The organism is Larsenimonas salina, from assembly GCF_023736155.1.
GTDB lineage: Bacteria > Pseudomonadota > Gammaproteobacteria > Pseudomonadales > Halomonadaceae > Larsenimonas > Larsenimonas salina.
This window is the reverse complement of record NZ_JAMLJJ010000001.1, coordinates 516,981-573,627: the sequence shown is the minus strand read 5'-3', so window position 1 is coordinate 573,627 and position 56,647 is coordinate 516,981. Positions and strand designations below refer to the sequence as shown.

At 59.1% G+C, this 56,647-nt stretch carries 54 protein-coding genes and 2 tRNA genes (1 of these 56 running past the window's edge); 28 read left to right on the top strand and 28 right to left on the bottom strand.

The window, feature by feature from the left end; all coding sequences use genetic code 11:
- A protein-coding gene (locus tag NAT23_RS02740) for an MTH1187 family thiamine-binding protein (protein WP_251925274.1) crosses the window boundary here: on the top strand, nt 1–93 show its final stretch. The gene continues 210 nt to the left of window position 1, outside the view; only the last 93 of its 303 coding nucleotides appear in the window; its start codon lies off the left edge, out of view; the stop codon is at nt 91–93.
- Between the two features lie 75 nt (nt 94–168).
- Here the strand turns inward: NAT23_RS02740 and NAT23_RS02735 are convergent, their stop codons facing one another.
- From NAT23_RS02735 to NAT23_RS02720, 4 genes are all read right to left on the bottom strand, one after another.
- On the bottom strand, nt 169–543 hold the full coding sequence (locus NAT23_RS02735) for a hypothetical protein (RefSeq protein ID WP_251925272.1): 375 nt from the start codon (nt 541–543) through the stop codon (nt 169–171).
- 29 nt (nt 544–572) lie between these two features.
- The gene (locus NAT23_RS02730; protein ID WP_251925270.1) at nt 573–1,490 is read right to left on the bottom strand and encodes a LysR family transcriptional regulator ArgP; all 918 of its coding nucleotides are present in this window, start codon (nt 1,488–1,490) and stop codon (nt 573–575) included.
- 79 nt (nt 1,491–1,569) lie between these two features.
- A complete protein-coding gene (locus NAT23_RS02725) occupies nt 1,570–2,934 on the bottom strand; it encodes a TrkH family potassium uptake protein (protein WP_251925268.1) in 1,365 nt (454 codons plus the stop codon).
- Between the two features lie 47 nt (nt 2,935–2,981).
- A complete protein-coding gene (locus NAT23_RS02720) occupies nt 2,982–3,638 on the bottom strand; it encodes a potassium channel family protein (RefSeq protein WP_251925266.1) in 657 nt (218 codons plus the stop codon).
- A gap of 167 nt (nt 3,639–3,805) precedes the next feature.
- Here NAT23_RS02720 and NAT23_RS02715 point away from each other — a divergent pair, with 167 nt between their 5' ends.
- Nucleotides 3,806–5,251, top strand: coding sequence for a sodium-dependent transporter (locus NAT23_RS02715; protein ID WP_251925265.1), 1,446 nt, complete (start codon nt 3,806–3,808; stop codon nt 5,249–5,251).
- 94 nt (nt 5,252–5,345) lie between these two features.
- Here NAT23_RS02715 and NAT23_RS02710 read toward each other — a convergent pair whose 3' ends face one another.
- Nucleotides 5,346–6,083, bottom strand: coding sequence for an SIMPL domain-containing protein (locus NAT23_RS02710; RefSeq protein ID WP_251925263.1), 738 nt, complete (start codon nt 6,081–6,083; stop codon nt 5,346–5,348).
- 260 nt (nt 6,084–6,343) lie between these two features.
- On the opposite strand from NAT23_RS02710, the gene NAT23_RS02705 reads away from it, so the two are divergent.
- Both NAT23_RS02705 and NAT23_RS02700 read left to right on the top strand, forming a co-directional pair.
- Complete coding sequence (locus NAT23_RS02705; protein WP_251925261.1) at nt 6,344–7,285, top strand: alpha/beta hydrolase; 942 nt, start codon at nt 6,344–6,346, stop codon at nt 7,283–7,285.
- A 78-nt stretch (nt 7,286–7,363) separates the two neighbouring features.
- A complete protein-coding gene (locus NAT23_RS02700) occupies nt 7,364–8,440 on the top strand; it encodes an ABC transporter substrate-binding protein (RefSeq protein WP_251925258.1) in 1,077 nt (358 codons plus the stop codon).
- 4 nt (nt 8,441–8,444) lie between these two features.
- Here NAT23_RS02700 and cobO read toward each other — a convergent pair whose 3' ends face one another.
- The 4 genes from cobO to ydiJ all read right to left on the bottom strand — a co-directional run bounded on the left by cobO (nt 8,445) and on the right by ydiJ (nt 15,499).
- Complete coding sequence (gene cobO / locus NAT23_RS02695; RefSeq protein ID WP_251925256.1) at nt 8,445–9,047, bottom strand: cob(I)yrinic acid a,c-diamide adenosyltransferase; 603 nt, start codon at nt 9,045–9,047, stop codon at nt 8,445–8,447.
- A gap of 85 nt (nt 9,048–9,132) precedes the next feature.
- On the bottom strand, nt 9,133–10,374 hold the full coding sequence (locus tag NAT23_RS02690) for a NupC/NupG family nucleoside CNT transporter (protein WP_251925254.1): 1,242 nt from the start codon (nt 10,372–10,374) through the stop codon (nt 9,133–9,135).
- Between the two features lie 109 nt (nt 10,375–10,483).
- The gene (locus NAT23_RS02685) at nt 10,484–12,310 is read right to left on the bottom strand and encodes a cation:proton antiporter (RefSeq protein ID WP_251925252.1); all 1,827 of its coding nucleotides are present in this window, start codon (nt 12,308–12,310) and stop codon (nt 10,484–10,486) included.
- Nucleotides 12,311–12,382: 72 nt separating this feature from the next.
- Nucleotides 12,383–15,499, bottom strand: coding sequence for a D-2-hydroxyglutarate dehydrogenase YdiJ (ydiJ, locus tag NAT23_RS02680; protein ID WP_251925242.1), 3,117 nt, complete (start codon nt 15,497–15,499; stop codon nt 12,383–12,385).
- Nucleotides 15,500–15,710: 211 nt separating this feature from the next.
- Between ydiJ and serS the strand changes: the two genes are divergently transcribed.
- Nucleotides 15,711–16,991: a serine--tRNA ligase gene (gene serS / locus NAT23_RS02675; RefSeq protein WP_251925240.1), complete on the top strand. Its 1,281-nt coding sequence runs from the start codon at nt 15,711–15,713 to the stop codon at nt 16,989–16,991.
- Between the two features lie 24 nt (nt 16,992–17,015).
- On the top strand, nt 17,016–18,224 hold the full coding sequence (gene cobA / locus NAT23_RS02665; RefSeq protein WP_350028299.1) for a uroporphyrinogen-III C-methyltransferase: 1,209 nt from the start codon (nt 17,016–17,018) through the stop codon (nt 18,222–18,224).
- Here the strand turns inward: cobA and NAT23_RS02660 are convergent.
- The 3 genes from NAT23_RS02660 to NAT23_RS02650 are packed head-to-tail and all read right to left on the bottom strand — an operon-like array spanning nt 18,204 to nt 18,895.
- Entirely contained in the window at nt 18,204–18,383 is a 180-nt protein-coding gene (locus NAT23_RS02660; protein ID WP_251925238.1) for a hypothetical protein, read from the bottom strand. The genes cobA and NAT23_RS02660 overlap by 21 nt on opposite strands.
- A complete protein-coding gene (locus tag NAT23_RS02655; RefSeq protein WP_251925235.1) occupies nt 18,380–18,598 on the bottom strand; it encodes a hypothetical protein in 219 nt (72 codons plus the stop codon). The genes NAT23_RS02660 and NAT23_RS02655 overlap by 4 nt, the downstream gene beginning before the upstream one ends.
- A 60-nt stretch (nt 18,599–18,658) precedes the next feature.
- Nucleotides 18,659–18,895, bottom strand: coding sequence for a hypothetical protein (locus NAT23_RS02650; RefSeq protein ID WP_251925233.1), 237 nt, complete (start codon nt 18,893–18,895; stop codon nt 18,659–18,661).
- 456 nt (nt 18,896–19,351) lie between these two features.
- On the opposite strand from NAT23_RS02650, the gene NAT23_RS02645 reads away from it, so the two are divergent.
- On the top strand, nt 19,352–21,478 hold the full coding sequence (locus tag NAT23_RS02645) for a PhoX family protein (protein WP_251925232.1): 2,127 nt from the start codon (nt 19,352–19,354) through the stop codon (nt 21,476–21,478).
- A gap of 670 nt (nt 21,479–22,148) precedes the next feature.
- Here NAT23_RS02645 and NAT23_RS02640 read toward each other — a convergent pair.
- Together NAT23_RS02640 and NAT23_RS02635 are read right to left on the bottom strand one after the other, a co-directional pair.
- Nucleotides 22,149–22,239, bottom strand: a tRNA-Ser gene (locus tag NAT23_RS02640).
- Nucleotides 22,240–22,667: 428 nt separating this feature from the next.
- Nucleotides 22,668–22,758 (bottom strand) — tRNA-Ser (locus tag NAT23_RS02635).
- Between the two features lie 157 nt (nt 22,759–22,915).
- Here NAT23_RS02635 and NAT23_RS02630 point away from each other — a divergent pair.
- From NAT23_RS02630 to NAT23_RS02605, 6 genes are all read left to right on the top strand, one after another.
- On the top strand, nt 22,916–23,593 hold the full coding sequence (locus NAT23_RS02630) for a Bax inhibitor-1/YccA family protein (protein ID WP_251925231.1): 678 nt from the start codon (nt 22,916–22,918) through the stop codon (nt 23,591–23,593).
- Between the two features lie 70 nt (nt 23,594–23,663).
- A complete protein-coding gene (gene tusD, locus NAT23_RS02625) occupies nt 23,664–24,056 on the top strand; it encodes a sulfurtransferase complex subunit TusD (RefSeq protein WP_251925229.1) in 393 nt (130 codons plus the stop codon).
- On the top strand, nt 24,053–24,403 hold the full coding sequence (gene tusC / locus NAT23_RS02620) for a sulfurtransferase complex subunit TusC (RefSeq protein ID WP_251925227.1): 351 nt from the start codon (nt 24,053–24,055) through the stop codon (nt 24,401–24,403). The genes tusD and tusC overlap by 4 nt, the downstream gene beginning before the upstream one ends.
- A gap of 3 nt (nt 24,404–24,406) precedes the next feature.
- Nucleotides 24,407–24,697 carry a sulfurtransferase complex subunit TusB gene (gene tusB / locus NAT23_RS02615; protein WP_251925223.1) on the top strand — a complete coding sequence of 97 codons (291 nt, stop codon included), beginning with the start codon at nt 24,407–24,409 and terminating at the stop codon, nt 24,695–24,697.
- Nucleotide 24,698: 1 nt separating this feature from the next.
- On the top strand, nt 24,699–25,049 hold the full coding sequence (locus NAT23_RS02610; protein ID WP_251925220.1) for a TusE/DsrC/DsvC family sulfur relay protein: 351 nt from the start codon (nt 24,699–24,701) through the stop codon (nt 25,047–25,049).
- Between the two features lie 8 nt (nt 25,050–25,057).
- Nucleotides 25,058–25,648 carry an ACP phosphodiesterase gene (locus NAT23_RS02605; protein WP_251925218.1) on the top strand — a complete coding sequence of 197 codons (591 nt, stop codon included), beginning with the start codon at nt 25,058–25,060 and terminating at the stop codon, nt 25,646–25,648.
- 6 nt (nt 25,649–25,654) lie between these two features.
- Here NAT23_RS02605 and NAT23_RS02600 read toward each other — a convergent pair whose 3' ends face one another.
- The 3 genes from NAT23_RS02600 to NAT23_RS02590 are packed head-to-tail and all read right to left on the bottom strand — an operon-like array spanning nt 25,655 to nt 27,676.
- On the bottom strand, nt 25,655–26,845 hold the full coding sequence (locus tag NAT23_RS02600) for a molybdopterin molybdotransferase MoeA (protein ID WP_251925216.1): 1,191 nt from the start codon (nt 26,843–26,845) through the stop codon (nt 25,655–25,657).
- Nucleotides 26,835–27,353, bottom strand: a complete 519-nt coding sequence (moaB, locus tag NAT23_RS02595; RefSeq protein WP_251925214.1) for a molybdenum cofactor biosynthesis protein B — start codon at nt 27,351–27,353, stop codon at nt 26,835–26,837. Before moaB ends, NAT23_RS02600 begins: the two co-directional genes overlap by 11 nt.
- Entirely contained in the window at nt 27,350–27,676 is a 327-nt protein-coding gene (locus NAT23_RS02590; protein ID WP_251925212.1) for a DUF1244 domain-containing protein, read from the bottom strand. The genes moaB and NAT23_RS02590 overlap by 4 nt, the downstream gene beginning before the upstream one ends.
- 305 nt (nt 27,677–27,981) lie before the next feature.
- Here NAT23_RS02590 and NAT23_RS02585 point away from each other — a divergent pair, with 305 nt between their 5' ends.
- Complete coding sequence (locus NAT23_RS02585; RefSeq protein WP_251925210.1) at nt 27,982–29,382, top strand: APC family permease; 1,401 nt, start codon at nt 27,982–27,984, stop codon at nt 29,380–29,382.
- 41 nt (nt 29,383–29,423) lie between these two features.
- Here the strand turns inward: NAT23_RS02585 and NAT23_RS02580 are convergent, their stop codons facing one another.
- Nucleotides 29,424–30,359: a histone deacetylase family protein gene (locus NAT23_RS02580; RefSeq protein ID WP_251925208.1), complete on the bottom strand. Its 936-nt coding sequence runs from the start codon at nt 30,357–30,359 to the stop codon at nt 29,424–29,426.
- A gap of 69 nt (nt 30,360–30,428) precedes the next feature.
- On the opposite strand from NAT23_RS02580, the gene NAT23_RS02575 reads away from it, so the two are divergent.
- Nucleotides 30,429–33,116, top strand: a complete 2,688-nt coding sequence (locus NAT23_RS02575; protein ID WP_251925206.1) for a bifunctional acetate--CoA ligase family protein/GNAT family N-acetyltransferase — start codon at nt 30,429–30,431, stop codon at nt 33,114–33,116.
- Nucleotides 33,117–33,158: 42 nt separating this feature from the next.
- Here NAT23_RS02575 and pdxH read toward each other — a convergent pair whose 3' ends face one another.
- The 3 genes from pdxH to wrbA are packed head-to-tail and all read right to left on the bottom strand — an operon-like array spanning nt 33,159 to nt 34,811.
- Nucleotides 33,159–33,806, bottom strand: a complete 648-nt coding sequence (gene pdxH / locus NAT23_RS02570) for a pyridoxamine 5'-phosphate oxidase (RefSeq protein ID WP_251925204.1) — start codon at nt 33,804–33,806, stop codon at nt 33,159–33,161.
- Nucleotides 33,807–33,846: 40 nt separating this feature from the next.
- Nucleotides 33,847–34,200, bottom strand: coding sequence for a DUF2069 domain-containing protein (locus NAT23_RS02565; protein WP_251925202.1), 354 nt, complete (start codon nt 34,198–34,200; stop codon nt 33,847–33,849).
- Entirely contained in the window at nt 34,197–34,811 is a 615-nt protein-coding gene (gene wrbA / locus NAT23_RS02560) for an NAD(P)H:quinone oxidoreductase (RefSeq protein ID WP_251590074.1), read from the bottom strand. The genes NAT23_RS02565 and wrbA overlap by 4 nt, the downstream gene beginning before the upstream one ends.
- 91 nt (nt 34,812–34,902) lie before the next feature.
- Here wrbA and NAT23_RS02555 point away from each other — a divergent pair, with 91 nt between their 5' ends.
- Nucleotides 34,903–36,156 (top strand): virulence factor BrkB family protein, encoded by a 1,254-nt coding sequence (locus tag NAT23_RS02555; protein WP_251925201.1) that lies wholly within the window; start codon nt 34,903–34,905, stop codon nt 36,154–36,156.
- Nucleotides 36,157–36,212: 56 nt separating this feature from the next.
- The gene (gene smrA / locus NAT23_RS02550; protein ID WP_251590071.1) at nt 36,213–36,809 is read left to right on the top strand and encodes a DNA endonuclease SmrA; all 597 of its coding nucleotides are present in this window, start codon (nt 36,213–36,215) and stop codon (nt 36,807–36,809) included.
- Between the two features lie 125 nt (nt 36,810–36,934).
- Here smrA and ygfZ read toward each other — a convergent pair whose 3' ends face one another.
- The gene (ygfZ, locus tag NAT23_RS02545; RefSeq protein ID WP_251925199.1) at nt 36,935–37,846 is read right to left on the bottom strand and encodes a CAF17-like 4Fe-4S cluster assembly/insertion protein YgfZ; all 912 of its coding nucleotides are present in this window, start codon (nt 37,844–37,846) and stop codon (nt 36,935–36,937) included.
- 97 nt (nt 37,847–37,943) lie between these two features.
- Between ygfZ and NAT23_RS02540 the strand changes: the two genes are divergently transcribed.
- From NAT23_RS02540 to NAT23_RS02510, 7 genes are all read left to right on the top strand, one after another.
- Nucleotides 37,944–38,138 (top strand): heavy-metal-associated domain-containing protein, encoded by a 195-nt coding sequence (locus tag NAT23_RS02540; protein ID WP_251925197.1) that lies wholly within the window; start codon nt 37,944–37,946, stop codon nt 38,136–38,138.
- A gap of 32 nt (nt 38,139–38,170) precedes the next feature.
- On the top strand, nt 38,171–38,578 hold the full coding sequence (locus tag NAT23_RS02535) for an OsmC family protein (protein ID WP_251925195.1): 408 nt from the start codon (nt 38,171–38,173) through the stop codon (nt 38,576–38,578).
- Between the two features lie 137 nt (nt 38,579–38,715).
- On the top strand, nt 38,716–40,737 hold the full coding sequence (gene uvrB, locus NAT23_RS02530; protein WP_251925193.1) for an excinuclease ABC subunit UvrB: 2,022 nt from the start codon (nt 38,716–38,718) through the stop codon (nt 40,735–40,737).
- The gene (gene nei, locus NAT23_RS02525) at nt 40,738–41,556 is read left to right on the top strand and encodes an endonuclease VIII (RefSeq protein ID WP_251925191.1); all 819 of its coding nucleotides are present in this window, start codon (nt 40,738–40,740) and stop codon (nt 41,554–41,556) included.
- Between the two features lie 120 nt (nt 41,557–41,676).
- Nucleotides 41,677–43,185 (top strand): fumarate hydratase, encoded by a 1,509-nt coding sequence (locus NAT23_RS02520; RefSeq protein WP_251925189.1) that lies wholly within the window; start codon nt 41,677–41,679, stop codon nt 43,183–43,185.
- A gap of 117 nt (nt 43,186–43,302) precedes the next feature.
- Entirely contained in the window at nt 43,303–44,724 is a 1,422-nt protein-coding gene (gene cls / locus NAT23_RS02515) for a cardiolipin synthase (protein ID WP_251925187.1), read from the top strand.
- A gap of 33 nt (nt 44,725–44,757) precedes the next feature.
- Nucleotides 44,758–45,684, top strand: a complete 927-nt coding sequence (locus NAT23_RS02510; protein ID WP_251925184.1) for a LysR substrate-binding domain-containing protein — start codon at nt 44,758–44,760, stop codon at nt 45,682–45,684.
- 20 nt (nt 45,685–45,704) lie between these two features.
- Here NAT23_RS02510 and NAT23_RS02505 read toward each other — a convergent pair whose 3' ends face one another.
- Complete coding sequence (locus tag NAT23_RS02505; RefSeq protein WP_251925183.1) at nt 45,705–46,790, bottom strand: bifunctional nicotinamide-nucleotide adenylyltransferase/Nudix hydroxylase; 1,086 nt, start codon at nt 46,788–46,790, stop codon at nt 45,705–45,707.
- Between the two features lie 99 nt (nt 46,791–46,889).
- Here NAT23_RS02505 and yccX point away from each other — a divergent pair, with 99 nt between their 5' ends.
- Entirely contained in the window at nt 46,890–47,159 is a 270-nt protein-coding gene (gene yccX, locus NAT23_RS02500; RefSeq protein WP_251925181.1) for an acylphosphatase, read from the top strand.
- A gap of 23 nt (nt 47,160–47,182) precedes the next feature.
- Here the strand turns inward: yccX and NAT23_RS02495 are convergent, their stop codons facing one another.
- The 4 genes from NAT23_RS02495 to NAT23_RS02480 all read right to left on the bottom strand — a co-directional run bounded on the left by NAT23_RS02495 (nt 47,183) and on the right by NAT23_RS02480 (nt 52,233).
- Nucleotides 47,183–48,613, bottom strand: a complete 1,431-nt coding sequence (locus tag NAT23_RS02495; RefSeq protein ID WP_286009901.1) for an alpha,alpha-trehalose-phosphate synthase (UDP-forming) — start codon at nt 48,611–48,613, stop codon at nt 47,183–47,185.
- On the bottom strand, nt 48,595–50,376 hold the full coding sequence (locus NAT23_RS02490; protein ID WP_251925169.1) for a glycoside hydrolase family 15 protein: 1,782 nt from the start codon (nt 50,374–50,376) through the stop codon (nt 48,595–48,597). Before NAT23_RS02490 ends, NAT23_RS02495 begins: the two co-directional genes overlap by 19 nt.
- Nucleotides 50,377–50,382: 6 nt before the next feature.
- Complete coding sequence (gene otsB / locus NAT23_RS02485) at nt 50,383–51,141, bottom strand: trehalose-phosphatase (protein WP_251925167.1); 759 nt, start codon at nt 51,139–51,141, stop codon at nt 50,383–50,385.
- Between the two features lie 144 nt (nt 51,142–51,285).
- A complete protein-coding gene (locus NAT23_RS02480) occupies nt 51,286–52,233 on the bottom strand; it encodes a nucleoside hydrolase (RefSeq protein ID WP_251925165.1) in 948 nt (315 codons plus the stop codon).
- 165 nt (nt 52,234–52,398) lie between these two features.
- Here NAT23_RS02480 and corA point away from each other — a divergent pair, with 165 nt between their 5' ends.
- Nucleotides 52,399–53,349 (top strand): magnesium/cobalt transporter CorA, encoded by a 951-nt coding sequence (corA, locus tag NAT23_RS02475; RefSeq protein WP_251925163.1) that lies wholly within the window; start codon nt 52,399–52,401, stop codon nt 53,347–53,349.
- Nucleotides 53,350–53,354: 5 nt separating this feature from the next.
- Here the strand turns inward: corA and NAT23_RS02470 are convergent, their stop codons facing one another.
- Nucleotides 53,355–54,293 (bottom strand): D-2-hydroxyacid dehydrogenase, encoded by a 939-nt coding sequence (locus NAT23_RS02470; protein WP_251925160.1) that lies wholly within the window; start codon nt 54,291–54,293, stop codon nt 53,355–53,357.
- A gap of 194 nt (nt 54,294–54,487) precedes the next feature.
- On the opposite strand from NAT23_RS02470, the gene NAT23_RS02465 reads away from it, so the two are divergent.
- Both NAT23_RS02465 and aspS read left to right on the top strand, forming a co-directional pair.
- Nucleotides 54,488–54,745 (top strand): FmdB family zinc ribbon protein, encoded by a 258-nt coding sequence (locus tag NAT23_RS02465; protein WP_251590048.1) that lies wholly within the window; start codon nt 54,488–54,490, stop codon nt 54,743–54,745.
- A gap of 99 nt (nt 54,746–54,844) precedes the next feature.
- On the top strand, nt 54,845–56,611 hold the full coding sequence (gene aspS, locus NAT23_RS02460) for an aspartate--tRNA ligase (protein WP_251925158.1): 1,767 nt from the start codon (nt 54,845–54,847) through the stop codon (nt 56,609–56,611).
- Nucleotides 56,612–56,647: the final 36 nt, after the last annotated feature.

Genomic DNA, 56,647 nt, shown 5'->3' with positions numbered 1-56,647 from the left:
ATTACCACCACAATGAAGCTGGGTACTCGAACCGACCGCGCGCAGAGTCTTGCCGACAAGGTCTCGAGCGTGTCACGCAAGCTCGCTCCCTGATCATCGCTTGATCGAAGCGCCGAACATCATGAAAAAAGGGCGCCTGCGGGCGCCCTTGCGTGAGGCGAGCTGCCTTTAGGAGCAGCGGATGGTCCAGGTTACCTTATAGCCTTCACCTTCACTGCTGGCGGCAGTGAGGTCGGTATCTTCGCTGATGGTGGCGTTATCCGGCAGTGCCCCTTGGCTTGCGCCATCGCCGGAGTGCGGCGGCTCTTCACGCTGTTCAATCACGGTGTAGGCGTCCTTGTCCTCCTGGGCCTGGCAATACTCCTGCGCACGTTCACGCGCACCCTCGATGGCCGCCTCGCGGTCTTCATCGACCGATACGACCGTATACTGCGCAGGCGCACTTTTGACGACGCTGGTCGCGGGACCACAGGCGCTCAATGCACTGGCACCGGCGATGATTACGCCGGCCATGAGCGAACGCGTGAGGGTCGATTTCTTCATTGGACATCACTCCCTGATATCAAAAAAGGTTACAGCGGCGTTGGCGAGCCGCGCTCGGTTTCTTCGACGCTGAGCAACCAGTTCGGGCTCTGCTCGCTCAGATAACTGGTCAACGAACTTAGCAGCTGCCCACCTTGTCGCCAATAGTGCCAATACATGGGCACAATGACGGGCGAGGGCGTTTCAATCTCGGCAAGCGCCCCTGATTCAAGGTGCGGCCGAGCCTGATGCTCGGGGAGCAGCGCGTAGCCAAGCCCCGCAACCGTCATCTGAACCACGCCCTGGGATGAGGGGCAGATGTGGTGTGGAAACGGCGGAGCGATGTGGTACTGCGCCACCATGCGATGATGGAGTCGATCATCCGGGCCGAACACGATGCCCGGCGCTTCTGACAGGCTATCGGCGTTCAGCCCTTCCGGAAAATACCGCTTTATGAAATGGGGCGTGGCCACGGCCATATACCGCATTCCGCCAAGCGAGACCACCCGTGCGCCTTGAACGGCTCTTGGAGTCGAACACAGACAGGCTGCGACTTCGCCATCGCGCATGCGCTGAAGCGCTGTGGTTTGATCCTGCACCACAAGATCAAGAAGTACGCGATGTTCCTGGCTGAATGGGCCGACGGCGAGCGGCCACCAGGTGGCAAGGCTGTCGGCGTTGAGTGCGATGCGAAGTCGCTGCTCATCGGTGCCAAGCGATGGGACGATATCGATCAGGTCATATTCGAGCAAACGCACTTGCTGGGCGTGGTTCAAGAGCCGCTTGCCAAGCGCGGTCGGGCCAAGCGTTGGAGAGCGCACCAGAACCGGTTGGCCCAGGCGCGCTTCCAGAAGCTTGATGCGCTGAGAGACGGCCGATTGGGTAAGACCCAGGTAATTGGCGCCTCGTTCGAACCCGCCCTGGTCGATAACGGCACTGAGGGCTTCAAGAAGTTTGTAATCAAGCATTAGATTAGATTATGCGTTCTAGTAGGCATGAGTTTATGTAATGGTATATGAGAGCCTTGGTGCGTGCCAGCGCTCTCGATCAGCCAATCTGGATGCGGCCCTCGGCGTAGCGCACGTTGCCGACCGAGCGTGTGGCGAGAAAATACCCCAGCGACAGCGTGCCGACACGGCCAAGCAACATGGTCACAATTAAAATTATCTGGCCTTCGCCGCTCAGTTCGCTGGTGATGCCCCGAGAGAGGCCGACGGTCCCGAAAGCGGACACCGTTTCGAACGCCAGGTCGAGAAACGATTGTCTGGGTTCGCTGATGCTGAGTCCGAAAAGGGCCAGAAAGATCAGCATGACGCCACTGAAGGCGACTGCGACGGCCTTGAACACGATTTCCTGACGGATGCGACGACTGAAAATGACCGGCTCGGTCGAGCCGCGAAGAAAGGCGCGTGCGGTCAACAGCAAGACGATAAACGTGGTCAGCTTGATGCCACTGGCGGTTGACCCCGGGCCCCCGCCGATGAACATCAAAAGCATGGTCAAAAGGGCGCTTGGTGTTCCAAGGCCTGCGGTATCGAGCGTATTGAAGCCCGCGGTTCGGGGGGTGACTGCCTGAAACCATGCCGCCAGTACTCGATCAAACGTGCTGTCGAGCCCACCAAGCGTTGCGGGGTTGTGCCACTCAAGCAGCGCAAACAAGAGCATGGCCACGACGTTGAGTCCGACCGTTGTGTAGACGATCAATCGCGTCTGCATGGACCAGGGCGTATTCTTTTTATGGCCCATGATTTCCTGAATGACCGCGAAACCCAGGCCGCCGATGATAAATGCCCCTGAAATGCTCAGCGTGACAATCGGTGAGCTGACGTATTGGCTGAGGCTGTCGCCCCAGAGCGCAAAGCCTGCATTGTTGAACGCCGACACCGAATGAAAGAGGCTGAGCCAGAGACCGGAGGACCAGCCAAATTCCGGCACCCAGGCGGTTGCAAGAATGGCGGCAGTGACAAGTTCGATGAACAGCGCAAACCCGACCACCAGACGAACCAGATGAAACAGGTCATTGAACGAGGACTGGTTGAGCGCTTCTCGAACGATATTCTGGTGTTGAAGCGGCATCTTGCCGCCGAGCATTACAAGCGTCAGTGCGGCAAAGGTCATGAATCCGATGCCGCCGAGCTGAATCAGGGTCAAGAGAATCAGCTGCCCCCAGAGCGTCATGTCCTGGCCGACATCGATGACGCCAAGCCCGGTGACGGTAACGGCCGATGTTGCGGTGAAGAGCGCCTCCATCCAGGTCAAGGGCACCGTTGTACTGATGGGCAGTTTCAGGAGGGCAGCGCCGATCAACGCCAGCAGTACAAAGCCGCTTAACAGCACAATCGGCGGATTGAGCTTGACCGCACGGCGGCGCAGGCGCCGAAACGGTCGGTGTGGGCGAGACAATCGAGTCATGATGTAGGCGCCTGAAGCCAGTGTTTATGATCGGATGCTTGTGTCGGTCAGAGCTTGTCGCCGAAGTGACGCAGTACGTCCAGATCACCGATCAGGACCAGGTGATCGCCTGCCTGCAGAGCGGTCGATGTGCTCGGGGTGCAATCGAGTTGGGCGCCTTGCTTGATGGCAACCACGGTTGCCTGCTTATCACTGAAACCAAGCTCGCCGATGGTTTTGCACCGTTTGACGAGTCGTTCGGTCAATTCGACCTCGACCACGTACTGTTGGTCGCCCAGGCGGATGAAATTGACCACGGCGTGATAGCTCAAGCTCTCGGCAACGCGAATACCGAGATCGTATTCGGGGTGGACGATGCGGTCGGCGCCAATGTAGCTCAGAAGTTTATGGTGGTCGTCATTGAGTGCCTTGACCCACAGTTCCTTGACCTTGAGCTCCTTCAGATGGAGGGTCGTCATGACGCTTGCCTCGATACTGTCGTCGACGTCGACCAGGACAGCGCTGAATTCGCTGAGATTGAGTTCGCCCAGCGCCGTTTCATCGGTTGGGTCGGCGATGACCGCGCGGGTGATGTGCTCGGCAATCTTGTTGACCCGTTTTTCATCACGGTCGACACCCAGCACTTCATGGTTTTGACGATGAAGTTCGAGTGCGACGGTGGAACCGAAGTACCCGAGTCCGATGATAGCGAATTGACGACTCATGAAACCTCTCGATGTGGCTGTGAATCCGATAAATCGCGTGCATTGGCACCCGTGTAGAGTGGACGCGTGGCATCAATGTATCGCACCGGGTGCATTGCCGCGATAAAATGCGCCGCCTTACACGTCCAGTCGCTGGATCAATGACCTTACCAACATGAGCAAGAGACATGAGTGAATCGGCCACAACGACCCAGTGGGTCGGGCGCTGGGGATTTGTGCTCGCCGCGACCGGCTCTGCCGTCGGGCTTGGCAATATCTGGAAATTCCCGTACATGACGGGCGAATACGGCGGGGCGGCGTTCGTGCTGGTCTACCTGGTCTGTATTCTGTTGATCGGCCTTCCATTGATGATGGCTGAAATCACGCTTGGTCGTCGTGGCCGGGGCAGCCCCGTGGATGCGGTCAAGGCCGTTGCCCGCGAATCGAACCGAAGCTCGCTGTGGTCGATCGTTGGCTGGATGTCGATGATCAGCGGATTTCTGATTCTCTGCTTTTATGTGGTGGTGGCCGGCTGGGCGCTGTCCTACGTGTGGAAGGCAATCAGCGGCGGCTTCGGCCTCGGAAGTGTGGAGGCCTATGAGGCTCTGTTCGGTGCGACAAACGCCAACCCCTGGAGTCTTGGTGGCTGGAGTACGCTGGTCATCGTCATCACGCTTGCCATCGTTGGCAAGGGTGTTCAGGAAGGTATCGAAAAAAACGTCAACTGGATGATGCCCGGCCTGGTTATTTTGCTGGGCATCATGATCGGCTATGGGATGTTTTCCGGCGGCTTCGGCGATGGCGTGCGCTTCATGTTCGCCTTTGATCCCGAAAAGCTGACCGCCGGCGCCATGCTTGCAGCACTTGGCCATGCCTTTTTCACCTTGAGCCTCGCCGCCGGTGCGATCATGACCTACGGCTCATACCTGCCGGCAAAGCGCTCGATTGCGCGAACCAGCATGCTGGTGGCGGCCTGTGACACCATCATCGCGATGATGGCCGGGCTTGCGATCTTCCCGGTGATCTTCGCCAACAACATGGATCCTTCCTCCGGCCCTGGCCTTATCTTCATGAGCCTGCCGTTGGCGTTCGATCAAATGCCCTTTGGTGGTGTCATCGCGCTGGTCTTTTTCGTGATGCTGTCGCTTGCGGCGCTGACGTCCTCGATTTCGATGATCGAGGCAACGGTTGCCTTTCTCGAGCGCCATACCGGCGCCAGGCGTTCGGTACTGTGCGCGTGGGTCGGGGTGGTTTTGTGGGTCATCAGCTTCTTTGCCATGTTGTCGTTCAACCTTGGCGCCGGGTGGACGCTTGCAGGCAAGACCGTGTTCGATTGGCTGGATTTCCTGACGTCTCGCTGGCTGATGCCACTGGGCGGCCTGCTGACAGCGCTGATGGCCGGCTACGTTTTCAAGCGCTCGGTGATCAAGGAAGAGGTCAACCTTTCCGGACTGGGCTGGGTTCTATGGCAGTTTGCCTTGCGGGCGATCGTGCCGGTCGGCATTACGCTGGTCTTTCTGGACGCCCTCGGCTGGCTTGACTTCAATCTTGCCGAGCAGTGGTACTACGTGGTCGCGGCCGTGTTGGGGGTCGCTGCGTTGGGCGAGTTGATGACGCGAGCCAGACGTGCGTAAGTGATGCGGTGTCTGAAAACGAACGTCTGCAAAACAGTGCTCGTAAATGAAAAAAGCCCCGGGATCGGGGCTTTTTTTGCTCGCACCATTACAGTCATTGACCGCTGATGGCCCAGCGGGTCGAGACCTGTGTGTTGATCTCGATCGACCCCGGGGAAAGGTCCAAATCACTTGCCTTGGCCATGCGGACTTCGCTCATGTAGCTTCGTATGGGGCCCGCCGAAGGTGTCTGGGCATCGACGTAGGTCAACGCGCCAAGCTTGAGCTTGCCTGACTTGGCGATGGCCGAGGCTTTCTGGCGCGCCCGTTCGACCGCCTTGGACAGGGCCTCGAGCTCGAGCGTCTCACGCTGGCTGCTGTCAAACGTTGGTGGGCTTAGCCGGTCTACCTTGGCATCGAGGAGCAGGCTGACAACCTTCGAAAGGTGATCCAGCTGGTCGAGCTCGATGCCAATCGGCCGAGACAGTACCATCCGGCTCTGGGGCGTTTCGTCGTTGCCTCGGCTTTGCTGCTGCTGGTGAATCGTGAGCGTACCGGCCGACAGCGCCTTGCTATCAAGCCCGAATGCGTTTAACTGCTTCATCAAACGATCCGAGCGCTCGGTCAGCCGCTTGCGCGCCGATTGGAACGCCTGCTCTGTCGGAGTGTCTGATGTGGCATAAGGCGTTGTCTCCTGAAGCTCTGCCTGAAGCGTTGCCTTGTCCGGCGCGGTGTTAACAGATGCACTGGCGCTGACATCGATGCCGGTTGGCTGGGGGGCATCGACTGCCAGCGCGGGCAGGGGAAGCAGGCATAGCGCAATGACGCTGCAGGCGTTACGGTATATACGCATGGGGTCTCCCTAAAGGTAATGGTCACATCGTTGTAACCTGTAATTTAATGTGACGAAATATTGTGGGTTACCGGTTTCAGCACACTTTTATGTGTCGAACAGTGTTACTTTTAGTAGTGCATGAATAGGGCCATGTACAGTCATGCATTATTAAAAAGAGAAAATGCATAACCACGGCATTGGAGTAGCATAAGAGTACGATGTTGATGAAAACGATAATCGATTACATATTTAAGAAAAAATCGTACAGAGTCTGTGTGTTGGTCATATCGCTCCTGTCAGGGGCTGTCAGTGTCGGCGCCACTCAGGCGCAGGCGGCGTCCAGTGCGAATTCCTCGTCGGCCATGTCGATACCGGACACCACGACGTTTACCCTTCACAACGCATCCGATCAAGCGTATTCGATCATGACGTACGTACCGGATGTAAAGGCACCTTCCGGCGGTTTTCCGGTCATTTATCTGCTTGATGGCAACGCGACCTTTCCGATCGCTATCGAGGCGTTTCGGCTACAGCAGGCCGCGGCCCACGGAGGGCTGCCCGCAGCGGTCATCGTCGGCATCGGGTATCCGCACGCCGACCCCTTCGATATGGTGCGTCGGGCGCACGATTACACGCCCATGCCCGCTCCGGGCGAGCGCACCTCGGTGACGCGTGAGGGGCAACCGGTGGCCTACGGGGGTGCCGAGCGGTTTTATCGCTTCATCGAGCAGACCTTGAAGCCTGCCATCGAGTCCCGTTATCCGATCAATACCCAGCGTCAGGCGCTGTTCGGACACTCCTACGGGGCACTGTTCGCGCTGACCACCCTGTTTCGTCACCCCGATGCCTTTCAGCAGTACATCGCCGCGAGCCCGTCGCTCTGGTGGGGCAATGGCGTCATGGAACAGCTCGAGCAGGCGTTTACCCCCAAGGCGATCGATACGTCCAACCCGGTGCGGGTACTGCTCACCGTGGGTGAGTACGAGCAGGCGCTGTCCCCGTCGGAGCGCAAGGAGGCCAACGCCAGTGAAGTGGCCGCCCGCCGACGCGAACATCAGATGACCAACAACGCCAAAGCGCTCGCTCAGCGCCTCAACATGCTTAATACTAAACGTCTCAGTGCGACCGCGATCGTCTTTCCGCAGGAGTATCACCGTACCGTGCTGCTTGTTGCGTTGAATCGCGCCTTGCACTTCATCTTGTCGCCGGATGCCGGCTAACGCCACAAAACGTTCAGGACATACATGATCATGAGGTATTGCTTTGGCCTGTGCATGGCCGTTTTTTTGGGACTGCTGATGCCTTTAAAGGTATGGGCGTTGGATGTGACCGACGTGACTGGGCGCCATGTATCGCTTGAGGCGCCGGCCAAGCGGGTGATTCTCGGCGAAGGGCGCAACGTCATTGCGCTGTCGCTACTTACACCGCACCCAAGCGATGTGCTGGTAGGCTGGGGCAGTGATTTCAAGCGCTACAAGAATATCTACCGACGATTCACCGAGGCGTTGCCCAAGCTCGACACGATTCCGACCGTAGGCAGTGGGCAGGGCGCGTCAGATCTTTCTGTTGAAAAGATCATCTCCCTGCGCCCGGACGTGGTCATTTTGAGCCGCTCTCAGACGCCGCCGTCGGAAAACACCTTGCTCGAGCGCCAGCTCGAGGCCGCCGGCATCAAGCTGGTCTACGTGGATTTTGCGACCGATCCAGCCCACGATACGCTCAAGAGCCTTCAGATCATGGCCAAGCTGATCGGTCGTGACGCCGCCTATGAGCGGTTTGCCACGTTCTACCGCGCCAAGCGACAGGAGGTCGCGACACTTGCGGAAGGCATCGATTCATCCACCCCTAAGCCGCTGGTCTTTTTAGAGGCTCACGCCGCGGGCATGCATGCCTGCTGTTACTCACCGGGCGATGGCAGCTTTCAAGGGTTTATTGACCTGGTGGGTGGCGAGAACCTGGGAGGGCGGACCCTCAAGGGCAAAAGTGGCCTGCTGACGCCTGAGTATATTCTCACAAGCCAGCCCGACATCTATATCGCCACCGGCGGCTCCTATTTAGAAGGTACGCCCGGCATGGTGCTTGGTCCGTTCGAGCCGGTTGAGAAAGCGCGCGCCTCGCTCAAGCGCGTGACCAGCCGAGAGGCGATCGCTCAGTTGGCGGCAGTCAAGCATCACCGTGTCTATGGTCTTTATCACCACTTGATCAATACGCCATACAACATTGTTGTCCTCGAGCTTCTGGCCAAATGGATCCATCCGGACGTGTTTAGCGCGCTCGATCCCAAGGCGACGCTTGACGCCATCAATCAGCGTTTTGCGGCAGTGCCGCTGACGGGCAGTCTCTGGATCGATGATACAAACGACACGGGCGCGTAAGCGCTTAGTAGTCGATTCCCCGGCGGGCCTTCAGTCCATGATTGAAGGCGTGCCGGGTTTCCTGCATGTCGGTGATGGTGTCGGCCACGCTCATTAAATCGCGGTGGGCATTGCGCCCGGTAACGATTACCGTTTGCTCCCTAGGCCGATGGGCCAGTGCCTCCAGAACTACATCAATTTCCAGATAGCCGAACTTGAGCATGTACGTGATCTCATCGAGCACGACCAGGTACATGCTGGTATCCGAAAGCATCGCCTCGGCCTGCTGCCAGACCGATTGACATGCGGCGCGATCAGCGTCGCGGTCCTGTGTATCCCAGGTGAATCCGGTGGCCATGGTCACTACCTGCAGGTTTGAATCCTCCTCGAGGCGGTTGCGCTCACCGCACTCCCATGTGCCCTTTATGAACTGAACCACCCCGCAGGTATAGCCATAGCCAAGCGCTCGAGTCACCGTGCCCCAGGCGGCGGTGGTCTTGCCCTTGCCATTGCCCGTGTTTATAAGAATCTGGCCCCGCTCTTCATCGGCGGACGCGACACGTTCATCGACGCGCGCCTTCAGTTTTTCCATCGCGCGTTTATGGCGGTGGTTTCGTTCATCACTCATGACGATCTCTCCTTGAACGACGTCGGGCCCTGATTGACATCAGGGCCCGACGTGCACGTGGTTGACGGTAAACGCGGCCTGGGTGTTACAAGGACAAAAACAGTCCGGCAAGCGAGGCGCTCATCAGGTTTGAAAGCGTCCCCGCCATGACGGCTTTTATCCCAAGACGCGCGATGTCCCCTCGGCGGTCGGGCGCCATGACGCCAAGCCCGCCCATCAGGATGGCAATGGAGGATAGATTGGCAAACCCGCACAGCGCAAAGGTTACGATCGCCTTGCTGTGGTCGGACAGCGCCGTACCGATGTCGGTGAAATTGGCAAAGGCCACAAACTCGTTGAGGATGATCTTTTGACCAATAAAGCTGCCCGCCGTGACGGCTTCATGCCAAGGCACCCCGATCAGGAAGGCAAGCGGGGCAAAGCAGTATCCGAGAATCTGTTGAAGCGTTAGGTTCTCGAAGCCGAACCAGCCGCCGATGCCGCCAAGCAGGATGTTGGCCAGCGCGATCAGGCCCACGAACGCCAATAGCATGGCGCCGACGTTGAGCGCGAGCTGTAGGCCGGCACTGGCGCCTTCGGCGGCGGCATCGATCACATTGGCGGCGTCATCCTCCATCTTGCCGTCGAGGTTTTCCAGATCCTGTTTGGGCGTTTCGGTTTCGGGAATGATCAACTTGGCCATCAAGAGACCGCCCGGTGCGGCCATGAACGAGGCGGCAATCAGGTAGTTTAGATCGACCCCCATGGCCGCGTACCCACCCAGTACTGAGCCGGCGACACTTGCAAGGCCACCACACATGACCGCAAACAGCTCCGAGCGGGTCATGTTGTTGACGAACGGCCGAACGACCAGTGGCGCCTCGGTCTGACCGACGAAAATGTTCGCTGCCGCCGACAGCGACTCCGGCCGGCTGGTGCCAAGCACTTTCTGCAGGAATCCGCCGAGAATCATGATGATCCAGCGCATGACGCCCAGGTAGTAAAGCACGGCAATCAGGGAAGAGAAGAAGACAATAAAAGGCAGTACACGGAAGGCGAAGATGAAGCCGCCGCCGCCGAAAAGCTCGAACATCTTGTCCGAGACCAAGCCGCCGAAGACGAACTCGATGCCGGCCTGGCTTGCGTCCATTACGTTTTGAACGCCATTGGACATCGCCAGCAGCACGGTCTTGCCGGCAGGTGTATAGAGTACGAACATGCCAAGGCCTGCCTGAATGGCAAACGCGCCCAGAACGGTTCGATATTTGATGGCCTTGCGGTTTTCGCACAATGCAAAGGCGATGACCAGTACGGTAATGACACCGACTAGGCCCATGATGACGCCCATAGCGTTTCTCCACAGCTGTTGTTAGTTGTTGGTGTGGTAAATGCTGTCGGCCTCGACAGCATTTACGTACCTTACTCGACGCGTCGCGTGTCTGGCGAGCACTGTCTCTCTACACGGTCTCTGAGGGTTTGCGGCGCTCCATTTCCGGCGAGTCCGGCAGGATCAGGCTCACGAGTCGATCACCGGCCTTAGGCGCGAGCGCTGAACCGGCTTGCGCGACCCGCAGCTTGCCTTGGGCCGACAGCACGAACAGCGGTATCAGCCGGCCGCCATGGGCGGCTTCGTAGTCGGCCATGCTGAAGGTGTCGGTGATGCTTGCCGTTCGCACTTCGCCGCCGTGGGCGATAAGGCTTGCAAGCTTTGCGTAGGACGCTTCCTGATCGAACAGTAGCGGCAGGTGCCCGAGCGCCTTGTCCTGCTGGCGCTTGGCCTGCTTGCCGGTGTCTTCGGACAATCGAAACACGTTGCCATGGCCCAGAATGTGCTCGAAGTGAAGCCCGGCCAGGTTATTGAGTTCACGGTAGGGCGAGAGCGGCAGCAATCGGCCGATGCCGGTCAATTCCAGATGCTGAATGGCGTGCTCCGATAACGGATTGCCGTAATAGACCGGGAGTCCCGCCATGCGCGCCTCCTGCACTGCGTCCCAGCTTGTGTCGGTCAGGCGAACGGTAAAGCCGAGATCGACCAGCACGCGTGCAATGGCGCGCGCGACCGGGTTGGCACCGAGGATCAAAAACCCGGTGGGGGGCGGCTCGCTGACCTTGAGCAGACGAACGATGGGCTGAGACAAAAGGCTTTGAATGACCACGGTGCCGATGATGACAAGAAACGTGATCGGCACCAGCGTTTCGGCGCCGTCCACACCGGCCTTTTCAAGCTTGATCGCAAACAGCGAGGCCACGGCGGCGGCAACGATCCCGCGTGGCGATAACCACGCAAGGAGCGCTTTCTCACGCCAGTTGAGACCGCTTCCAATCGTGCAGACCCAGACCGACAGCGGCCGGGCCACCCACATCAAAATCGCGAGCATCAGCCAGTAGGGCCACGTCAGCGCCATGAGCTGTTCGGATGAAATGCGGGCGGCAAGGAGGATGAAAAGTCCCGAGATCAAAAGAACCGAGAGGGTTTCCTTGAACTCGATGATCGGTGCGGTAGGGACACCGCGCATGTTGGCAAGCCAGATGCCGAGCACGGTCACCGTCAAAAGCCCAGACTCTTCGAACAGGGTGTTCGAGGCCGCGAACAGCGCAAGCATCACCATCAGGGTGCCGAAACTGTGAAGTTTCTGCGGCAGCCAGTAATTGCGAAGGACACGCCCCCAGATATAGCCACCGACGCCGCCGACGCCGAAACCGAGCCCGATCGTTTTCGCAAAGAGAAGCAGCGTGTGCGAGGCGGCGCCGTTATCCTGGCCGATCGCGACAAACTCATACACCAAAACCGCAAGCAGGGCACCGATCGGGTCGATCAGGATGCCTTCCCAGCGAAGAATCTGAGTCAGGTTTCCCTTGGCGCGCAGCGTTTGTAGAAGCGGGGTGACGACGGTCGGTCCGGTCACGACCAGCACGGCACCGGCCACCGCCGCGATTTGCCATGACACGCCCAAAAGCCAGTGCGCGGCGGCGGTGCCGATCAGGCCCGTCACCAGCACCCCCCAGGTGACCAGCCGGCTCACGGTATGGCCGTGGCCTCGAAGGTCCTTGTAGTCAAGGGTCAGACTGCCCTCGAACAGGATGACCGCCACTGACAGCGACACCAGCGGAAACAGCAGGTCACCCAGAAGTTCATCAGGTTTTAATACACCGCTGGCGGGCCCGATCAGAAGGCCGGCAATCAAAAGGGGGAGGATGGCCGGCAGGCGCATCTTCCAGGCAACCCACTGGCACACCAGTGCCAGGAGTCCGATCAGGGACAGATAGAGTGCAGCATGTTCCATTCAAGGACCCTGGCGAGTGATGGCTGAATTGCAAGGATGGCTGACGCGTAAAAACGCGCAAGCCTATCCGGCTTACGCATCGGAGGCAATGGATTGATCCATCGAAGCGTCGGTGCGGACTTCGGCACGCGCCACAAGCCTTAAAAGCGCCTGCAGCGGGTGGTCGAGCGTGGTGTTCGAAAACCGTTTGACCTGGCTTCGACACGAGTAGCCGGTGGCCAGTAGCCTGTCGGGCGCGTCGGTCTCGACCAGAGGCCGCCAGGAAAGGTCGTAGACGGTCTCGGAAGTGGCCTTGTGGGCGGTTTCATGGCCGTAGGTGCCGGACATGCCGCAACACCCGGTCGGCACCAGCTCAAGGGGGACGCCGAACGCTTTGAAGACTGCCTGCCAGCCGCTGGCACTGCCGGCGGCAGTGGTGCGTTCGGTGCAGTGGCTCAAAAGCTTGAACGTCGGCGCATCGAGATTTAAACGCTTGAACCGCGGTGCAAGTGTCTGTAGCCATTCCTGGAGCAGAAGCACGTCCGGCACTGCATCGGGGCCGAGCGCCTTAACGTATTCCTGACGATAGGTCAGGGTCATGGCCGGGTCGATGCCCACCAGCGGCACGTCAAAGTCGGCCAGCGCGTTCAAATGGGCCGCATTGGTCCGCGCCGTGGCTTCAAAGCGGCCCAGTTGCCCCATGACCTGAGACGGTTTGCCATTGGGCCTGAACGGGGCGACCAATACGTGCAGATCGAGCTTTTGCAGCAGTGTCACGGTATCGCGGACAACGTGACTGTCGAAATAACGAGTGAACGCATCCTGCACAAGGATCACGCTTCGAGCGCGCTGCGCTGGGCTTAGTCGTGCCAGCGTGATCGGCGTGGCCTGTGGAACGCCCCATTGTGCAAAGACCTTGTCAAGCGGCGCCCGATCAATGGTCGGGGTATCGACAAGACCGAGGCGCTTGAACAGTTCTCGACCGGGCGTGCTTTTGATGAGCGAGTTGTAGACCGGCGCAGCCTTCGCCGCCAGTGGCAGCATGGCCTCCAGATAACCGACCAGATAATCCTTCAGGACGCGGCCATGGCGCTGTGCGTAGATCGAGAGAAACTGGCTTTTGAAATCCGGTACGTCGACCTTGATCGGACACTGACCGGCGCAGGACTTGCACGATAGGCAGCCTGCCATCGCATCAAACACCTCATGATCGAACGACGTATCACCAGCGCGAGGCGTTGAGTTCGACACCTGGGCCTTGAGCCGTTGCGAAAGCGCCCTCCAGGGCGACAGGGTTTTTGCCGTGCCGGCCTCGGCAAGCACGTCGCGGCCGGCGGCTTCTTCCCGGCGTAGCCACTCCTTGAACAGCATCGCCCGGCCCTTGGGGGAGTGACGGCGGTCACGGGTCGCCTTCCAGCTTGGGCACATGGCGTCGTTCGGATCGTAGTTGAAGCAGGCGCCGTTGCCGTTGCAGTACACCGCGCTTGAGTAGTGACGCCATACCTGCTCGTCGATGGGCCGATCCAGTTCGCCGCGAAAGGTAACTCCGTCCACCTCGAGCAGCGTCTCCATGGACTCAAACGGTGTGGCGATCTTGCCGGGGTTCAACTGGTTATCGGGGTCGAAGGCGCCCTTGATGCGTTGAAGCAGCGGATAGAGTTCGCCGAAAAAGTCCGGCGTGTAGGCCGAGCGGATGCCCTTGCCATGCTCGCCCCATAGAAGGCCACCGTATTTCTGAGTGAGCTCAGCCACCTGGTCTGAGATCGGGCGGATCAGGGCTGCCTGCGCCGGGTCGCGCATGTCGAGCGCCGGGCGAACGTGGAGTACGCCGGCATCCACGTGTCCGAACATTCCATACTGTAGCCCGTACCCATCGAGCAGATCCCGAAACTCCTGAATGTAGTCGGCCAGACGCTCCGGCGGCACGGCCGTATCTTCCACGAACGGAAGCGGGCGGCGTTCACCTCGGGCGTTACCCAGAAGGCCCACCGCACGCTTTCGCATGGCATATACCCTTTGAATCGACGCGCGTCCGCGGGCGATGGTATGCCCCAGACGTGGGGTGGCTGTATCGGCGGTCAGCGCGTCAAGAAACGCCGTGATCCTATCCTCGAGGGCCTGTTCAGTGTCGGCATTGAATTCGACCAGATTGATGCCGCGGGTGCTTGGCACCTGGCCTGTGGCATCGGCCGGGTTGGCCGGGAAGAAATCGGCGACGCCTTCCCAGACGTAGTCGTCCATGGCCAGCAGCAGCACTTTTTCATCGACGGTTTCGATCGACGTTGGCGCATGGGCCATCAATGAGGTGGCATCTCTGAGCGCATCCATGAAACCTTCGTAGCGCACGTTAACGAGCGCGCTATGCGCCGGTATCGGCAATACGTTCAGGGTCGCCTCGACCAAAATCCCGAGCGAGCCTTCCGAGCCGCAGAGCACGCTGTTGAGATCGAGCTGGCGCTTGTCGTTTCGAAGGTGCGGCAGGTCATAGCCGGTCAGGCATCGATTGAGCGGCGGAAACCCATCGAGGATCGCCTGCTCGTTGTCGTCGAACAGCGCGCTCACCGTGCGGTGAAGGTTACCGCTTCGGGTCTGGCTCGCGCTCAGGGTCTCAAGCGCCTCATCGGTCAACGCCGTGGTTTCAAGCGTCTCGCCACCGATCAGCACCGTCTTGAGGCCCAATACATGATCGCGGGTCTTGCCGTACTCGCAGCTGCCCTGGCCGCTTGCATCGGTATTGATCATGCCGCCAAGCGTTGCCCGGTTTGACGTCGACAGTTCCGGGGCGAAAAAAAGCCCGTGGGGCTTCAGTGCCGCATTGAGCTGATCCTTGACGACGCCGGGCTCGACGATGACACGCCGTGTGTCGGGGTCGATGTCAATGATGCGGTTCATGTAGCGGCTGACATCGACCACCAACCCGTCGGTCAGTGACTGGCCGTTGGTGCCGGTGCCGCCTCCGCGTGGTGTGAGTGTGACGGCCTTGAAGCGCGCCTCGCCCGCAAGCCGGGCGATCAGGGCAACGTCTTTCGCGTGGCGCGGAAACAGTGCGGCCTGCGGGACGCGCTCGTAAATGGAGTTGTCGGTGGCAAGCACGGTGCGGTCGGCGTCGCTTGATGCGATGTCGCCCTCGAAGCCGCGGTGGTCGAGCTCACTCAAGAAAGCGATATAGAGATCCTGATGCGGGATCGAAGGTTCCTGCGAATGCGTCATGGGTATAAATCGATGGTTATGAAGGCGATCCTGCTAGTTTAGGGGGTGGCCGCATGGACTTCGACCCCTTCATCGATATCGATGATGCTGCTCATAAGCGACGCTTTGTTTCACACATGGAGCTTGGCGGCGCTTTTCCATACAATGGCCCGACTTGCGGTGCATGATCCACCGCCATCCAGACGTACTGATTTAAGGAAGTGATTACCCCATGCTTGATCCTAAAGGGCTTCGAAGCGATCTCGACGCGGTTGCCAAGCGGTTGGCCAAACGCGGGTTCGAACTGGATACAGCGGAATTCGAGACGCTTGAGCAAACGCGGCGTGAGCTTCAAGGCCGCACCGAGGAGCTTCAAAACGAGCGCAATACCCGTTCGAAAGCGATCGGCCAGGCCAAGGGCCGGGGCGAGGACATCGAGCCGCTTCTGGCCGAGGTCAGCGATCTGGGCGAGCGGCTGGAGTCGGCCAAGGCCGAGCTCGCCACGGTGCAGGAGCGCTTCGAAACGCTGGTATCGGGCATTCCCAACCTGCCGCATGAAAGCGTGCCTGAAGGCGCGTCCGAAGACGACAACGTCGAGCTTCACCGCTGGGGTACGCCGAAAGCCTTCGATTTTACTCCAAAGGATCATACCGACCTTGGCGCATTACACGGCGAGCTCGATTTTGAGCTGGCGGCCAAGCTGACCGGCTCACGCTTTGCCGTCATGCGCCGGGGCGTAGCGCGGCTTCATCGCGCACTCGTGCAGTTCATGCTCGATACCCAGACCCTCGAGCACGGCTATGAAGAGGCGTACGTGCCGTACATGGTCAACAAGGACAGCCTGTTTGGAACAGGGCAGCTGCCCAAGTTCGGCGAGGATCTGTTCAAGCTCGAGGGCGACGCCGAGTACTACTTGATTCCGACTGCTGAAGTGACCCTGACCAACTTCGTACGCGACGAAATTGTCGATGAGGCGGCGCTTCCGCTCAAGCTGACGGCGCATACGCCGTGTTTTCGAAGCGAAGCCGGTGCTTACGGACGCGATACGCGCGGCATGATTCGTCAGCACCAGTTCGACAAGGTCGAAATGGTTCAGATCGTACACCCCGACCGCTCCTACGAAGCCCTTGAGGAAATGCGCGGCCACGCCGAGGCGATTCTCAAGGCGCTGGGATTGCCGTTCCGTGCGGTGACGCTGTGTACCGGTGACATGGGCTTCGGTGCGGCCAAGACCTACGACCTCGAGGTCTGGCTGCCGAGTCAGGACACCTACCGTGAGATTTCCTCCATTTCCAACTGTGAGGATTTCCAGGCCCGCCGCATGCAGGCCCGTTTCCGAATGAAGGATCAGAAGAAGCCTCAGCTCGTGCATACCCTCAACGGGTCGGGCCTGGCCGTGGGCCGCTGCCTGGTCGCGATCCTTGAAAACTATCAGCGTGAAGACGGCTCGATCGAGGTGCCTGAGGTCCTTAAGCCCTACATGGGTGGTCGCGACAGCATCAATGCAGGCTAGGGCGATCGAGGCAGGGAGCGCGTCATGGACGTATTGACGGTACATTACCGCCCGGACCGATTGCACCTGTGCCTGATTGGCGGGGGCGCAAGCGCACTGACGCTTGCCGAGCAGTGGCCGGGTCTCGGCCTTCGGGTCACGGTTTATTCACGTGCGCTTTCGAGTTCGCTTGAGGCGCTGATCGAACGGGAAGGCTGGGCGCACCAGGAGCAGCGCCCGGCTCCGGCGCCTGGCGTGATCTGGGTGGTGGCCACCGACGATGAGCACGTTGATCAGGCGTGTCTGCGCGAGGCGCTCGACGCCGATGTGCCCGTATACGCCCCGCGCTTTCCCGAGCAATCAAGCGTGCATTTGCCCGGACGTCACGTGCAGGGCCGCGCCATCAAGCCGCGTGGCGGCCCGGGCCACGTCACGCTGGTCGGGGCCGGGCCGGGTGACCCGGGGCTTTTGACGCTCAAGGCCGTGGACGCGCTTGAGGCTGCTGACATGGTGGTCCATGACCGCCTGGTCTCTCGCGAGATCCTGTCGATGATTCGCCCTGAGGCCCAGCGTTTCTATGTCGGCAAGGCGCGTTCTGACCACAGCGTGCCCCAGGAGGATATCAATCGCTCTCTGGCGGAGTGGGCCAAGGCCGGCTATCGCGTGGTTCGGCTCAAGGGGGGAGACCCGTTCGTGTTCGGCCGTGGTGGTGAGGAACTCGAAGAGCTTGCAAACCATGGTGTGTCGTTTGAGGTGGTACCTGGCATCACGGCCGCTATCGGTGTGTCGTCCTATTCAGGCATCCCATTGACCCATCGTGATCATGCCCAGTCCGTGCGCTTCATTACGGGGCATCTCAAAAACGGCAGCTGCGATCTCGACTGGCCAACCCTTGCGCAGCCTGGCCAGACTCTGGTGTTTTATATGGGGCTTGGGACACTGGGTGTGATCTGCGATCAACTGGTCGCGCATGGCGCGCCAGCCGAGCGGCCGGTAGCGCTGGTTGAGCAGGGCACCACGGCGCGCCAGCAGGTTCATGTTGGCACGCTTGGTACCATGGCCGCGTGTGCAGACAATCTTGATATTGCGCCGCCGACTCTGATCATCGTAGGCGATGTGGTGTCCTTGCATGAGAAGCTGCATTGGTTCGACCCCAACGGCTCATCGAGTCTTGGCTGGCGTCACGGCAAGCACCCAACGCCTGAGGCCGCAGTGTTGGAACAGGGTGATCTGTCAGAGAAGGGTGAAGGGTAGAGCATTGGTAAGCGCCATGACCGCAAGGCAAAGAAGGATCGGTGAAAACAGGCCGAAGGCGACCATGGCAAGAAGCTTGATGTCTTCCCACAGCACGATCTGGCGATAGTGGGAGTTGGTAATTTCACGTCGAGCCCGGCGGCGGAACCGTCGACTCATGTCATGGCCTGCATTTGGGCCTGAATCAATGAATCGATCAAATAGTCATCGGGCATATCAGGATGTGTTGCGCGCAAAATGATGAATGCGGTCCGATGGGCTGACTCGAATTGGTGCCAGGCGTGTTGCGGCGTGTGTTCGAACTGATCGAGCCAATTCGATAGCCAGCTCTGACATGGGGTAAATTGCTCGGTGTAGTAGGGTTCTGTAATCATGATAGCCCCTCCGGCAAGAAAGGTAGCGCAGCCTTCGCCGCGCTGGTGAGCCGCGTCTGTTCACGCCGCTCGATGCATCGGTTTGCGTCTTTGCCGCTCGGCAAGTTCTGCGCTCAGCAATAGCTCTTCTGCAACGAATCGGAACTCTTTTACCGTACAGATCGGGTGCCCATTGGCGCAATAGAGCCACTGGTCATCACGGGTTCGACTAGAAAGTTTTGGCCATTCGAGCGTGCAGCCACACTGGGGACAGTTGGGCGAGGTCATTGGCGTATCATCCTCAAAATGCGCATCCATGCGCGTATTCAGTTCGTCAGTGAACGGGACACTATAATTATACATTTATTTTACGGTTTTTGTACACTTCATGTGTGCACGTCCTGTGCGGGCTGTATGCCGTCCAGGCGCAAATGATTTAATCAGCGCTTGATGACACCTCAATGACGGGTCGGCAGTTAAAACGATGAAATTATCGCGCATGCCATGAAACTTTTAAGCACCCTGCCTGTCCATGTAGTGCCTCCGTAGTGGAAAGCGGTGAACGCGAACGTCGCGTCGTTTTTCCCGCTGTCTTCTACGGCAGCATTCCCTGCGTACTTGCGCTCGACCTTTTGGGTCGGGCGTTTTTTTTGTGCCTGATTTTTGTAGGTGGTGTTTGCAAGGGCACCTCGGATGAGGTGGCCGTCATGGTTTTGTCATTTGGTGCATTTAGTCTGCCTTCGCCTTAAACAAATATATTAAGGAGTCTGGCCGGTGAGCAGTGAAATTGAAAACCATGATGAATTGAATCCTTCCTCGAACACGCCGTTTTCGACCGTCTTGGACAGGCATCTCTCCAGACGAAAGATCATGCAGGGCGGGCTCGGTATGGCCTGCGCCTCCATGTTTGCAGGGTTTGGTCTGCCTGGCGCCATCAAACACGCCATGGCCAATACGGCGAAGGCGCCTACCTTTACCCTTGGGTTCGAGTCCATTGCCGGCGCCATGACCGATGGCGTCGTGGTTCCCCCGGGCTACACCGCCCAGGTGCTGGTGCCTTGGGGTAGCTCGTTGAGCGCGAGCGGCCAACAGTGGTCTCAGACGCTTGAGCTCACGCCCGAGTTTCAGGCCAATGCCATGGGGATGCATCACGATGGCATGTACCACTTTCCCTTGAGTATCGATAAGGCCTCGAGTGATTTTCTGCTGGCGATCAATCACGAGTACATCGACCAGTCAGCGTTATGGTCCCCGAAAGGCGGGCCGACGCATCAGGATGAGGGCGCGCGTCCGGCCGACGAAGTTCGTACTGAAATCAACGCTCATGGCGTCTGCGTAGTGCGTATTTCAAAAAACGCCGAGGGCCACTGGCACATGGTGAAAGACGACGCACACAACAAACGCTACACCTCGGCCACGCCAATGGTGCTTGCGGGCCCTGTTCGAGGCAGCGAGTACGTAAAGACCGCCTGGTCGCCTGACGGTACTCGCGTCCGGGGCACCAATAATAACTGCGCCAGTGGCTATACGCCCTGGGGCACGTATTTGACTTGCGAAGAGAATTGGCCGGAAGTGTTCATCAACACCGGCGAGATGACGGACGATCAACGTCGCCTTGGACTCCGTGACGATCGCGGCCGTTACGCCTGGGAAACCGCCACCGGCGGCGCGCAGGGTGAGTTCGAGCGCTTCAACAACACCCCCAGCGGTGACTCGGCGCTTCAGGATTACCGAAACGAGGCCCGCGGCTTTGGTTACGTGGTCGAAATCGATCCTTACGCCCCCAGCAGCAGCGCCCACAAACGTACCGCCTTAGGTCGTTTTCGGCACGAAGGATGCTGGCCGGGCAAGGTGGTCGAGGGCGAGCCATTGACGTTCTATACCGGCCACGATTCCCGCAATGAATACATCTACAAGTTCGTTTCCAAAAAGCGCTGGCGTGCTCAGGATGCCAATCGCCCCGGCGAGCGGTATGACCGTCAGGCCATTGGCGACAGCTACATGAATGAGGGAACGCTTTATGTCGCCCGATTCGATGCCGACGGTCGTGGCGAGTGGCTTGCCTTGACGCCAGACAGCACGATTCCCGGCGGTGGCCCCAAGGGTGAGCGCACGCTCGGTGACGTCTTCGGCGACCAGGCCGGCATCATCATCAACACCTGTGACGCCGCCGACCTGATGGGGGCGACGCCGATGGACCGCCCGGAGTGGGGAACCGTCGACCCCGGCACTGGCGATGTGTTCATGTCATTGACCAATAACTCGAAACGTACCGCTCACGGCACCGACCCTGAGTACACTGAGTCAGGTGCGTCTGCAGAGGCTTTGGGCGTGGGGTACAAGACCGCGCCGGTCAATGCCTCAAACCCGCGTCCCGACAATGAATACGGTCAAGTGCTGCGCTGGCGAGAAGGCACCTCGGCAGCAGAGTTCACCTGGGAAGTGTTCCTGTTCGGGAGCGCCGCTGATGCAAGCCCCGCCGTCAACCGCTCAGGGCTGACCGACGCCAACCAGTTCGCAAGCCCTGATGGGCTCTGGTTCGATCAGCGCAGTGATGACGGCGCCGGCATCCTTTGGATCGAAACCGATAACGGCATTGATAAAGGGCGTACCAACGCGGTGGCCGAGGCGACCAACGATCAGGTGCTGGCCTGTATCCCGGGGGCGCTGGGAGAGGGGTATACCGACCTCAAGCGCTTTGCGGTCGGGCCAAACGCTTGTGAAATAACTGGGATCTTTGCAACCCCTGACCGCACGGCGCTTTTTGTCAATATTCAGCATCCGGGTAATTGGCCGGTGCCGGGCTCTAGTGATGCGACCGCCATCGCCAGTGGTCAGGTTCGTCCTCGAGCGGCAACCGTCGTAATTCAAAAGAGCGATGGTGGCAAGGTCGGTGTATAGACATCGGCTTCTGTGTTTCAAACCAAACCGCCTTCGGGCGGTTTTTTTATGTTCGAAAAAAGCGTTTATACGAGGGTGACGCGCACATCAGTACATTAATATTTAGAGTAATGAGATAAAATTTAAAACATTATTTAACAAATAGAATAATTTTTCGCCGCCGGGACTCGCTTATTCAATGGAAAAAAGATACCTACGCCTGCGGGTGCCATCAATCTGTTGGTTTAAAGGGCATACCTGGCAATTGGAGCCTCCTTATCAAGAGCGCGTGTGTTGTCAGTGTGGCCGACTGGAAGTCGCAACCGGTTTTGACCCCGCCGGCCGTGCGCTCGAATGGAAGGTTATGTTCGTACCGAATTGGAAGTAGATGCTAAGTAGAGTTAGAGTTTCTTCTTTCTCGAGACCGATCGGTTTACAAATCGTGCAAAAGACTATCAATTCAAGCATTTAATCGATAAAGAAACACGGTGGTCTGCCGTAAATTAAAAAAGCAGGACGTACGCCGTGTCTTGCTTTTACGTGCTTTGGCCGCTTACCCCCTCGAGTGAGCGGCTTTTTTCATAAGCGCTTTTCGTGCGCGGTTGACTTGCTTTTATCAGAGGCAGTCATTGACGAACAAACAAAAAAGCCCCGACACCTGAGGTAAGGCGTCGGGGCTTTTTCATGAAACTGGCGGAGGGACAGGGATTCGAACCCTGGAAGGGCTATAAACCCTTGCCGGTTTTCAAGACCGGTGCATTCAACCGCTCTGCCATCCCTCCAGATGCGGGTGCGTAAACTAACACGCTATACCGCTCTGCGCAATCGCTGGCTTGGGTAATGTGAATTCATTCGAGAATGCGCACCGAGTCTTGCCGTTGATGAAATTGACCAGGTCGAACGGGCAGGTCGTAATCCGCCCAAGCCTTTAGAGGAAATGACCGTTGTATTAGGTCGTCTGCGCCGTCGTCCGGTACAGGATTTCATTGATGCCAACTTCTTCAGATTGGCCGGTGGCGATGGCGACAAGTACTCAGGGGTGTAACCGTGCGCATAGCGATCATGACTTTCACTGACCTGCTTGCCAAGACGGACGGTCAACTTGAGCTGGGAGTCGACGATGTCCGTGAGCGGATACTCGGAAATAGAGCGGTCTAAAACGAGAACGCCCCGAATCGATGAAATCGATTCGGGGCGTCGGTAGTCAAGGTGGCGGAGGGACAGGGATTCGAACCCTGGAAGGGCTATAAACCCTTGCCGGTTTTCAAGACCGGTGCATTCAACCACTCTGCCATCCCTCCGGCTCACGGCTGCGTATACTACCAGTTGGTTTTAGATCGTCAAGTATGTTTTTTACGATCATAGACTTAACCAGTGTTGAACAGCGTGTTGCATGGTGTGAGAAGGCGTTGCATGCTGGTGACTATCACTTTCTCTGTCTCATTGGAGAGGCCTGTCATGAATGAGCGCTATCACGATGTCGCGTCGAACAGCCAGTCGAGGAGCGAGGTCGCTCCGGCGTACAAGGTTCTGCGCAACACCTACATGCTGTTGGCCCTGACACTTGGGGTCTCTGCCCTGACTGCCGGGCTTGCGATGTCGATGGGCGTGGCCCATCTCAACATCTTCGTTTTCTTCATCGGTGCCTACGGGCTGATGTTTCTGGTGCACAAACTCAAGAACTCATCTGCGGGGCTTCTGGCGATCTTCGCCTTTACCGGCTTCATGGGCTTTACGCTCGGTCCGGTGCTTTCGAGTTATCTAACGCTTGCCAACGGCGCACAGCTGATCATGACCGCGCTTGCGATGACGGCGATCACGTTTGTGGGGCTTTCCGCGGTGGTGCTGGTCACCAAAAAGGATTTCAGTTTCCTGGCCAACTTCCTCATGGCCGGCGCCATTGTGCTGGTGGTCGCGATGGTCGTTGCGATGCTGTTCAACATTTCCGGTCTGGCGCTCGCGGTATCAGCCGGTTTCGTGTTGTTTGCAAGCGCGATGATTCTTTATGAGACCAGCCAGATCATCCATGGGGGTGAGCAGAATTACATTCTGGCCACCCTGGGGTTATACTTGGCGATCTATAATCTGTTTGTCAGCCTGCTCTCGATTCTAGGCGTCGTTTCCGGCGACGATTGAGCATCGACGTGACAGCGGGATGCAAGTGCAGGGCCTTCGGGCCCTGCTTTTGTTTGTGAAGGAGTCTTTCTTGAAGTACACGCTGATCGTCTATGGCGCCCCCTACAGTAGCCAGGCCGCGCATTCGGCGCTTCGGTTTGCCCGTGCGCTGCCGGGGCTTGGGCATACGGTTGCCACCGTGTTCTTTTATCACGACGGTGTCTATAACGCCTCGACGCTCATCACACCGCCACAGGATGAGCCACATCTGAATCAGGCCTGGGCCGATCTCAAGACGACTCAGGGCTGTGAGCTGCTGGTGTGTGTGGCTGCTGCGCTGAAACGGGGTGTAATGAACGACGCCGAGGCTCGCCGCCACGGGGGCGAGGTGCATAATCTGGGCGAACCTTTTGAGCTGACAGGCGTCGGACAGCTACTGGCCTCGGCCCAATCCTCAGATCGCACGGTGACCTTTGCCCCATGACCGATAAAACATTGATTCTGATTCGTCATGCGCCGCACGGAACGAGCTTTGCGCGTGAAGGCATCGAAGCCGCATTGGTTGGTGGGGCGATGGGCATGGCGGTGGATATTGTGTTCGCCGGCGATGGCGTGTTCTGCCTGCTTCCGGACCAGAGCGCCGGGGCGCTGGGGCAAAAGGGCACGCTGCCAATGATCAAGGCGTTGCCGATGTATGACATCGAAACGATTTTCGTGGACCGCGTCGCACTGCAGCAACGGGGGCTCGAGGTGAGTGCGCTTGCCGTCGATGTCATTGAGTGCGAACTGGCGTCCGTGACCGCGTCGTATCGACAGATAGTGAGCTTTTGACCCATGACGTTGCATATTCTCAATCGCAGCGCGTTTTCAAGCGCGACGCCCGATGATGCCCTTCGTGCCGCTGTCCCGGGCGATGCGCTCGTCTTGGTCGAGGACGGTGTCTACTGCGCGCTTGATGCGCGGTGGTGCGCGTCACTGCCTCTTGACGTTGCGGTGTACGTACTGTCGGAGGATCTTGAGGCGCGAGGCCTTGGTGCGCGGACAGATGCTCGCGTGCAAACCGTGACGGTCGACGATTTTGTCGAGTTGACCGCCACCCATTCACAGTCGATCAGCTGGTTTTGACATGGGAACCCACCACGAGCTTTCAATCAACGTCGGCGAAGAGGTCATCGCGCTGGATCCAGAGGGGTATCTGGTTGAGCGCGGGCGCTGGACGCCCGAAGTGGCGAACGCCCTGGCCGAGCGCGAGGGCCGAACGCTTGAGCCCGCGCATCGGGAGGTGATCGAGGTCATCCGTAGCTTTTACGCGACCTACGAGCTCTCACCTGCGATGCGGCCGCTGGTCAAGGCGGTCGGTCAGGCGCTTGGGCCCGAGAAGGGCCGCTCGATCTATCTGATGCGGCTGTTTCCGGACAGTCCTGCCAAGGTCGCGGCGCGCCTAGCAGGGCTCCCCAAGCCCACCAACTGCCTGTAGGCCCTAAGGTGAACTTTCTGGGCCACGCGGTCATCGCTCATAGCGGGTCCGATGAGTACCTTTTGGGCAACCTGATCGCCGATGGCATCAAGGGACGTAATCTTTCCGCTTGGCCCGCAGACATTGCCCTTGGCATCCGGCGCCACCGCCAGCTCGATGAGTGGATCGATCACCACGCCGAGGTGCAGGCACTCAAAGCTTATGTACCGCGAGAGGTGCGCCGGGTCTCGGGCATCGGGTTCGATCTGGTTTGGGACCATTTCCTGTCGGTTCGCCTACTCGATCCAGAGACGCAGCACCCCGCGCTCGAGCGTGGCCTCATCGACCGAATCTATGAGGTTTTGTCTCTAAATGCGCACCTTATACCGGGCCGCATGGGGCCGCTGTGCGACGCCTTGATCAGACAGCGCTGGCTGGAGCGCTACGCCGACTATGGCTACACCTGCCAGAGCGTGCGCGCACTCGGCCATCGAATCCCGCGTCAGACGCCTCAGATGTATGCGCTGGGCGACTGGCTCGAGACCCATCCAATGCGTCTTGAAGCGGCGTTTGAAAGGCTTTGGCCGGACCTGGAGTCTCAGACCCGGCGGGTTGGCTAGGACGCGCTACGACCTGGGCAGCGTCAGGCAGTGGATGGGATCACCGGGAGTAATGACACTGTCTGGCTCGATGACCGCGAACGCCTCGGCCAGCGCGCAGGAGGTCAGCATCGAGGAATCCTGCGAGCCCGCAAGGTGGGCATCACCCTCGGCGTCGAGCGTTACGCGCATATAATGGCGGCGGCTGGCCGTTTTGGTCGAAAAAGCGGCTTTAGCGGTTCGGGCAGGTAACGACTCAAGCGTCGGGCAGGCCAGCAGTCGGCCGAGCAGCGGACGCAGAAACAGGTAACTGCCAACGAACCCGGACACTGGGTTGCCTGCAAGCCCCACCACCGAGGCGTGACCGATACGGCCTATCGTCAGCGGCTTGCCGGGCTTCATTGCCAGCCGCCACATCGTGAGCGTGCCCATTGATTCTATCGCGTGGCGGACGTGATCCTCCTCGCCGACCGAGACTCCACCGGCGGTCACCAGCACATCGGCGGTCGCCGCAGCCTCGCTGAGCGCCTGGCAGGTCGCCTCGAAGCAGTCGGGCAAGTGCGTGATCTTGACAATTTCCCCGCCAAATTCCTTGATCAATCCCGCCAGCTGATAACGGTTGCTGTTGTATATCTGGCCCGGCTGGATCGGTGTGCCCGGGAGAATGACCTCATCGCCACTGGTCAAGAGCGCGACGCGTGGGCGGCGTCGAACCCTTGGCTGGGCAATGCCCTGGCTTGCAAGTACTCCTAGAGTGGCAGGCGTCAGACGGGTTCCGGCGTAAAGCAGCACATTGTCTACGGCGACTTCACCGCCCTGAACGCGCACATTGTTTCCAGGGGTGACGGTATCTGGAAAACCGATGTGGCCGTTTTCATCGACTCGAACGTGTTCCTGCATGATCACGCTGTCGGCGCCCCTTGGGATCGGCGCGCCGGTGAAAATGCGCGCGCAGGTACCGGGGGCGAGTGGCGGTGGATGGGTGCCTGCCGGAATGCGCTGGGAAACGGCAAGTGTCTTGCCCTGGTCACGGCTATGAACGGCGTAGCCGTCCATGGCGCTGTTATCGAAGGGCGGCATGTCGTAGGCGGCGTGCACGTCCTCGGCGAGTACACGCCCCCCTGCGGCGTCCAGCGCGCACGGTTCGCTCTCAAGCGATGTAACACCCTCGAGCAGGGCCGCACGCGCGGCATCGACGCTGTGAAAGTCAGTGCCCATGTTGGCCGGCTCCCCGTTTGACCAGGTTGGCGAAGTTGCACGGCTGGTGGCGGCTGTCGAGCTGCTCCTGAATCAGTCCCTCCCAGCCGGTTCGGCACGCCCCGGTCGAGCCTGGCAGGGCAAAGATGACCGTGCGATTGGCAAAGCCCGCGATGCAGCGGCTTTGAATGGTGGAGCTGCCGATTTCCTGATAGGACAGGGCGCGAAACTGCTCACCAAAACCCGGGATTGCGTGATCAAACAGCGGCGTCAACGCATCGGGTGTGGTATCGCGCCCGGTAAAGCCGGTGCCGCCTGTGGTGATGATGACATCGATGTGGGCGGCCGCGATCCAGGCCGATACCTGTGCCCGAATCTGATAGATGTCGTCCGGCACGATCACGACCTCGGCGCAGCGATGGCCCGCGGCTTCGATGGCCTGGGCCAGGTAGTTGCCTGACTTGTCGGTATCAGGCGTTCGCGTGTCGGAAACCGTCAGCACGGCAATGGATAAAGGAAGAAAGGTCATTGGGTGTGCTCATCCTGTTTGGCCGCCTGGCGGGCCTTGAGCGCCTCGAGCTGCTCGGGGGTGGCCTCGGCTTGATACAGCGTTTTCCACTCGCTGTAGGGCATGCCATAGACGTGTTCACGGGCGGCTTCGTAGTCGAGCTCGACGCCCTGATTGGCGGCGGCGCTGACCAGCCACTTCGAGAGGCAGTTCCGGCAGAAGTCCGCCAGGATCATCAGGTCGATGTTTTGAACGTCCTTGTTGTCATCGAGGTGCTTGAGCAATGTGCGAAAGGCTTCGGCTTCGATGCGTTGCTGGGTTTGTTCGGGCAGCTGCGAGTACATGAGGGCTCCTTGCGGGAATTGGTGCACCAGCGTTGTCGACGGTTGCAGAGTCGATGAGGCAGTACGGGTTCGATAGGCCAGTGTAGCGCGCCCGCGCCGTTTTCGAATCTCTTGCGTGTCTCTTGCATGTTTTGGGGGTGAGGCGTTTTATTTAATTTACATAAAAGGGATTTTTTTGGTCTAAGCCCGTATTTTTTGTTGCTTAGTGATTTTAATGGTCATTATATTGAACGCTTGAAACCTTCGGATGCGCTATCCCTTCAATAACAATGCAGCGCATGCTCGACACAATAACGGAGTCAACAATGTCGTCTACCAATTCTTCAGACGCACTCGTTCGAGTGCTGGCGCGCAAGGACGTGCTTGCACTGGCGTTCGGGGCCATGATCGGCTGGGGCTGGATCGTGCTGACCGGCAAATTCATTGTCAATGCCGGCAGCATGGGCGCGGTCGTTGCGTTTCTGATCGGCGGGACTGCGGTCATTCTTGTCGGACTGACCTACGCAGAGCTTGCCGCCGCCATGCCCAAGGTGGGCGGTGAACATGTCTACAGCTATCGGGCGCTGGGGCATTTCGCCTCGTTCATCTGCACCTGGAGCATCGTGCTTGGCTACCTCAGCGTGGTCGCGTTCGAAGCCGTTGCACTGCCCACGGTCGTTGAGAGTCTCTTTCCAAACTACGCCGTCGGTCACTTATGGACGCTTGCCGGCTGGGACGTTAAGTTCACCTGGGTTCTGGTGGGCGTGATTGGCTCCCTTGTCATGATGGTGATCAACTACGTGGGCGTGACTATGGCCGCACTCATTCAAAGGCTGGTCACGCTTCTGATTCTGGTGGTGGGTGTGTTGTTCATTACCGGGGCGCTGTTTACCGGCGAAACCACCACGCTTCAACCGCTGTTTTCCGATGGCGCCGGCGGCATCATGACGGTGATGATCATGGTGCCGTTTCTGTTCGTTGGCTTTGACGTCATCCCTCAGGCCGCTGAAGAGATCAATCTGCCGTATCGCGATATTGGCCGGGTGCTGATGTTGTCCGTGGTGCTGGCGGTGGTCTGGTACGCACTGATCGTCTTTGGTACTTCGCTGATGCTGCCGGCCTCACAGCTCGGCGGCGATGTGCTGGCGGTGCCGGCAGCCATGGAGGCGGTCTTCGACGCGCCCTGGGCGTCCAAGCTGATGATCCTTGCGGGCATGGCCGGCATCATCACCAGCTGGAACGCGTTCTATATCGGGGGGTCACGGGCCATTTACGCGCTGGCGCATGCCGGCATGCTGCCAGGCTTTCTCGCCAAGCTGCATCCGAAGTACAAGACGCCGACCAACGCCATCTTGCTGATCGGTATCATTTCGAGCCTGGCGCCACTGATGGGGCGCCCTGCCATGGTGTGGCTGGTGGACGCAGGCGGCCTTGGCATCGTGATTGCCTATCTGTTCGTCGCGCTGTCGTTTCTGGTGCTGCGCGCCAGGGAACCCGAGATGCCACGCCCGTTCCGTGTGCCTCAGGGCATGCTGGTGGGTGTCATTGCGGTGGCCCTGTCCATCGGCATGGCCGGGCTTTATCTGCCCTTCAGCCCTGCGGCGTTGACCGGTGTCGAGTGGCTGGTGTTTGGGGGCTGGATGCTGCTTGGGCTTTTGATGTACGCCTGGGCGCTGGCTCGCTACGGCAAGGACTACGCCAAAAAGATGATGACGCACGAATACTGATCGTCTAACGCGCCGGGCACGCTGAGACACGCCCGGCGGCGTCAGCGCAGGCCCTCGCCGAGCCCGGCGAGGGCCTGTACATGGGCCTCGACCGAGGGCCCGAGACTCTCCAGATGATACCCGCCTTCCAGCACCGACAGCAGTCGGCCATCGCTGAACCTGGCCGCGATGTCCAGGCACTGTTGCGTAAGCGTCCTGAAGTCCTGCGTCTCGAAATCGAGATCCGTCATGCCGTCCTTCCTGTGGCCATCAAAGCCTGCACTCATGATCACAAGCTCTGGCCGGTGGCGCTCGATGGCGTGGCGGCAGTCGGCTTCGAAACGCAGGCTGGCCTCGCGCCCGGTGGTGTGCGGCGCAAGTGCCATATTGATTGAGTTCGATGGCGGCGGGGTGCTTGATGCAGGGTAAATCCCCTGTTGATACATCGAGCAGATCAGTACCCGCGGGTCGTTGCCTAGAATGTCCAGCGTGCCGTTGCACTGGTGGGCATCGATGTCCACGATCAGGATGCGCTTGAGACCCCAGTGGGTGATCGCGTAGCGCGCGGCGATGGCGGCGTTATTGATCAGACAAAACCCCATGCCGCGCTGGTGCTCGGCGTGATGGCCCGGTGGGCGAATGGCGCAGAACACGTTGTCTGCCTGCTGGCGGCACAGCTGATTGACGCCCTTGACCACGGCACCCGCGGCAATGCGGGCCGCTTGCCAGCTGTCCTTGGTGACAAAGGTCTCATCGTCGAGAGCGATCGGGGCATCATCTGGAGTGGCGTCGCTCAAAAAGCCCAGATAGCCTGCATCATGGGCGAGCAGCAAGTGCTCGGGTTTGGCGGCGCGGGCATCGAAATGCTGCAGGTGTTGGGATACCCCATGACGTGCCAGTTGACGCTCGATGGCGTTGAGCCGTCGGGGGTGGTCGGGGTGCCATGGCGCCACCATATGGCGGCGACAGAAACTCGGGGCGATCAGTGCGGTTATCATGGGTCTTCCTTCATCAGGTAACGCCCGAGCGATGAACGCGCGCAGCGCAAGGCAGCGAACGAGGGAATCATGCAGGAAAATGGCTTGGGGCTTCAATTCGTCGAACGGTTTTTCCAGCCACGATCAATTCTGATCGTACTCGATGGCAAGCATCTTGACCTTGCGCGCACGGTGCTTGCCAACCTGGGTGAAGGCGGGTTTCGAGGGCGCCTTGGCGTATACGGCCTTGATGATTCGGCCAGTGAGGTGACCATGAAGGGCCTCGAGCGGGTGCCGGAGCTCAAGGCGTTGTCGCCGCCGCCGGATCTGATTCTCTTTGTCTGTCGGGTCGAGTGCATACCGGAGCCGTTGACCACGCTCGCCGAGCGAGGCTGCTCGGCGGCATTGATCATGACGGGGGGCGCTCATTGGAGCGAGAGCCCGGCTTCTGAGCCGGACTCGCTTCGTTCCCGGCTCGGTGCGATCGTCACCCGTTTTGGTCTTCGCATCATGGGGCCTGAGTGCGCAGGCATCCTCTCGACGCAGCATAATCTCAATGCGTCCTGCACCAGCACCGCGATTGCCCGAGGGCGGCTTGCCTACCTGGGTCAGTCGGGTATGGTCGGTCACGCCCTGATCGACTGGGCCGCTGAGCGGGGCATCGGCTTTTCGCACATGGTGGCCCTCGGCGACAGCATCGATGTGACGCTGCCCGACGTGCTGGATTATCTGAATCTGAGCGGCGGCTACCGGGCGCTGGTCATGCATCTCGAGCGCACCGACCTCGCCCGTAACAGCGTGGCGCCGGGGCTCTCCCGGCGTGACCAGGTGCTTGACGCCGCCCTCGAGCGCGCGGGCGTGCTGCGCGTGAACGCCTCCGATGAGCTGATCGATGCGCTCGAGACGTTGACGCGTGTGCAGTCGATGCCGGGGGACCGGGTCGCGTTCGTGGCCAATGGGCTGGGGCTGTCGTTCATGGCAATGGACGCCTTGATCGCCCAGGGCGGCACTCTGGCGTCCCTGTCAGACGCCACGCGTGATGCCCTGACGTCGCAGGCGCTGGACGTCAGCGTGCGCGGAGACAACCCGGTCGATGTCGGGAGTCTGGCGACCCCTGAGGTGTTCGAACGGGCGGTGCGTCTAGTGGGCGCCGACCCGAACGTGGATGTGGTGATCACCATTCACGCCCCGACCCGCATGGCGCCGGCCGATGAGGTGGCCCGGCGGGTGGTGGCAAGCAGGGAGGCCGTGCGGGGCGTTCTGATGAGCTGCTGGATGGGGCTCAAGACCGCCCGCGAGGCGCGCCTTCAGTGCCAGCGGGCCGGTATCGCGCATTATCGTTCGCCGGAAAAGGCGGTGGATGGCGTGATGCTGATGGTGCGCTATCGCAAGGCGCAGCATCTTCTGCGTCTGACACCGCCCAATGCGGAGCTTGTTGGCCGCGATCACCGCAGGGAAAACGCCCAGCGCCTCATTCGAGAGGCGTTTGAACGGCAGCGCCGGGCGTTGACGCATCAGGAGTGCGGTGAGGTACTCGATGCCTATGGGGTTAGCCTCGGCCGCGTGCATTATCTACAAGCGACGCACTCGGAGCCGGTGTTGCCTGCGTTTGCACCGCCCTGGCAGATGCAGGCCGTGCATGAACAGGCGTGCATGCCGTTTTCGGTGCCGGACACCGCTGAGCGTGTGCTGCGCCGTCTTACAACGCCGATCGCCCTGCAGGAGGCGTTCGCCGAACTCAAGGCACGGTTCGAGGCCCGTGACACGCCGCTTTATAGCGTGTGCGTGCGCCCTGAACGCTCAGATGTCGCAAGCGTTGGGTTGAGCGTCGGTATTACTCGAGACCCGGTGTTTGGTCCGGTCGTGTTCATCGGTCGGGCGGGACATCCGCTTGATGAGGCCGAGGACCGCCATGTGGCTCTGCCGCCGCTCAATCGCGAACTGGCCCACACCCTGATCGATCAGACGTCTGCACACCATCTCCTGACCGAGCAGCTGGGATCAACGGCCTGGCGGGAGCGGCTGGCCCGGCTTCTGGTGACGCTTTCGACGCTTGCAACCGATGTTCCCACGCTCGCGCTTTTGAACATCAGCCCCCTGCGAGTGAGCGCGACGGAGGTCTGGGCCGAAGACTATCGGTTGAGCGTGGGGGCGCCTGCGCGGTTTGCGATCATGCCGTACCCCGATCAGTGGGTGAACGAGGAGCTTCTTTCAGAGGGTGATTCGATCACGATCCGGCCGATTCGGGAATCGGACGCAGCGCTGATTACCGAGTTTCATCGCCATCTTTCTGCCAGGAGCATCCGATTTCGGTATTTTCGCGACAAGCCGGAGCTGTCGCAGGAGGCGTTGGCGCGTCTTGCCCAGCTCAATTACGACCGCCAGATGGCGTTTGTTGCACTGGAGCGCGCCCCCAGGGGGGTGGCGTCATCAAGCGAGGCGCTTGGTGAGTCGGTCACGATGCTTGGCGTGGCTCGCGTCTGGAACGACCCGGATAACGTGCGTACCGAGTTCTCGATCATTATTCGCGATGACATGCAGGGGCGAGGCCTGGGGCGGCGTTTGATGACGCGATTGATCGACTACAGCCGTCACGTCGGCACGCTTGAGATGTATGGAAAGATTGCACCGGACAACCGGGCGATGCGCGCACTGGTAAAAGCCCTTGGCTTTACCACCCGTCTTGATATGGAAGAGGGTGTGGTGACCGCGCGACTTGCGCTGAATGAGCCTGCCACGGCCTGGCAGCGCCAGCGTCTGGCCCAGACCGACCCATAAGGGGCGGCCCGGGCCACGGCGTCAGGTCAACCTGGTTTCAGGTCAAGGGGCGAGGTGGGTCTTGTCCCACTGGGCAGTTTCTGAAAGGCGGCGAAACCGCAGCCGATCGTGCAGGCGGTTGGGTTGGCCCTGCCAGAACTCGATCATGTGCGGCTTGATCCGATAGCCACCCCAGTGCGCGGGGCGCTCGACGGGCACGTTGTCGAACGCGCTTTCAAACCGCGCCTGACGTTCTTCGAGCCAGCGGCGCCCCGGAATCTCGACACTTTGCTGCGACACCCAGGCGCCAAGCTGACTGTCACGCGGTCGGCTTTCGAAGTAGCGGTCGGAAAGCGCCTTTTCAACCTGCTCGACGTGGCCCTCGACGCGGACCTGGCGCTGAAGCGTGGGCCACCAGAAGACGATGGCCGCCACGGGGTTGCCGGCCAGTTCGCTGCCCTTGTGGCTTTGGTAGTTGGTGTAGAACACGAAGCCCTGCTCATCGAAGCCCTTAAGCAGCACGATACGCGCGTGCGGCATCTGGTTGTTATCAACCGTTGCAAGCGTCATGGCGTTGGCGTCGTCTTTCTCGGTGTCGACAGCGGCCGAGAGCCACTCCGAAAAGAGCGGAAAGGGGCTTGCCGGGGTCGAGTCAAAGGCAAGGCTTGCGCCGGCATAGTCCCGTCTTAGCTGGGCAATGTCCTGATTCATGCAGGGGTCCTCGAGTCTTGGTACGGCGCAGCGCCATTGGCTACGCTTGTTCGTTGGCGACGTTTTGCTTCGATTTCAGGCGCTGGGCCTGGTTGACCGAGGTGATCAACAGGGCGAGTGCGGCGAGGATCTCAACCACCGACCAAGGCCACTGACCGTCGGCTTCGATCATCAATGCGCTTTGAACGCCGTAGATGATGCTGACAAAGGCCAGCCAGATGAACCCGCGGGTCCGTGGCATCCAGAAAACCGTGCCCAAAAGCACCAGCGGCAGCAGACGGATGGCCAGTGGCGCAATTTCCATCTGGTGTGTGGCGACCAGCCAGATGGCGTTGGCGACGGCCACGGCAAGCAGGGCCACATAGGAAAGAATGCAGCTTTTCATCGTATTCATGTCGGTGACTCGTGTTGGGTGAGCGTGCGTGCCAGGGCACCGAGCCGCTGGCCCTGAGCATAGGCGATGGCATGTTCGTTGGCGTCGACCTCAAGGGCGTTGCTTTCGCCGCTGACGTGGCTTGCGCCATAAGGGGTGCCGCCCTGGGTCGTCTCGAAAAGCGCGGTAACGCTGTAGGGGACGCCGGTGATGATCATGCCGTGATGAAGCAGTGGTGTCATCATGCTGGTCAGCGTGGTTTCCTGACCGCCGTGAAGACTTGCCGTCGAGGTGAAGACCGCGGCGGGTTTGTCGACCAGCGCACCGGTCATCCAGAGCTCGCTGGTGCCATCGAGAAAATGCTTCAATGCCGACGCCATGTTGCCAAAGCGCGTCGGGCTACCAAGGGCCAGGCCCGCGCAGTCGCGAAGATCATCAAGGGTCGCGTAGACGGCGCCGGACTCAGGGATTTCGGGAGAGGTGGCCTCACAGGTCGGCGAGACCGACGGGACGGTTCGAAGGCGTGCGTCTACGCCCGAGATGGATTCGATGCCGGACGCCACCGCTTCGGCCAGTTGACGGGTTTTTCCGTTGCGCGAATAGTACAAGACAAGAAGGTAAGGCGTGGTCATGGGGTATCCCGTTGGTAAAAGGGCTCAAGTGTGAAAAGGCTCGAGGAAACGAGCGTTTGGCGCATTATTTAAGCATCAAGGAGGTATTGTAGTGCGGCGTCAGCGAGAGTCACAACGCCCCTTCATGGGCCCGAAGCGGCTCAGGGCGCTCAAGGAGGTGCGACACCTCTTCACGCGGTTTGCACGCCACGATGGGCTTCGAACCGCGGGCGCATTGACCTACACCACGCTTTTTGCCGTGGTGCCGTTGACCACGGTGCTTTACGCCATGCTCTCGGCGGTACCGGCCTTTCAGGGCGTGGGAGACCAGCTCCAGACCTACGTGTTCCAGCAGTTTCTGCCGGCCACCGGCGAGGTGGTGATCGATAAGCTCAACCAGTTCTCGCATCAGGCGCAGCAGTTGACCGGCGTGGGAATCGGGGTGCTGTTCGTGACCTCGATCATGATGATGTACACCATCGAGCACGCATTCAATCAGATCTGGCAGGTGTCGACCCATCGCCGCGGCATCGCAAGCTTCGTGATCTACTGGACCGTATTGACGCTTGGCCCCTTGTTGATTGGCTCGGGGTTTGCGCTCTCATCCTACCTGGCCTCGCTTCGAATATTTGATACTGCGGCGTTCCTGTTCGGGGGGCGTGATCTCATACTGATGCTGATGCCGCTTTTTTTGAGCGTACTGGCGTTTTTCTTTGTCTACATGGCGGTGCCGAGTACGCGCGTGCGTGTGCGCGACGCGCTGATTGGCGCAGTCTCCGTTGCGGTGTCGTTCGAGCTTGCCAAGTACGGTTTTTCGGTCTTTGTGAGCCACTTCCCGTCCTATCAGATCATCTATGGCGCCTTTGCCGCCGTTCCCCTTTTTCTGATCTGGGTCTATCTGTGCTGGGCAATCGTGTTGCTCGGGGCGGAACTCACCGCGTATCTGGGGGAGTCGCACCGGGCCGATTGGCGGCACTGGTCGTCGTTCTGGCAGAGCATCGGGCTTCTTTACAAGCTCGACAAGCAGCGCGCGCTTGGCGGCGAGCTGTCGCTCAGGCAGGTGCGCCGGCTGGTCGGTGGGCATTATCGGTCGTTGATGGCGCCGCTGGTGGAGCAGCGCTGGGTCGTGCAGGGAATCCAGGGGGGGTGGGTCCTTGCGCGCAGCCTGGACGAACTGCCGTTATGCGATATCCTGATGCATATCGGGTGGCAGCCAAGCGATGAGTACGCCGCCCCCGATGCGCGTTTCAAGCCGATCCAACACGCGCTTGACGCGCTGACGATGCAGCGTCGCATTGCGACGAACCGGGCACTTCGAGACTACATCGACGAGGGGCAGTCCGGTCGGCCGTCAACCGACGATTAGGGCGCCTCTCATCGATGACGCAAGGTCATTTCAGCCAACGCATGAGGGCAGTGACGATGGAACGCGATTACGACCGAGATGAAGCGCTTTTTGCCAAGGAGATGGCCGACGTTACCCCGTTGAAACCGTCGAATACGGTGGTGTCGTTCAAGCGTGACCCGCAATTGACCGACGCCCAGCGCGCACGTCGCGCCCAGGCCCAGAAAGAAGAGGAGGCCACCAATTTTCTTTCCGATGAGTTCGTGGATCTGCTGCCCGTCAACGACCCGTTCGAGTTCAGGCGAGACGGCATTCAAACCGGTGTGATCGACAAGCTGCGTCAAGGCGGCTATCGCATCGATGCTCAGATCAATGTGGCCAGGCAGCCGCTCAGAGACGTTCGTCGCGACGTATTTGCGTTTATCAGAGAAGCCTACGCTCATGAGCTGAGAACGCTCTTGATCGTGCATGGGCGAGGCAAGCGCGACGACAGCCACGCCAACATCGTTCGGTCCTACGTGACCAAATGGCTTCAGCAGTTTGACGAAGTTCAGGCGTTTTCCACCGCTCAGCCGCGTAACGGCGGGTTGGGCGCGACCTATGTGGCGCTCAAGAAGTCGGCGTCTGCCAGTCAGCGCAACAGAGAACGCCATCAGCGCCGACACGCCCCCTGAGCGCTATAGCGCCTCAAACCTCCAACCCCTTATCCATAAAAAAAGCAGGTCATCATTGACCTGCTTTTTTGTGAGCTCATTCACATTTTTTGTGAGGTCATACACATAGACCTGTCACCCACCGATCAGCCCGCGGCCAGCGTCTCGGGGTCCACGCGCTCAAGCGTGTATGGCAACGGCGCGAGCGTCAGCGCGGTACGGCTTTCATCGTGATAGACCGTGGCATCGAGGGCGCTGACGTTGACCACGGCAAGAAGCTCGGTGGTCGTGTCGCTTTCCGCCGCGACCATCACGGAACCGACGCGCTTGCCATCCTCGGTGCTCAGTTGATCGTTTGAGGCGAGCGCAAGCCCACGTGGGCCGGAAAGATGCACCAACCGTTTCTTGACCTGGCCGCGGTAGTGGGCTCGTGCGACCACTTCCTGGCCTGTGTAGCAGCCCTTCTTGAAACTGATGCCGCCCAGAGCTTCCCAGTTGAGCATCTGAGGCAGCCACTGCTCGCTTTGTTCGCCATCAAGAAAAAAGAGTCCGGCATCGACGTCCTCGAGCCGCCAGGCAGCGTCCGATGCGGTCTCAAGGGCGTCATCGCGGGTTGTGGCAATACGTAGAAAGCGGGCATGTTCGCCGGGATGACGAAGCCACACGATGTCGTCGTGTTGCTGCATCTGAAAGGGCAGATCCGGCAGCGGGTGGCCAACATCGCCTGGTGCGATGAGTTTTTGCACTTGAAGATCACTGCGCAGGGTCAGTTCGGTCTTATAGAACGCGGCGAATTTTTTCAAATGTGTCATCACCGTGTCGGCAAGGCCTGCATCAAGTAGAAGCCAGAACCGATGTTCCCCCACGGCAATAATCTGGCCGTTGGCGATCATGCGGCCTTTCGGGGTGCAAAACGCGATCAACGGCGCGAAGGGCGGCCTTACGAGGTCGATGGCCGCAGAGCTTTGGCCCTGAAGCAGGGTCGCGCTGCCGGGGCCATCAAGCTCCACGATAGCAAAGGGTGCGTCCGGCACGGAGGTGGACGTCGGGTCGGTCATTGCAGGACTCCAAACTCGTCGTAAGCTGCGAGAATTCGCGGGGTTTGTTAGGTTGTATGGGGTTTTTTCAAATCGATATCAAGAAGGAGCGTACACGATGTCCCTATTCTATACCCTCGAGGGCCTCAATAATGTCGACGATGTGAACAAGGCGACCAACGCCTTGATGATGCTTGATGGCGTTCAAAGTGCAGAAGTCGGTCTACACTTTGCCCACATCGAGGGGCGTACGTCCCTTGAAAAGGTTCAAAAGGCACTGGCGCCGCTTGGATTCAAGGCGCGCCAGGGCTGATGCGATACACGTGAGACGCTCAGGGAGATGCAATGAGTATTTTGATCGAGACCGAACGCCAGGGGCAGCTTCGACAGCGGGTACAGGTCGATCAGTTCGACACCCTGTTTGGCGATGTGGCGGAAGCGGCAGGCGGCGAGGGCAGTGCGCCGGACCCGCATGATTACTTCGATCTGTCGCTGGGGCTTTGTAAGGCGATTACGGTGATGATGTACGCCAAGCGTCATGATCTGGCGCTCGAGGGTGTCTCCATGAACGTCTCACGTAACTCAGACGATGAAGATAATGGCCACTACGCGCTTCATGTCCGGCTTTCCTTGATTGGCCACTTGAGCCCGGAAGAGAAGACCACGCTTCATGACATCGCCGATCAATGCCCGGTTCATAAGCTCATGACCGAATCGACCGTCACGATCACGACCGAGGCCCATGTGGGGTGAATGGGGTCAATGCATCGGGCCTTTCGTCATGATGGGTCATCGTTATGACAGGTCGTCGCGACAGGCCCTTGAATCCTTGAGAGGGTGACTATATATACAGTGGTGTTCAGGTCACGCCATTGTACCCAGGGGGCAGTATGGAAAAGCGGTTTCAGATCGCATCGAAGTATCAACCGGCCGGCGATCAGCCAACCGCCATTGCCTCACTGGTCGAAGGGCTCGAGGCGGGCCTTGCGTATCAGACCCTTTTGGGCGTGACCGGGTCCGGCAAGACCTTCACGATGGCAAACGTGGTCGAGAAGGTTCAGCGCCCAACCATCGTGATGGCGCCGAACAAGACGCTGGCGGCCCAGCTCTATGGTGAGTTCAAATCCTTCTTTCCGGATAATGCCGTCGAGTACTTCGTTTCCTACTACGACTACTACCAGCCCGAAGCCTACGTGCCGTCCTCCGATACCTTTATCGAGAAGGACGCTTCGATCAACGATCACATCGAACAGATGCGCCTCTCGGCGACAAAAGCCCTGCTGGAGCGTCGTGATGCGCTGATCGTGGTGTCGGTCTCCGCCATCTATGGTCTTGGTGACCCGGACCAGTACCTGAAGATGCGTCTTCATTTCACCCGGGGCGAGCAGATCGATCAGCGTCGCTTTCTAAGGCGGCTGGCGGAGCTTCAGTACACCCGCAACGACATGGACTTCCGCCGAGGCACCTACCGTGTCCGGGGAGACGTGATCGATATCTTCCCGGCCGATTCCGACGAGCAGGCGGTGCGCGTCGAGCTGTTTGATGACGAGATCGATACCATCAGCCTGTTTGATTCGCTGACCGGGGAGGTCTCGGGCAAGGTGCCGCGGATGACGATCTACCCGAAGACCCACTACGTCACGCCCCGAGAAACCATTCTGGAAGCGGTGGAGTCGATCAAGGGCGAGCTGACCGAGCGGCTCGAGTACCTGAGAAATCACGACAAGCTCGTCGAGGCCCAGCGGCTCGAACAGCGCTCGCTCTATGACATCGAAATGATGCTGGAGCTTGGGTACTGCAACGGCATCGAAAACTACTCGCGTTACCTGTCCGGGCGTGAGCCGGGCCACGCGCCTCCGACGTTCTTCGATTATCTGCCCAAGGACGCGCTGGTGTTCATCGACGAATCCCACGTAAGCGTACCTCAGGTGGGCGGCATGTACCGCGGCGACCGCTCGCGCAAGGAAACGCTGGTGGAATACGGATTTCGACTGCCATCGGCACTTGATAACCGCCCGATGCAGTTCGAGGAGTGGGAGAAGATCCTGCCCCAGGCCGTGTTTGTGTCGGCAACGCCTGGTCCGTACGAGGAAGAGCACGCCGATCAGGTGGTCGAACAGGTGGTCAGGCCCACGGGGCTTTTGGACCCGGAAATCGAAGTACGGCCTGCCACCACTCAGGTCGATGATCTGCTGTCCGAGATCAGGGTGCGCGTCGAGGTAGGCGAGCGGGTGCTGGTCACGACGCTTACCAAGCGCATGGCTGAAGATTTAACCGATTATCTCAATGAGCACGACATTCGCGTGCGCTATCTGCACTCGGACATCGACACCGTGGAGCGTGTCGAGATCATTCGCGACCTGCGCCTTGGCAAGTTCGACGTGCTGGTGGGCATCAACCTGCTGCGCGAGGGCCTCGATATCCCTGAGGTGTCGCTGGTGGCCATTCTCGACGCCGACAAGGAAGGGTTTTTGCGCGCCGAACGCTCGCTGATCCAGACCATCGGACGTGCGGCGCGTAACGCCCACGGCAAGGCGATTCTGTACGGGGACAAGATCACCAACTCCATGCAGCGCGCCATGGATGAAACCGGGCGCCGGCGGGCCAAGCAGATCGAGCACAACGAGCGCCATGGCATCGTGCCCGAAACCATTACCAAAAGCGTGGCCGACATCATGGAAGGCGCGCAGACACCGGGCAAGAAGGGTGGCCGACGCAAGGGTGGAGAAGAGAGTCGAGCGCCCGACACGCTCGAGGACATCAAGTCGATGAACGCCCAAGAGATTACCAAGCGGCTTCGAACGCTCGAGGACGAAATGTACAAGGCGGCCCAGAACCTCGAGTTCGAAAACGCCGCCAAGCTGCGCGATCAGGTGAACGCCTTGAACGAGCGCATGATCGAGTTGAAGTAGATGCCCGAAGGTCCGGAAATACGCCGCGTTGCCGACCGGCTCGGGCGCGTTCTAATTGAGCGCCCACTCGAGCGGGTCTGGTTCGCGTTCGAATCGCTTGCAGAGTACGCCCCGACGCTTTGCAACGCGCGCGTTCGCGCGGTCGACAGCTGGGGCAAGGCGCTGTTGATCCGATTCGACAATGGCCAGGTGCTCTACAGCCATAACCAGCTCTACGGGGTATGGCGCATCAGTCGCAAGGCGCGGATGCCGTCCACCAAACGCATTCTTCGCGTTGAACTTGTGACCGACACCCACGCCGCCAGGCTCTACAGTGCCTCGGATATTTCCCTCTGGCACGAAGACACGCTCGGGGATCATCCCTTCTTGAGCCGTCTGGGCCCGGATCTTCTGACGCATCAGGTCAGCTCGAATTGGCTCGATGCGCGACTTAAAAGCTCACGTTTCAAGAAACGCAATCTGGGCGGCCTGTTGCTTGATCAGTCGCTGGTGGCCGGCATCGGCAATTACCTGCGTTCCGAGATTCTTTTCTATGCGGGACTTTTGCCCAGGCGCCGCCCGGCCGATCTCTCTGATGCCGAGCTCGCGCGTCTTGCAACGTGCATGCTCGAGTGTACGCAGGGCGCTTACCGTGAGGCTGGAGTAACCAATCGGCCCGAATGGCGGGCGCCGCTGATTGAGGCCGGTCATTCTCGCGCCCTCTGGCGCCACGCCGTATTCAACCGCGAAGGACGCCGCTGTTTTCACTGCGACAGTCTGATTGAAAAGCGAACGATTGCCTCCAGGCGCCTGTACCTTTGCCCTATCTGCCAGCAGTAATTATACCGTTATATTTTGATGTGCTAAAAGTGGACTGCGAGAAAGTGGCGCATTGGATATAATCGTTGACCGTGATCAGGCCCGTATGGCCACTAAAACGAAAACGATGAGGAGTGCCCCTTGACGACCGTAATCCGTCAGGACGATGTCATCCAGAGCGTCGCCGATGCCTTGCAATACATTTCCTACTATCACCCCAAGGATTTCATTCAGGCGATGAGCGAGGCGCACGCCCGTGAAGAAAATCCGGCGGCCAGGGACGCCATCGCCCAGATTCTGATCAATTCGCGCATGTGCGCGACCGGGCACCGCCCGATCTGTCAGGACACCGGCATCGTCACCGTCTTCGTGCACGTAGGCATGAATGTACAGTGGGACGCCGAGATGAGCCTGGACGATATGGTCAATGAGGGCGTCAGACGGGCCTATCTGAATCCGGATAACGTCCTTCGGGCGTCGGTATTGGCAGACCCCGACGGCAAGCGAGCGAACACCAAGGACAACACTCCGGCGATCATTCACCACAAGCTGGTGCCTGGTGATACGGTCGAGATTCATGTGGCTGCGAAGGGCGGGGGCAGTGAGGCCAAGTCGAAGTTTGCCATGCTGAATCCATCCGACAGCGTAGTGGACTGGGTGCTCGAGCAGATTCCGAAGATGGGCGCGGGCTGGTGCCCACCCGGCATGCTCGGCATCGGCATTGGTGGCACGGCCGAGAAGGCGATGCAACTTGCCAAGGAATCGCTGCTTGATCCGATCGATATTCAGGATTTAAAGGCGCGCGGTGCAGCCAATCGCGGCGAGGAAATTCGCCTTGAGCTCTTTGACAAGGTCAATGCGACGGGCGTGGGTGCCCAGGGCCTTGGTGGCCTGACCACGGTGCTCGACATCAAGGTCAAGGACTATCCGACCCATGCGGCCAACAAGCCGGTTGCGATCATCCCCAACTGCGCCGCGACCCGGCACGTGCATTTCACCCTCGATGGCACCGGCGCTGCGTCACTGCCGGCCCCCTCGATCGATGACTGGCCGGACATCACCTGGGAAGCGGGTGAAGGCGTCAAGCGCGTCAATCTCGATACGATCACGGCCGAGGACATTCAGAGCTGGCAGCCTGGCGACACCCTGTTGCTGTCCGGCAAGCTTCTGACCGGGCGCGACGCGGCGCACAAGCGCATGGTCGATATGCTCTCTCGCGGCGAATCACTGCCGGTGGATCTCAAGGGACGCTTTATCTATTACGTCGGCCCGGTCGACCCGGTCGGTGACGAGGTTGTTGGGCCGGCAGGGCCGACCACCGCCACGCGCATGGACAAGTTCACCCGGACCATGCTCGAGCAGACCGGCCTTGCCGGTATGGTCGGCAAGGCCGAACGCGGCACCGCTGCCATCGAAGCCATTCGGGACAACAAGGCCGCCTATCTGATGGCCGTCGGTGGGGCGGCGTATCTGGTGGCCCAGGCAATCAAGCAGTCACGCGTTGTTGCCTTTGAGGATCTTGGGATGGAGGCGATCTACGAGTTCGAGATCGAGGACATGCCGGTCACGGTGGCCGTCGATGCCAATGGCGAGTCCGTCCATCAAACGGGCCCGGCCAAATGGCGTGAAATCATTGCCGAGCGCGTTTAAACCGCTCTTACGATGCGTGCCCTTTTCGGGCACGCTCGTGTATTGTTGCAGACAGAACACGCAGCCAGGCCAGGGAGTTTCCTGGCTTTTTTCATTGAGCCATGGATGGGGAGTGCGATGACCGCGATTCTCGGTGGCGTGATCATCATCATCATGCACGTGCTCGGCACACTCTCGGCCCTTATGGCCTTGATGTCGAGCCGCACGTCCCAGGGCGCGATCGCCTGGATCATTTCGCTTCTGACCTTTCCCTATCTGGCCTTGCCGGCGTACTGGATCTTCGGCCGCCCTCGATTCTACGGCTACGTTTCCGCGCGAGAAGAGCGGGATTCCACGTTGCGTCAGGTATTGACCCGCTTTCGGCGTGATCTCGAGCCCTGCTTTTCAAAGCCGGAGGAATCCTCGGCCCGGCTGATCGCGGTTGAGCGTCTGGCCATGATCCCCATGTCTCGAGGCAACAAGGCGGCGCTGTTGATCGATGGGGAAGCCACATTTCAAAGCTTGTTCGAGGGGCTTCGCCACGCTCAGTACTACGTTCTGGTCCAGTTTTTCATCGTGCGTGACGACCGGGTCGGCCAGGCCCTGAAACAGGCCATGATCGACTGCGCCCATAGAGATGTCCGGGTGTGCTTTCTCTACGATGAAATTGGCAGTCGCAAATTGCCGGACGCGTATCTGGTCGAGCTGCAGGAGGCAGGCGTCGAGGTCTCGGCGTTTGGCTCTTCTCGGGGCTGGCGTCATCGCTTTCAGGTCAATTTCCGCAACCACCGCAAGATCACCATCGTCGATGGCATTCAAGGGTGGGTCGGGGGCCTGAACGTCGGTGAGGAGTACCGCTATCAGAGCGAACGCTACGGCCACTGGCGCGATACACACTTGAAGCTCGAAGGGCCTGCGGTGCTTGGCCTTCAAGAGGCGTTCTGGGAAGACTGGCACTGGGCGACCGGCAATATCCTTTCACTGAATTGGCAGGCGCAGCTGACCGAGGCCGATCAGCACGTGGTGATCGTTCCCTCAGGCCCTGCCGATCATCAGGAAACCGCCAGTTTGATGGTGCAACAGGCCATTCACGGCGCCCGTGAGCGCTTTTGGGTGGCGACCCCGTATTTCGTGCCGGATCAGGGAGTACGAGATGCGCTCAAGCTTGCCGCACTGAGAGGCATCGATGTTCGCGTGCTGTTGCCCGAGCATCCTGATCACTTGCTGGTGTTTTTGTCCGCGTTTTCATTCCTGCCGGACATGATTGCTGCGGGTGTGAAAATATACCGTTATCAGCCGGGGTTTTTACATCAGAAAGTGTTTTTAATCGATCAGGAATGCGCCGCAGTCGGTACGGTCAACCTTGATAATCGCTCGTTCAGGCTCAACTTCGAGGTCACGGCGTACATTCCTTCACCGGTATTCGCAGCCCAGGTCGAAACCATGCTGCTTGAAGACTTCAAGGCCAGCCGGCCGGTATCGATCGAGGAAATTCAGTCACGCCCGTTCTGGCGAAAGATGCTGTCGAGGGCGGCGTATCTTGCAGCACCCATTCAATAGCCCTGGCGGGAACGCGTTAATTGGGGAATCCGTGTGAATCTGGAAACAAAGTGGCTAGAAGATTTCGTGGCACTTGCCAACACCCGCAGCTTCTCGGCGTCGGCGCGCCAGCGCCACGTTACCCAGCCCGCGTTCAGTAGACGCATCCGCTCGCTGGAGCAGGCGGTCGGGGCGCAGCTGGTTGATCGCTCGACCACACCGGTCAATTTGACCCCGGAAGGGCAGCTGTTCGTGATTACCGCGCGCAACATGGTTGAACAGCTCAGCGAGTGCCTTGGGCACCTGCGGGGGCTCGAGATGGCCAACGAAGCGCTCGATATCGTCGCGGCACACTCACTGGCGCTCGGGTTTTATCCCAAATGGATCTCGCGGTTGCAAAAGGGGGTGGGCGAACTACCCACGCGGTTGATCGCGATGAACGTTGGGGATGCGCTGCACGTACTTCGAGAGGGCAACTGCGATCTGATGCTTGCCTACCACGACCCGTACGCGACCATGCAGCTTGATAGCGAGGCCTTTCCTTCCTTCTCGGTTGCGAAGGTCAAGATGGTGCCGGTGTCGATTCCTGACGCCAGCGGGGCGCCCAAGTTCAACTTCAGCGGCAGCGAGGCTGTCCCGTTTCTAAGCTACACCCAGGGCGCCTTTCTGGGGCGAAGCGTGCGGATGCTATTGAAAAATGACCCACTTCGCATGCGCCTTAAAACGGTGTATGAGACCGCCATGGCCGAGGGGCTCAAGGGCATGGCGCTCGAGGGCGCAGGGGTCGCCTGGATTCCTGAATTCTGCATTCGGGAAGAGCTTCTGTCACAACGGCTGGTACGCGCCGGCGGTGAGCAGTGGGATATCCCGCTTGAAATTCGACTTTATCGCTGTTCACTGGTGCATAAGCCCGGGGTCGAGCGGCTCTGGCGCCGCATGCAGAAACTTCCCCGGGATTTTCTCGAAACCAAGCCTGCCTGATTTCAAGCCGAAAAGCCCCCCTAGTTTCCGGGTGAAGAGTCGGCGCGAAATCCGGCCGGCAGGCCGAGAAAACTTTGTATGATGAAAAAATGATCCTCGAACAGCTGCTCCGGGTCGAGCTCGGCTAAAGGCAGCCAGGTGGCGCGATGGCCGGATTGCCCGGTGCGTACGTCAGGCAGGCGCTGCTCGGGGCGAAGTGCAAAGTAGAACGCCTGGGCAAGGGTTCGGCCGCGCCAGCTTCGATGCGGCTCATCGAACAGCCGCTGGGCGCGTAATGAGCCTTTCAACACTGGCAGAGGCACCTTGAGCCGCACGCGTTCGCGGAGCTCTCGAAGACAGGCGTCTTCGAGGCGCTCGTGGTTTTGTACGAAGCCGCCCGGCAGCGCGTAAAGGCCTTCGCCGGGTGCCGAGCGTCGCTCGACCAGAAGCACATGGCCGGATTGAACGACCACGGCATTGACCGTCACGAACAGGGGCGGATAGGGCGCATCACGCCACGCCGATTGATACGCCTCGAGCAGCAGGTGCTCCTGATGAAGCGCCTGCCAGGCTGGCGTGCTTAGAAACGCCTCGATGGCATTGGCAACGGGTGCTTCAAGCGTACGGTCAGCGGCGGTGTCGAGAAACGCCATGGCACTTTCCATACTCTTGAAAAGAGGGGCGCGTATGGCTTCCGAAGTGACTCCGTCGACCGGCATGACGCTGCTTGATTGCCACTGGGGAAACAGGGTCAGGAAGTAGTTCGACTGAGATTGCTGCGCGCCGATCAGGGCGACGTTTGGCAACTTTTGCGACGTTGCCCGCGTAAGCTCTCGGACTTTCTGCTGAACATCGCGCACCCATACATCGTCGTTGTAGAGCGCATCAAGCAGCGGCACCAGCTCAAGTCGTGCGTTGTCCTCATCACTGAAGCAGGCTCGAATCATTTGGCTTCGCTCATCGAACGTCCAGGGGTTTCGAAGCGAGCGAGCCTGCCAGGCCGAGCCGACCAGCACGATCACCTGATGTGCCTTGGCAAGCGCCTGATGAATGACTTCGAGGTGGCCACGATGTGGCGGTTGGAAGCGGCCGATAAAAACGAGGCAGTCGAAGTCCTTGTCTGACATGGGTACTCTCTTGGGCGTGAACGCACGCATTATCGCAACTATGGCGTGGGACGCAATTCAATGAGGCATTCAAGCTTATACCGGGCAGGAGGAAAACCGATGGCGTGTTTCAAGGCGTGGGTCACTGGAGACGTTCAAGGCGTCGGGTTTCGCCATGCAACGGCGCTCAAGGCGCGTGAGCTTGGCGTGACCGGTTATGCGAAAAATCTGGCTGATGGCCGCGTGGAAGTGCTTGCCCAGGGCCGGGAGGAACGCATCGAAGCGTTACGGGCCTGGTTGAACGATGGGCCAAGACATGCCAGCGTGGATGCGCTGACTGCAAAACAGTGTGACACCGATGAGCAGTACGCTGCGTTCACGACCGCCTGAGCGGCGGCCGTGAAGCAATTGCCTTATTGAGAGGCGCTGTTGGCGAGTTTCATTTCCATAAGCTCTGCCAGAAAGTTCTGGCTCCAGTTATGTATGTCGTTGGCTTCCAGCACATCCATCATTCGCCGCCAGCGAAGCTTGCGCTCCTCAAGTGGCATGGCAAGTGCCTGCTCGAGCATGTCGGACACCCCGTCGATGTCGTAGGGGTTGCACACCAGTGCGCCGTCCTTGAGCTCCCACGAGGCGCCTGCCAGGTGAGAAATGATCAGAACGCCCGGGTCCTCCGGGTCCTGCGCGGCGACGTATTCCTTGGCCACCAGGTTCATGCCATCACGCAGCGGCGTCAGCAGCGCGACCCGGCTTTGGCGTAGAAAGCCGAACACGGCCTCACGGCCATAACCCCGGTTCAGGTAACGAAGTGGTGTCCAGTCGTAGTCGGCGAATCGACCGTTGACATGGCCTGCCACGCGCTCAAGCGTGCTTCGAAGCTGGGCGTATTCGTGCACATCGGTACGTGAGGGGGGCGAAATCTGAATAAAGACCACATTGCCCCGCTGGTGCTCGGCGTTTTCGAGCAGCCGTTCGAATGCCTGAAAGCGCTTGTAGACCCCTTTGCTGTAATCCAGCCGGTCGACCCCGATGACCAGGGGGCGGTCTCCGATCGAGCGCTTGAGACGCTGGCCGGTGGCGGACTGTTCGCCTTTCTTGGCAAGGTCCTGGGCATCGTTGACGTCGATCGAAATCGGGTACGCCGCGATCTTGAAGCGGCGACCTTCAACCTCGAGCACGTTATCGCCCAGATCCCTGGCATCGAGCGCCATGACCATGCAGTCGCGTAGATTTTTCAGATCGATCTCGGTTTGAAGCCCAATCAGGTCGTATGAAGTCAGATACCTGAGAAGGTCTTCGTATTCCGGCAAGATGCGAACCACATCCCACGGAGGGAAGGGGATGTGCAGGAAGTAGCCGAGCGGGGCATCCACGCTGGTCTGGCGTAGATAGTAGCCAAGCGGGATCAGATGGTAGTCGTGCACCCACACACGGGTATCAGGCTCGACCAGCGGCTTGATGTGGCGTGCAAAGCGCTGATTGACTCGAAGATAGCCATCAAGGCTTTCTCGGCTGTATTCGACCTTATCCGGTCGGTAGTGAAAGAGCGGCCATAGAATTTCGTTGGAAAACCCGGTGTAGTAGGTTTTGTGATCGTGTTCTGTGATCGGGAACGTGGCGAAGCGAACCCCATCAAAGTCGTAATGTGATAATTGGGCGTTGTTATCGCCGTCGATTTCGCCATTCCAGCCCAGCCAAAGACCATCTGCCTTTTGCAACGCATTCATGACACCGACGGCCAATCCTCCCTGATTGCCTCCGGCACCCTTAGGTGAAGGTACCCGGTTGGAGACTACAATCAACCGATTGTTTGGTTCCTTGTCACTCAAAAGACTTCCTCCCATGGTTTACTCAGCAGCCGGGCCGAATTGATCAACCCGACCATGCTGTATGTTTGGGGCATGTTGCCCCAGAGCTCCCCCGTTGTGGGGTCTATATCTTCAGATAACAATCCGAACGCGTTGCGTTGACTGATCAGACGCTCATAGAGTGTACGAGCTTCATCACTGCGACCCAGCGCCACGAGCGCGTCAATGTACCAGAAGTTGCATACGGTAAAGGATACGTCCGGCACACCAAAATCATCTGGGATAACATAACGGTAAAAATATTCGCCCTGTTTGAGCTCGCGCTCGATGGCTTCGACGGTTTGTTCAAAGCGGGGGTCACTGGCCTCGATAAATCCAAGCCGATGGAGCAGCAGCAGTGAGGCGTCCATGTCGGCGCCGCCAAAGGCAGAGGCAAACGCGCGTTTGTCGGCGTTCCAGGCCCGCGTGCAGATTGCTCGGTGCATGATGTCTGCCTGTTCGACCCAGGCCTGATGACGTTCCTTCAGGCCAAGCTTCTGCGCGATCCGCGCAAGCGTATTGCAGGCGGCCCAGCACATGACAGCGGAAAAGGTATGGACTTCTGCACGCCCTCGAAACTCCCAAAGTCCCGCATCCGGTGTGTCGTAGACCTTTGCAGCCTTGTGCCCCAGCCGCTCGAGCTGTTCAAACAGTTGCTGGTCGCCCTGGCGCGGCAGGCGGCGGTCAAAGAACATGTGCGCCGCCGCTAGAATAACCGAGCCATAGACGTCGTTTTGCACTTGATGATAGGCGTCGTTTCCGAAACGAACCGGCCCCATGCCGCGATAGCCCGTCAGGGACTCGATGACCATTTCATCGAGTCTCGCCTGGCCATTGAGCTTGTAGACGGGCTGAAGGTAGCCGTCATCACTCTCGGCTGCGATGTTGATGATGTAGCGAAGAAAGCCTTCCATCGTCTGGGTCACGCCAAGCTGATTGAGCGCGGCGACCACGAAGCAGGCATCTCTCAACCAGCAGAAACGATAATCCCAGGTGCGCGGCGTGTTGGGCGCTTCTGGAATCGAGGACGTGACCGCCGCGATAACGCCGCCGGTGTCCTCGAACGTATTGAGCTTCAAGGTGATTGCCGAGCGAATCACCACGTCCTGCCATTCATAGGGAACCGCCAGGTTGCGAACCCAGGACTGCCAATAATGGCGGGTACTGTTCAAAAAGCGCTCCCCGATCAGTTCCGGGGCATCCGTCACGGTTTCATCGTCACCGAACAGGAACGTGATGGGGCCATCGACCAGAAACGGCCGGGCATCGAGCACTGCCGTAACAGGCGCATTGCTGGTCAGGCGTAGGGTGCGCTGTTCGCCAACGTAGCGAACATGATGGCTGCCATGGGTGATCTGACGAAGCGGTCGCCCCTGCTCACCGCACGGGTAGACGCCCACAACCAGGCGAGGAGAGCCCTTGAGTGGACGTACGTGTCGAACCAGCGTATGGGGACGAAACGAGCGTCCGAACTGCTCGAATCGCGGGGCGAAATCGAATACTTCGAGCTGTTGCCCGTACTCATCGGTCAGAACGCTTCTAAGGACGGCGGTATTTCGAACGTAGTGCTGTTTGACGTGAGTCTGATGACTCAAGGCCAGATCAAAACGTCCATAGTCAGGAGCGTCGTCGTTGACCAGCGCACAGAAGACCGGGTCATCATCCAGACGCGGCAGGCAGGCCCAGACAACGCTTGCACGCTCATCGATCAATGCCGAGATACTGCAATTGCCTACCAGAGCCTGCTCAAGCGTTGTCATGACACATTACCTGTGTGAGTTCAGTGACGTCATCAGCCACTCAATAACCGTTTCGGGACCTTCTAATCGGTAACGGGCGGTGGTGTCGCCAGTGCCGACTTTAATGCTCAGCCCGTTTACGTGATTGACGGTTTTGAAGCCGTCCTCGTCGGTCACATCATCGCCCAGAAAAATCGGTGTTCGATCCTCAAAAGGGGGTTCCTGCATGAAGGCCTTGATGGCGTGGCCCTTGTGAGCGGTACCCGTGCGCAATTCGATCACGCACTTTCCGTCGTGGGCGCTGACCACGCCCTCGCAGTCTTCGAGCAATTTCCTTATCTGCGCTCTGAGAGCATCTTCATGATGCGGTGCGTTTCGGTAATGGAGCGCAAGGCTTGCGCCCTTGTCCTCAAGTCCCAGCCCTTCATGGGTTGAAACGAAGGTTTGAAGGGCGTGCTTGATGTCAGTCATCAACGCATTTTGTTCGGCGGCATGATACGTCCCGTCAACAGTACGTCGCTCCGCGCCGTGCTGACCGGCAAGTGCCAGTTCCACCGGTGAAATCAGCCCATCAAGGTTTGCGATGGCGCGCCCGCTGACAATCGCAACCGCGCCGTTCAGTCGGGTGCTGAGTTGAGTAAGGACGTCCAGAAGCTCTTCCGACAGGACGACATCGTCTGGATGATCCTGCAATGGCGCGAGCGTACCGTCGAGGTCGAGAAACAAGGCCCAGGCTTGCTCCTCAAGATTCAGGCAGGGGGGCGCGGGCAGTGAAGCGGCATCCATTGGAACTACGTCTCCTGGGGTAAATCGTGCACGACCAGGGCAGACCAATGACCGTGAACGAACATGATTAGCATGAGCTTAAGACTAAAAGAGCACTGACGATTGCGCCAATGCTCTTGATGAAACTCGAAAATAAACGGGGGGTCAGATGGTCAGGGCGTCCTCGATCCACTGGGAAACCGCGTCACCATCAATGTCCATGCAGACATCGATCAACGGCGTCTGAGACCAGCGCGGCTCAGCGAATGTTGCTTCCTCGGGGGCGAACACGGTCTGTCCTTGAGCAAGGCCTTCGGTCACGACATTCAGGTGGCCACGAACGGTCTTGAACAATTCCGGTTTCTTGAGCCAGGCAACCGCGCAGCTGTCGTGAGGGCAGCAGCCATCAATGCCCAGCGCCTTGCGATAGAAGTCGGCATAGAACCCATAGCTTTCACCGAGTACACGGCCAAGTTCGCCTTGAGCGGCCTGAATTCGCGCCATGCGATCAGGGCTTAGATGAGTCTTGTGAGTCACATCGAGGCCTACCATCACGACGGGCCAGCCGGCGTTGAATACCCGCTGCGCCGCGTGGGGGTCTGAGTAGATGTTGGCTTCTGCCACAGGCGTTACGTTGCCACCTTGCTTGACGCTACCCCCCATGATGACAACCTGTTTGACGCGGTCGACGATGTTGGGGTCGATCTGAAGTGCTGCTGCGAGATTGCCCAGCGGGCCGACGGCTACAAGCGTTAGTTCACCCGGACGCTCCTTGGTCTTTTCAACCAGAAACTGCGCAGCGGTCTGATCGACAGCCTGTGTTTTGGGTGAGGGCAGGTCGATGTCCCCAAGGCCATTGACGCCATGAACGAAGGTTGGGAAGGGGTTGGGTGTCTTGCTGAGCGGTCGTGCCGCGCCCTGTGCGACCGGAATAGTCTGGCCGGCCAGCTCGGTCAAGAGTAGAGCATTGGATGTTGCGGTTTCGACCGGGACATTACCGTAGGTGGTCGTCATGCCAACGACCTCGATGGCCGGGTCCGCAAGAATCAGTGCAATCGCCTGTGCATCATCAACGCCTGGGTCCGTGTCGAAAATAATGGGAGTAGTTGTCATGATATGTCCTGTAGTGTTTATCGAGTCACAACACCTTCTCTTTTCATTGTTATAAACGCAAGTACTTCATATCAATGCACTATATTTGGAAAGGCCGGTGATGTCGTGATTGGGCCATGATATCAGATAGATATATTTATACCGTTATATCTATTGAGGAATAAAATGATAACGATTTATTACAACGACGGTGAACGACTACGCACCCTCGAACAGCTTCCAGAAGAGAAACTCCCGGAACACAGTCTATGGATCGATGCCTGTCAGCCGGATCAAAACGAACATGAGTGGCTTCAGACACTGTTCAACAAGGAACTGCCAACCCTTGATGACCTCGATGAAATCGAGTCGTCGTCACGCTTTCAGATCAATAGCGATGGTATCCGGGTTACATCGCTGTTCCCTCATCGGCAAAAGCGAGAAGCGAAAGGCATCAACGTCTCATTTCATCTCTCGGAAACGCTTCTAGTCACGCTTCGAACCGAAGAGACCGGAATGTTGCGTCTGTTTCGGAACCATCTTCGCCGTCAACGTCTGCGCCCACAGTCACCCTGGGCAATCTTTTTGGCATTGATGGAGATGAAAATCGACTATCTGGCCGACCAGATCGAGGATATCTACGCCACACTGGAGCGCATCAGCGATCAGGCGATGACGCCCGACGCGCTCGAGGACACGTTGAAGGATCTGCTGATGCAAGAGGGGTACAACGACACCGTTCGATTATCGCTTCTGGATACCCAGCGGGCACTGCGTAACATGATGCGTCACGCCGGTGACCAGGCGCAGGGGCAAACCCGGCGCGATGAAATCACCAACATGTTGCGAGATATCGACTCGTTGCATCCACACACCGCCTTTATCTTCGAAAAGATCAAGTTTCTGCTCGATGTGGCCATGGGCTTCACCAACATGGACCAGAGCCGAATCATCAAGATCTTCTCGGTAGCCGCAGTGGTGTTCATGCCGCCAACCTTGATCGCAAGCATTTACGGCATGAACTTTCAGTTCATGCCGGAGCTTAATCTGGCCCTTGGCTACCCCATGGCCCTTGGCATGATGTGTCTGTCAGCGCTTGGCACCTATTCGTTTTTCAAGTGGAAGCGCTGGCTTTAAACCGGTTATTGCTTGAGCACCTCAATCACGTTTTTGGCGGTCAGCTCAACAATGGTCTGACGCGCCTCGTGAGAAGCCCAGGCGCTGTGGGGTGTCACGATCAGGTTAAGTGAAGGCTCATCACGAAGGGCCTGCAACACATCATGGCCTTCTCTTGGCGGCTCTTCAGGGAGAACATCCACCGCAAGCCCGGCAATGCGCTTCTCGCGCAGGGCGCTCAAGGCTGCCTTCTCATCGATAACACCACCGCGCGCGCAGTTCACCAAAAACGCCTCTGGCTTCATTGCCTTGAGCGCCGCATCATCAATCAGATGCTTGGTCTTCGTAGTCAACGGGCAGTGGAGCGAGACGACATCTGCAGACGGCAGTAGCATCATGAGTGACGGGCGAGCGTCATCCGTCGAGCCGGGGCGGGCACTGAAATGCACATGCATATCGAAGGCCTCGGCAAGGCGCGCGACGTGTTTGCCGAGCGTGCCCGAACCGACGATCACCAGCGTCTTGCCGGCAAGCTGGGTGACAGGGTGGCCGAGCAAGCAGAAAAATGGACTTTCTTCCCAGGCGCCCTGACGTACATCCTGCTGGTAACTTGGCAGTTTCGTTGCCAAAGCCAGCATCATCATCAAGGTATGCTGCGCAACCGATGCGGTGCCGTAGTTGGTCACGTTTCGAACCTCGATGCCACGCGTGCGGGCCGCCTCGAGATCAACGTTATTGGTGCCGGTCGCCAAAACACAGATCAGCTTGAGATTTTTGGCCGCGGCCATCGTCTCGGCATCGATCATGACCTTATTGGTTAAGACGACGTCAGCGTGCTCAACTCGAGCCATAACGTCGTTTTTTTCGGTCATGCCGTGGTAGACGATGTTCGGCAGCACGCGCTCGAGCTCTGAAAAATCCAAACCACTGCCCAGTGAGTCAGTGTCTAGAAGCACTGCGTTCATGAAAGCTCCATCTCGATGTAATCCGGGTTGCCCCATAAGGTTGAAGCCGCGCTATAATAGGGCGCCGGTTGGCATTGTTGCTGTAGCGACTTGAGTTTGAAACATCTAGTCCCGATATCAGCGCTGGACGCCACCGCTTGGGTGGTAGAGTCGTCGCGATTCGTTAGAGATCGCCATTTTTAGGATCAACTAACATGCCCATCTACGAATACCAATGCAAGGCGTGCGGTCAGCGCCTCGAGAAACTGCAAAAAATCAGCGCCGAACCACTGACGCAGTGCCCGGCCTGCGATGAACAAGCATTGACGCGGCTCGTATCTGCCGCTGGATTCAGACTGGCCGGAGGCGGCTGGTACGAAACCGATTTCAAATCCGGCGCCAAGAAGAATCTGGCCAATGGCGACACGTCGACCGCACCAAAGGCGAGCGACTCAAGCACCTCGTCAAACTGATCCGACACTCATGTCGATCTGACATTTCACGGCTCTGCTTGCATCAACAAGCGAGCCGTTTCCATTTTCCATCAAACAACATGACGGGATTGATTTAGCATGCGCAGCCATTATTGCGGCCAATTGAACGAAACCCTGGTAGATCACGACGTTACCCTATGTGGTTGGGTGCATCGCCGCCGCGACCACGGGGGCGTGATCTTTCTTGATATGCGCGACCGCGAAGGCGTGGCCCAGGTGGTCGTCGATCCCGACACCCCCAATGCGTTCGAACAGGCGGACAAGGCGCGAAGCGAGTATGTGCTGCGCATCAAGGGCCGCATTCGTCTTCGCCCGGAAGGCACACAAAATTCGAACATGCCAACCGGTCTGATCGAAGTGCTCGCCCATGACGTTGAAGTCCTGAACGCTGCAGCCACGCCGCCGTTCCAGCTCGACGAGCACGGCAAGGTCGGGGAAGAGACCCGTCTCAAGTACCGCTACATCGATCTGCGTCGTCCTGAAATGATCGAGCGTTTCAAGCTGCGCTCACGCATTACGCACAGCGTTCGTGCCTATCTTGAAGGCAACGACTTTCTCGACGTCGAAACACCGATCCTTACGCGTGCAACGCCGGAAGGCGCGCGGGATTATCTGGTACCGAGTCGAACCCACGGCGGTCAGTTCTTTGCGCTCCCGCAATCGCCACAGCTCTTCAAGCAGCTTCTGATGGTGTCCGGCTTCGACCGCTATTATCAGATCGCCAAGTGTTTCCGCGACGAGGACCTGCGCGCCGATCGTCAGCCGGAATTTACCCAGATCGACCTCGAGGCCTCATTCGTCGACGAAAACGACATCATGGGCCTGACCGAGGAGATGATTCGTCAGCTCTTCAGCGATGTGCTTGATGTAACGCTTCCTGCCTTCCCGCAGATGACCTACGCCGATGCCATGCGCCGCTTTGGCTCCGATAAGCCGGACCTTCGCATCCCGCTTGAGCTGGTTGATGTCGACGATCTCCTGAAAGACGTCGACTTCAAGGTGTTCTCGGGCCCGGCCAACGATGAAAACGGCCGCGTGACGGCGCTTCGTGTGCCCAATGGCGCCAAGCTCACCCGCAAGGAGATCGACGAATATACCAAGTTCGTGGGCATCTACGGCGCGCGTGGCCTTGCCTACATCAAGGTCAATGATCGCGCCAGCGGCCTTGAGGGGCTGCAGTCACCCATCGTCAAGTTCATGGAAAACGTCGTCGGTGACGTACTCGACCGCGTAGGCGCTGAAGATGGCGACATCGTGTTCTTTGGTGCCGATACCGCCAAGATCGTCTCGGAAGCGCTCGGTGCGCTGCGCGTTAAACTCGGTGAAGACCTTGAGCTTTACACCAGCGAGTGGGCACCGCTGTGGGTCGTCGATTTCCCGATGTTCGAGCGTGAAGACAGTGGCCGCCTGAGCGCGCTTCACCATCCGTTTACCGCACCGTCCTGCAGCGCTGACGAGCTCAAGGCCGCACCGGAGAAGGCCCTGTCGCGTGCCTACGACATGGTCTTGAACGGCACCGAACTCGGCGGCGGCTCGATCCGTATCCACAATCAGGATATGCAGCGAGCGGTCTTTGAGGTGCTTGGTATCGGTGAAGAGGAAGCCACTGAAAAATTCGGCTTCCTGCTGGACGCACTTCAATTCGGCGCGCCGCCCCACGGTGGTCTGGCCTTCGGCCTCGACCGGCTTGTCATGCTGATGACCGGTGGGCGTACCATCCGTGATGTGATCGCATTCCCGAAAACCCAGAGTGCGGCCTGCATGATGACCGATGCGCCAGGGGATGTGTCTTCCCAGCAGCTCAAGGAACTCAACATTCGCCTGAAGGCAAAAGCCAGCGAATGATCAAGACAAGGGCCGCCACAGTGCGGCCCTTTCCCA

Coding starts and splice junctions, on each gene's coding strand:
- NAT23_RS02735 (WP_251925272.1), bottom strand. CDS start 543: ATGAAGAAATCGACCCTCACGCGTTCGCTCATGGCCGGCGTAATCATC.
- NAT23_RS02730 (WP_251925270.1), bottom strand. CDS start 1,490: ATGCTTGATTACAAACTTCTTGAAGCCCTCAGTGCCGTTATCGACCAG.
- NAT23_RS02725 (WP_251925268.1), bottom strand. CDS start 2,934: ATGACTCGATTGTCTCGCCCACACCGACCGTTTCGGCGCCTGCGCCGC.
- NAT23_RS02720 (WP_251925266.1), bottom strand. CDS start 3,638: ATGAGTCGTCAATTCGCTATCATCGGACTCGGGTACTTCGGTTCCACC.
- NAT23_RS02715 (WP_251925265.1), top strand. CDS start 3,806: ATGAGTGAATCGGCCACAACGACCCAGTGGGTCGGGCGCTGGGGATTT.
- NAT23_RS02710 (WP_251925263.1), bottom strand. CDS start 6,083: ATGCGTATATACCGTAACGCCTGCAGCGTCATTGCGCTATGCCTGCTT.
- NAT23_RS02700 (WP_251925258.1), top strand. CDS start 7,364: ATGCCTTTAAAGGTATGGGCGTTGGATGTGACCGACGTGACTGGGCGC.
- cobO (WP_251925256.1), bottom strand. CDS start 9,047: ATGAGTGATGAACGAAACCACCGCCATAAACGCGCGATGGAAAAACTG.
- NAT23_RS02690 (WP_251925254.1), bottom strand. CDS start 10,374: ATGGGCGTCATCATGGGCCTAGTCGGTGTCATTACCGTACTGGTCATC.
- NAT23_RS02685 (WP_251925252.1), bottom strand. CDS start 12,310: ATGGAACATGCTGCACTCTATCTGTCCCTGATCGGACTCCTGGCACTG.
- ydiJ (WP_251925242.1), bottom strand. CDS start 15,499: ATGACGCATTCGCAGGAACCTTCGATCCCGCATCAGGATCTCTATATC.
- serS (WP_251925240.1), top strand. CDS start 15,711: ATGCTTGATCCTAAAGGGCTTCGAAGCGATCTCGACGCGGTTGCCAAG.
- cobA (WP_350028299.1), top strand. CDS start 17,016: ATGGACGTATTGACGGTACATTACCGCCCGGACCGATTGCACCTGTGC.
- NAT23_RS02660 (WP_251925238.1), bottom strand. CDS start 18,383: ATGAGTCGACGGTTCCGCCGCCGGGCTCGACGTGAAATTACCAACTCC.
- NAT23_RS02655 (WP_251925235.1), bottom strand. CDS start 18,598: ATGATTACAGAACCCTACTACACCGAGCAATTTACCCCATGTCAGAGC.
- NAT23_RS02650 (WP_251925233.1), bottom strand. CDS start 18,895: ATGGATGCGCATTTTGAGGATGATACGCCAATGACCTCGCCCAACTGT.
- NAT23_RS02630 (WP_251925231.1), top strand. CDS start 22,916: ATGAATGAGCGCTATCACGATGTCGCGTCGAACAGCCAGTCGAGGAGC.
- tusC (WP_251925227.1), top strand. CDS start 24,053: ATGACCGATAAAACATTGATTCTGATTCGTCATGCGCCGCACGGAACG.
- tusB (WP_251925223.1), top strand. CDS start 24,407: ATGACGTTGCATATTCTCAATCGCAGCGCGTTTTCAAGCGCGACGCCC.
- NAT23_RS02610 (WP_251925220.1), top strand. CDS start 24,699: ATGGGAACCCACCACGAGCTTTCAATCAACGTCGGCGAAGAGGTCATC.
- NAT23_RS02600 (WP_251925216.1), bottom strand. CDS start 26,845: ATGGGCACTGACTTTCACAGCGTCGATGCCGCGCGTGCGGCCCTGCTC.
- moaB (WP_251925214.1), bottom strand. CDS start 27,353: ATGACCTTTCTTCCTTTATCCATTGCCGTGCTGACGGTTTCCGACACG.
- NAT23_RS02590 (WP_251925212.1), bottom strand. CDS start 27,676: ATGTACTCGCAGCTGCCCGAACAAACCCAGCAACGCATCGAAGCCGAA.
- NAT23_RS02585 (WP_251925210.1), top strand. CDS start 27,982: ATGTCGTCTACCAATTCTTCAGACGCACTCGTTCGAGTGCTGGCGCGC.
- NAT23_RS02580 (WP_251925208.1), bottom strand. CDS start 30,359: ATGATAACCGCACTGATCGCCCCGAGTTTCTGTCGCCGCCATATGGTG.
- NAT23_RS02575 (WP_251925206.1), top strand. CDS start 30,429: ATGCAGGAAAATGGCTTGGGGCTTCAATTCGTCGAACGGTTTTTCCAG.
- pdxH (WP_251925204.1), bottom strand. CDS start 33,806: ATGAATCAGGACATTGCCCAGCTAAGACGGGACTATGCCGGCGCAAGC.
- NAT23_RS02565 (WP_251925202.1), bottom strand. CDS start 34,200: ATGAATACGATGAAAAGCTGCATTCTTTCCTATGTGGCCCTGCTTGCC.
- wrbA (WP_251590074.1), bottom strand. CDS start 34,811: ATGACCACGCCTTACCTTCTTGTCTTGTACTATTCGCGCAACGGAAAA.
- smrA (WP_251590071.1), top strand. CDS start 36,213: ATGGAACGCGATTACGACCGAGATGAAGCGCTTTTTGCCAAGGAGATG.
- ygfZ (WP_251925199.1), bottom strand. CDS start 37,846: ATGACCGACCCGACGTCCACCTCCGTGCCGGACGCACCCTTTGCTATC.
- NAT23_RS02540 (WP_251925197.1), top strand. CDS start 37,944: ATGTCCCTATTCTATACCCTCGAGGGCCTCAATAATGTCGACGATGTG.
- NAT23_RS02535 (WP_251925195.1), top strand. CDS start 38,171: ATGAGTATTTTGATCGAGACCGAACGCCAGGGGCAGCTTCGACAGCGG.
- uvrB (WP_251925193.1), top strand. CDS start 38,716: ATGGAAAAGCGGTTTCAGATCGCATCGAAGTATCAACCGGCCGGCGAT.
- nei (WP_251925191.1), top strand. CDS start 40,738: ATGCCCGAAGGTCCGGAAATACGCCGCGTTGCCGACCGGCTCGGGCGC.
- cls (WP_251925187.1), top strand. CDS start 43,303: ATGACCGCGATTCTCGGTGGCGTGATCATCATCATCATGCACGTGCTC.
- NAT23_RS02505 (WP_251925183.1), bottom strand. CDS start 46,790: ATGTCAGACAAGGACTTCGACTGCCTCGTTTTTATCGGCCGCTTCCAA.
- yccX (WP_251925181.1), top strand. CDS start 46,890: ATGGCGTGTTTCAAGGCGTGGGTCACTGGAGACGTTCAAGGCGTCGGG.
- NAT23_RS02495 (WP_286009901.1), bottom strand. CDS start 48,613: ATGGGAGGAAGTCTTTTGAGTGACAAGGAACCAAACAATCGGTTGATT.
- NAT23_RS02490 (WP_251925169.1), bottom strand. CDS start 50,376: ATGACAACGCTTGAGCAGGCTCTGGTAGGCAATTGCAGTATCTCGGCA.
- otsB (WP_251925167.1), bottom strand. CDS start 51,141: ATGGATGCCGCTTCACTGCCCGCGCCCCCCTGCCTGAATCTTGAGGAG.
- NAT23_RS02480 (WP_251925165.1), bottom strand. CDS start 52,233: ATGACAACTACTCCCATTATTTTCGACACGGACCCAGGCGTTGATGAT.
- corA (WP_251925163.1), top strand. CDS start 52,399: ATGATAACGATTTATTACAACGACGGTGAACGACTACGCACCCTCGAA.
- NAT23_RS02470 (WP_251925160.1), bottom strand. CDS start 54,293: ATGAACGCAGTGCTTCTAGACACTGACTCACTGGGCAGTGGTTTGGAT.
- NAT23_RS02465 (WP_251590048.1), top strand. CDS start 54,488: ATGCCCATCTACGAATACCAATGCAAGGCGTGCGGTCAGCGCCTCGAG.
- aspS (WP_251925158.1), top strand. CDS start 54,845: ATGCGCAGCCATTATTGCGGCCAATTGAACGAAACCCTGGTAGATCAC.